Annotated in this window: 35 protein-coding genes and 1 other RNA gene (1 of these 36 running past the window's edge); 15 read left to right on the forward strand and 21 right to left on the reverse strand. The window is 36.1% G+C overall.

Annotated features, from left to right (window positions below; translation table 11 throughout):
* From J2W95_RS12990 to J2W95_RS13005, 4 genes are all read right to left on the reverse strand, one after another.
* A partial coding sequence (locus J2W95_RS12990) for an HYR-like domain-containing protein (RefSeq protein WP_310007672.1) occupies positions 1 to 7,518 on the reverse strand: 7,518 nt, incomplete at its 3' end.
* Positions 7,519 to 7,784: 266 nt separating this feature from the next.
* Positions 7,785 to 8,999 carry a hypothetical protein gene (locus J2W95_RS12995; protein ID WP_310007675.1) on the reverse strand — a complete coding sequence of 405 codons (1,215 nt, stop codon included), beginning with the start codon at positions 8,997 to 8,999 and terminating at the stop codon, positions 7,785 to 7,787.
* A gap of 16 nt (positions 9,000 to 9,015) precedes the next feature.
* Positions 9,016 to 11,712, reverse strand: a complete 2,697-nt coding sequence (locus tag J2W95_RS13000; protein ID WP_310007677.1) for a choice-of-anchor J domain-containing protein — start codon at positions 11,710 to 11,712, stop codon at positions 9,016 to 9,018.
* Positions 11,713 to 11,745: 33 nt separating this feature from the next.
* The gene (locus J2W95_RS13005; RefSeq protein WP_310007679.1) at positions 11,746 to 12,402 is read right to left on the reverse strand and encodes a hypothetical protein; all 657 of its coding nucleotides are present in this window, start codon (positions 12,400 to 12,402) and stop codon (positions 11,746 to 11,748) included.
* Between the two features lie 585 nt (positions 12,403 to 12,987).
* Between J2W95_RS13005 and J2W95_RS13010 the strand changes: the two genes are divergently transcribed.
* Entirely contained in the window at positions 12,988 to 14,202 is a 1,215-nt protein-coding gene (locus tag J2W95_RS13010; RefSeq protein WP_310007681.1) for a serine hydrolase domain-containing protein, read from the forward strand.
* Between the two features lie 186 nt (positions 14,203 to 14,388).
* Positions 14,389 to 14,785, forward strand: a transfer-messenger RNA (tmRNA) gene (gene ssrA / locus J2W95_RS13015).
* Positions 14,786 to 15,020: 235 nt separating this feature from the next.
* Here ssrA and J2W95_RS13020 read toward each other — a convergent pair.
* The 9 genes from J2W95_RS13020 to J2W95_RS13060 all read right to left on the reverse strand — a co-directional run bounded on the left by J2W95_RS13020 (position 15,021) and on the right by J2W95_RS13060 (position 24,747).
* A complete protein-coding gene (locus J2W95_RS13020; RefSeq protein ID WP_310007683.1) occupies positions 15,021 to 17,720 on the reverse strand; it encodes a DUF4365 domain-containing protein in 2,700 nt (899 codons plus the stop codon).
* A 115-nt stretch (positions 17,721 to 17,835) separates the two neighbouring features.
* The gene (locus J2W95_RS13025; protein ID WP_310007686.1) at positions 17,836 to 19,209 is read right to left on the reverse strand and encodes a YopA family protein; all 1,374 of its coding nucleotides are present in this window, start codon (positions 19,207 to 19,209) and stop codon (positions 17,836 to 17,838) included.
* 554 nt (positions 19,210 to 19,763) lie between these two features.
* Entirely contained in the window at positions 19,764 to 20,288 is a 525-nt protein-coding gene (locus J2W95_RS13030) for an SPFH domain-containing protein (RefSeq protein WP_310007688.1), read from the reverse strand.
* A 97-nt stretch (positions 20,289 to 20,385) separates the two neighbouring features.
* Positions 20,386 to 21,042: a hypothetical protein gene (locus J2W95_RS13035; protein ID WP_310007689.1), complete on the reverse strand. Its 657-nt coding sequence runs from the start codon at positions 21,040 to 21,042 to the stop codon at positions 20,386 to 20,388.
* A gap of 10 nt (positions 21,043 to 21,052) precedes the next feature.
* Entirely contained in the window at positions 21,053 to 21,190 is a 138-nt protein-coding gene (locus J2W95_RS13040; RefSeq protein WP_310007691.1) for a hypothetical protein, read from the reverse strand.
* Between the two features lie 109 nt (positions 21,191 to 21,299).
* Complete coding sequence (locus J2W95_RS13045; protein ID WP_310007693.1) at positions 21,300 to 22,295, reverse strand: hypothetical protein; 996 nt, start codon at positions 22,293 to 22,295, stop codon at positions 21,300 to 21,302.
* A 125-nt stretch (positions 22,296 to 22,420) separates the two neighbouring features.
* Positions 22,421 to 22,693 (reverse strand): helix-turn-helix domain-containing protein, encoded by a 273-nt coding sequence (locus tag J2W95_RS13050; protein WP_310007696.1) that lies wholly within the window; start codon positions 22,691 to 22,693, stop codon positions 22,421 to 22,423.
* Positions 22,694 to 22,805: 112 nt separating this feature from the next.
* Positions 22,806 to 23,471: a hypothetical protein gene (locus tag J2W95_RS13055; RefSeq protein WP_310007698.1), complete on the reverse strand. Its 666-nt coding sequence runs from the start codon at positions 23,469 to 23,471 to the stop codon at positions 22,806 to 22,808.
* Between the two features lie 19 nt (positions 23,472 to 23,490).
* A complete protein-coding gene (locus J2W95_RS13060) occupies positions 23,491 to 24,747 on the reverse strand; it encodes a tyrosine-type recombinase/integrase (RefSeq protein WP_310007700.1) in 1,257 nt (418 codons plus the stop codon).
* Positions 24,748 to 25,220: 473 nt separating this feature from the next.
* Between J2W95_RS13060 and J2W95_RS13065 the strand changes: the two genes are divergently transcribed.
* A complete protein-coding gene (locus tag J2W95_RS13065; protein WP_310007701.1) occupies positions 25,221 to 25,631 on the forward strand; it encodes a hypothetical protein in 411 nt (136 codons plus the stop codon).
* Positions 25,632 to 25,894: 263 nt separating this feature from the next.
* On the opposite strand, the gene J2W95_RS13070 is transcribed toward J2W95_RS13065, so the two are convergent.
* The 6 genes from J2W95_RS13070 to J2W95_RS13095 all read right to left on the reverse strand — a co-directional run bounded on the left by J2W95_RS13070 (position 25,895) and on the right by J2W95_RS13095 (position 37,919).
* Complete coding sequence (locus J2W95_RS13070) at positions 25,895 to 27,940, reverse strand: CotH kinase family protein (protein WP_310007703.1); 2,046 nt, start codon at positions 27,938 to 27,940, stop codon at positions 25,895 to 25,897.
* Positions 27,941 to 28,108: 168 nt separating this feature from the next.
* Positions 28,109 to 29,539, reverse strand: coding sequence for a glycosyltransferase family 2 protein (locus J2W95_RS13075; RefSeq protein WP_310007705.1), 1,431 nt, complete (start codon positions 29,537 to 29,539; stop codon positions 28,109 to 28,111).
* 13 nt (positions 29,540 to 29,552) lie between these two features.
* On the reverse strand, positions 29,553 to 30,356 hold the full coding sequence (locus J2W95_RS13080) for a hypothetical protein (RefSeq protein ID WP_310007708.1): 804 nt from the start codon (positions 30,354 to 30,356) through the stop codon (positions 29,553 to 29,555).
* Positions 30,357 to 30,387: 31 nt separating this feature from the next.
* Positions 30,388 to 30,771: a response regulator transcription factor gene (locus J2W95_RS13085; RefSeq protein ID WP_310007709.1), complete on the reverse strand. Its 384-nt coding sequence runs from the start codon at positions 30,769 to 30,771 to the stop codon at positions 30,388 to 30,390.
* 107 nt (positions 30,772 to 30,878) lie between these two features.
* Positions 30,879 to 35,960 (reverse strand): PAS domain-containing protein, encoded by a 5,082-nt coding sequence (locus J2W95_RS13090; protein ID WP_310007711.1) that lies wholly within the window; start codon positions 35,958 to 35,960, stop codon positions 30,879 to 30,881.
* A 72-nt stretch (positions 35,961 to 36,032) separates the two neighbouring features.
* On the reverse strand, positions 36,033 to 37,919 hold the full coding sequence (locus J2W95_RS13095) for a tetratricopeptide repeat-containing sensor histidine kinase (RefSeq protein WP_310007713.1): 1,887 nt from the start codon (positions 37,917 to 37,919) through the stop codon (positions 36,033 to 36,035).
* A gap of 540 nt (positions 37,920 to 38,459) precedes the next feature.
* Between J2W95_RS13095 and J2W95_RS13100 the strand changes: the two genes are divergently transcribed.
* Positions 38,460 to 39,023, forward strand: a complete 564-nt coding sequence (locus J2W95_RS13100; protein WP_310007715.1) for a 2'-5' RNA ligase family protein — start codon at positions 38,460 to 38,462, stop codon at positions 39,021 to 39,023.
* 30 nt (positions 39,024 to 39,053) lie between these two features.
* Here the strand turns inward: J2W95_RS13100 and J2W95_RS13105 are convergent, their stop codons facing one another.
* The gene (locus J2W95_RS13105; protein WP_310007717.1) at positions 39,054 to 39,761 is read right to left on the reverse strand and encodes a LytR/AlgR family response regulator transcription factor; all 708 of its coding nucleotides are present in this window, start codon (positions 39,759 to 39,761) and stop codon (positions 39,054 to 39,056) included.
* On the reverse strand, positions 39,761 to 40,798 hold the full coding sequence (locus J2W95_RS13110; protein WP_310007719.1) for a sensor histidine kinase: 1,038 nt from the start codon (positions 40,796 to 40,798) through the stop codon (positions 39,761 to 39,763). The genes J2W95_RS13105 and J2W95_RS13110 overlap by 1 nt, the downstream gene beginning before the upstream one ends.
* Before the next feature lie 162 nt (positions 40,799 to 40,960).
* Here J2W95_RS13110 and J2W95_RS13115 point away from each other — a divergent pair, with 162 nt between their 5' ends.
* From J2W95_RS13115 to J2W95_RS13165, 11 genes are all read left to right on the forward strand, one after another.
* Positions 40,961 to 42,346 carry a TolC family protein gene (locus tag J2W95_RS13115; RefSeq protein ID WP_310007721.1) on the forward strand — a complete coding sequence of 462 codons (1,386 nt, stop codon included), beginning with the start codon at positions 40,961 to 40,963 and terminating at the stop codon, positions 42,344 to 42,346.
* A 12-nt stretch (positions 42,347 to 42,358) separates the two neighbouring features.
* Positions 42,359 to 45,628 (forward strand): efflux RND transporter permease subunit, encoded by a 3,270-nt coding sequence (locus J2W95_RS13120; protein WP_310007723.1) that lies wholly within the window; start codon positions 42,359 to 42,361, stop codon positions 45,626 to 45,628.
* 4 nt (positions 45,629 to 45,632) lie between these two features.
* Positions 45,633 to 46,712, forward strand: a complete 1,080-nt coding sequence (locus tag J2W95_RS13125; protein WP_310007725.1) for an efflux RND transporter periplasmic adaptor subunit — start codon at positions 45,633 to 45,635, stop codon at positions 46,710 to 46,712.
* Positions 46,713 to 46,987: 275 nt separating this feature from the next.
* Positions 46,988 to 48,907, forward strand: a complete 1,920-nt coding sequence (locus J2W95_RS13130) for a hypothetical protein (RefSeq protein WP_310007727.1) — start codon at positions 46,988 to 46,990, stop codon at positions 48,905 to 48,907.
* A gap of 220 nt (positions 48,908 to 49,127) precedes the next feature.
* On the forward strand, positions 49,128 to 49,799 hold the full coding sequence (locus tag J2W95_RS13135) for a class I SAM-dependent methyltransferase (protein WP_310007729.1): 672 nt from the start codon (positions 49,128 to 49,130) through the stop codon (positions 49,797 to 49,799).
* Positions 49,800 to 50,031: 232 nt separating this feature from the next.
* Positions 50,032 to 50,469, forward strand: coding sequence for a cupin domain-containing protein (locus J2W95_RS13140; protein WP_310007731.1), 438 nt, complete (start codon positions 50,032 to 50,034; stop codon positions 50,467 to 50,469).
* A gap of 118 nt (positions 50,470 to 50,587) precedes the next feature.
* A complete protein-coding gene (locus tag J2W95_RS13145; RefSeq protein ID WP_310007733.1) occupies positions 50,588 to 51,166 on the forward strand; it encodes a TetR/AcrR family transcriptional regulator in 579 nt (192 codons plus the stop codon).
* 217 nt (positions 51,167 to 51,383) lie between these two features.
* The gene (locus tag J2W95_RS13150; RefSeq protein WP_310007735.1) at positions 51,384 to 52,526 is read left to right on the forward strand and encodes an efflux RND transporter periplasmic adaptor subunit; all 1,143 of its coding nucleotides are present in this window, start codon (positions 51,384 to 51,386) and stop codon (positions 52,524 to 52,526) included.
* A gap of 9 nt (positions 52,527 to 52,535) precedes the next feature.
* The gene (locus J2W95_RS13155) at positions 52,536 to 55,760 is read left to right on the forward strand and encodes an efflux RND transporter permease subunit (protein WP_310007737.1); all 3,225 of its coding nucleotides are present in this window, start codon (positions 52,536 to 52,538) and stop codon (positions 55,758 to 55,760) included.
* A gap of 64 nt (positions 55,761 to 55,824) precedes the next feature.
* Entirely contained in the window at positions 55,825 to 57,243 is a 1,419-nt protein-coding gene (locus J2W95_RS13160; RefSeq protein ID WP_310007739.1) for a TolC family protein, read from the forward strand.
* A gap of 214 nt (positions 57,244 to 57,457) precedes the next feature.
* Positions 57,458 to 57,671 carry the 5' end (the start) of an NADH:flavin oxidoreductase gene (locus J2W95_RS13165; protein ID WP_310007741.1) on the forward strand. 893 nt of this gene lie beyond the right edge of the window, so only the first 214 of its 1,107 coding nucleotides appear in the window; the start codon lies at positions 57,458 to 57,460; the stop codon falls past the right edge of the window.

Genomic DNA, 57,671 nt, shown 5'->3' on the forward strand with positions numbered 1-57,671 from the left:
TGTTCCAATATTGAATATTGTTGGTGCATCATTGGTGATTACCAAATCGACTCCCGTTGAACAATTATCGGCTGCGATTGGAGTGCCCAAAGCCACACCAGAAGTAGTACACAATCCTGCATCGGCAGCAATGCTGACATTAGCAGGACAAGTGATTGTTGGATTTTCGTTATCGGTTACCGTTACGCTTTGAGTACAAGTTTGGGTGTTGCCCGCTGCATCGGTTGCGGTCCAGATTACCGTGGTGGTTCCAGTAGTAAATGTTGCTGGCGCATCGTTGGTGATTACCAAATCGACTCCTGTTGAACAATTATCGGTTGCCGTTGCAGTACCTAAAGACACACCAGTTGCAGTACATAATCCTGCATCGGCTGCTACACTTACATTCGAAGGGCAAGTGATGCTTGGTTTTTCGGTATCGCTTACCGTTACGCTTTGAGTACAAGTTTGGGGGTTGCCTGCTACATCGGTTGCTGTCCAGGTCACTATTGTTGTTCCAATATTGAATATTGTTGGTGCATCATTGGTGATAACCAAATCGACTCCCGTTGAACAATTATCAGTTGCAGTTGGAGTGCCCAAAGCCACACCAGAAGCACTACACAATCCTGCATCCGCAACAACGCTGACATTAGCTGGGCAAGTGATCGTTGGTTGTTCGGTATCGGTTACCGTTACGCTTTGAGTACAAGTTTGGGTGTTGCCCGCTGCATCGCTTACGGTCCAAGTCACTATTGTTGTTCCAATATTGAATATTGTTGGTGCATCATTGGTGATTACCAAATCGACTCCCGTTGAACAATTATCGGCTGCGATTGGAGTGCCCAAAGCCAAACCAGAAGCAGTACACAATCCTGCATCGGCAACAACGCTGACATTAGCTGGGCAAGTGATCGTTGGTTGTTCGGTATCGGTTACCGTTACGCTTTGAGTACAAGTTTGGGTGTTGCCCGCTGCATCGGTTGCGGTCCAGATTACCGTGGTGGTTCCAGTAGTAAATGTTGCTGGCGCATCGTTGGTGATTACCAAATCGACTCCTGTTGAACAATTATCGGTTGCCGTTGCAGTACCTAAAGACACACCAGTTGCAGTACATAATCCTGCATCGGCTGCTACACTTACATCCGAAGGGCAACTGATGGTTGGTTTTTCGGTATCAGTTACCGTTACGTTTTGCGTACAAGTTTGGCTGTTGCCAGCTGCATCAGTTGCTGTCCAAGTTACTGTCGTAGTTCCAATATTGAATGTGGTTGGCGCATCATTGGTGATTACCAAACTGGCTCCTGTTGAACAATTATCGGTTGCCGTTGCAGTACCTAAAGACACACCAGTTGCAGTACATAATCCTGCATCGGCTGCTACACTTACATCCGAAGGGCAACTGATGGTTGGTTTTTCGGTATCGGTCATGGTTTCGTCTTTAACAGTAATGATTTGGGTTCTGGTTACAGCTGGGTTCTCACATTCATCCATTACATCCCAAGTTCTGGTGATTGTACCTCCGCAGCCTCCCCCAACAAAAGCCCCATCAACTCCTGCTACTGCCCCCCCTGTATCACAGTTGTCTGTCCAGTCTAAGTTGGTCATTGCCGGAACATCTCCGATATTGCTTACAGTGATATCTGCTGGTTCAGCATCTAATACCGGCGCAGTTACATCCTGAACGTTGATAATTTGAGATGCAGTAGAGGCATTTCCGCAAGCATCCGTAGCGGTCCAGGTTCTGGTGACTGAATACGAACCGGCACAAGCGCCAGGCGTATTCACATCTGCCGAAGTCAATGTAACGGCTGAACCACATGCGTCTGTAGCTGTGGCTACTGCGAATACAGGTGTCGCAGGACAATCAATAGTGCTTGGAGCAGGCAATGGATCAATCACTGGAGCGGTTGTATCTTGAACGTTAATGGTTTGAGATGCTGTAGATGCAATGCCGCAAGCATCCGTAGCGGTCCAGGTTCTGGTGACTGAATACGAACCAGTGCAAGTACCAGGCGTAGTAACATCTGCCGAAGTCAATGTAACGGTTGAACCACATGCGTCTGTAGCTGTGGCTACTGCGAATACAGGTGTCGCCGGACAATCAATAGTGCTTACAGCAGGCAATGGATCAATAACCGGAGCGGTTGTATCTTGAACGTTGATGGTTTGGGATGCTGTAGATGCATTGCCGCAAGCATCCGTAGCGGTCCAGGTTCTGGTGACTGAATACGAACCGGCACAAGTGCCAGGCGTATTCACATCTGCCGAAGTCAATGTAACGGCTGAACCACATTCATCTGTAGCTGTGGCTACTGCGAATTCAGGTGTCGCCGGACAATCAATAGTACTTACAGCAGGCAATGGATCAATAACCGGAGCAGTTGTATCTTGTACGTTGATGGTTTGAAATGCTGTAGATGCATTTCCGCAAGCATCCGTAGCGGTCCAGGTTCTGGTGACTGAATACGAACCGGCACAAGCGCCAGGCGTATTCACATCTGCCGAAGTCAATGTAACGGCTGAACCACATGCGTCTGTAGCTGTGGCTACTGCGAATTCAGGTGTCGCCGGACAATCAATAGTGCTTGGAGCAGGCAATGGATCAATAACCGGAGCAGTTGTATCTTGAACGTTGATGGTTTGAGCAGCTGTAGATGCATTTCCACAAGCATCCGTAGCGGTCCAGGTTCTGGTGACTGAATACGAACCGGCACAAGTGCCAGGCGTATTCACATCTGCCGAAGTCAATGTAAAGGCAGAACCACATGCGTCTGTAGCTGTAGCGACTGCGAATTCAGGTGTCGCCGGACAATCAATAGTGCTTGCAGCAGGCAATGGATCAATAACTGGAGCGGTTGTATCTTGTACGTTGATGGTTTGAGATGCTGTAGATGCATTTCCACAAGCATCCGTAGCGGTCCAGGTTCTGGTGACTGAATACGAACCGGCACAAGCGCCAGGCGTAGTCACGTCTGCCGAAGTCAATGTAACGGCCGAACCACATTCGTCTGTAGCTGTAGCGACTGCAAATTCAGGTGTCGCCGGACAATCAATAGTGCTTGCAGCAGGCAATGGATCAATAACCGGAGCGGTTGTATCTTGAACGTTAATGGTTTGAGTTGCTGTAGATGCGTTTCCGCAAGCATCCGTAGCGGTCCAAGTTCTGGTTACAGAATACGAACCGGCACAAGCGCCAGGCGTAGTAACATCTGCCGAAGTCAATGTAACGGCCGAACCACATTCGTCTGTAGCTGTAGCGACTGCGAATACAGGTGTCGCCGGACAATCAATAGTGCTTGCAGCAGGCAACGGATCAATAACCGGAGCGGTTGTATCTTGAACGTTAATGGTTTGAGATGCTGTAGATGCATTTCCACAAGCATCCGTAGCGGTCCAGGTTCTGGTGACTGAATACGAACCGGCACAAGCGCCAGGCGTAGTAATATCTGCCGAAGTCAATGTAAAGTCAGAACCACATTCGTCTGTAGCTGTAGCGACTGCGAATACAGGGGTCACCGGACAATCAATAGTGCTTGCAGCAGGCAATGAATCAATAACCGGAGCGGTTGTATCTTGAACGTTGATGGTTTGAGTTGCTGTAGATGCATTTCCACAAGCATCCGTAGCGGTCCAAGTTCTGGTTACAGAATACGAACCGGCACAAGCGCCAGGCGTAGTAACATCTGCCGAAGTCAATGTAACGGCCGAACCACATTCGTCTGTAGCTGTAGCGACTGCGAATTCAGGTGTCGCCGGACAATCAATAGTGCTTGCAGCAGGCAATGGATCAATAACCGGAGCGGTTGTATCTTGAACGTTGATAATTTGAGATGCTGTAGAGGCATTTCCGCAAGCATCCGTAGCGGTCCAGGTTCTGGTTACAGAATACGAACCGGCACAAGCACCAGGCGTAGTCACGTCTGCCGAAGTCAATGTAAAGTCAGAACCACATGCGTCTGTAGCTGTAGCGACTGCGAATTCAGGTGTCGCCGGACAATCAATAGTGCTTGCAGCAGGCAACGGATCAATAACCGGAGCGGTTGTATCTTGAACGTTGATGGTTTGAGATGCTGTAGATGCATTTCCACAAGCATCCGTAGCGGTCCAGGTTCTGGTGACTGAATACGAACCGGCACAAGCACCAGGCGTAGTAACATCTGCCGAAGTCAATGTAACGGCTGAACCACATTCGTCTGTAGCTGTAGCCACTGCAAATTCAGGTGTCGCCGGACAATCAATTGTGCTTGCAGCAGGCAATGGATCAATAACTGGAGCGGTTGTATCTTGAACGTTAATGGTTTGAGTTGCTGTAGATGCATTTCCACAAGCATCCGTAGCGGTCCAGGTTCTGGTGACTGAATACGAACCGGCACAAGCGCCAGGCGTAGTCACGTCTGCCGAAGTCAATGTAACGGCTGAACCACATGCGTCTGTAGCTGTAGCCACTGCAAATTCAGGTGTCGCCGGACAATCAATAGTGCTTGCAGCAGGCAATGGATCAATAACTGGAGCGGTTGTATCTTGTACGTTGATAATTTGAGATGCTGTAGATACATTTCCACAAGCATCCGTGGCTGTCCAGGTTCTGGTGACTGAATACGAACCGGCACAAGCGCCAGGCGTAGTAACATCTGCCGAAGTCAATGTAAAGGCAGAACCACATGCGTCTGTAGCTGTAGCGACTGCGAATTCAGGTGTCGCCGGACAATCAATAGTGCTTGCAGCAGGCAATGGATCAATAACTGGAGCGGTTGTATCTTGTACGTTGATGGTTTGAGATGCTGTAGATGCATTTCCACAAGCATCCGTAGCGGTCCAGGTTCTGGTGACTGAATACGAACCGGCACAAGCGCCAGGCGTAGTAACATCTGCCGAAGTCAATGTAACGGCCGAACCACATTCGTCTGTAGCTGTAGCGACTGCAAATTCAGGTGTCGCCGGACAATCAATAGTGCTTGCAGCAGGCAATGGATCAATAACCGGAGCGGTTGTATCTTGAACGTTAATGGTTTGAGTTGCTGTAGATGCGTTTCCGCAAGCATCCGTAGCGGTCCAAGTTCTGGTTACAGAATACGAACCGGCACAAGCGCCAGGCGTAGTAACATCTGCCGAAGTCAATGTAACGGCCGAACCACATTCGTCTGTAGCTGTAGCGACTGCGAATACAGGTGTCGCCGGACAATCAATAGTGCTTGCAGCAGGCAACGGATCAATAACCGGAGCGGTTGTATCTTGAACGTTAATGGTTTGAGATGCTGTAGATACATTTCCACAAGCATCCGTAGCGGTCCAGGTTCTGGTTACAGAATACGAACCGGCACAAGCACCAGGCGTAGTAACATCTGCCGAAGTCAATGTAACGGCCGAACCACATTCGTCTGTAGCTGTAGCCACTGCAAATTCAGGTGTCGCCGGACAATCAATAGTGCTTGCAGCAGGCAATGGATCAATAACCGGAGCGGTTGTATCTTGAACGTTAATGGTTTGAGTTGCTGTAGATGCGTTTCCGCAAGCATCCGTAGCGGTCCAAGTTCTGGTTACAGAATACGAACCGGCACAAGCGCCAGGCGTAGTAACATCTGCCGAAGTCAATGTAACGGCTGAACCACATGCGTCCGTGGCTGTAGCCACTGCGAATACAGGTGTCATCGGACAATCAATAGTGCTTGCAGCAGGCAATGAATCAATAACCGGAGCGGTTGTATCTTGAACGTTGATGGTTTGAGTACAGCTCGAACTATTCCCCTGAGTATCTTTTATAGTCCAGGTTCTAGTGACAATAATAGGACAATTTCCTGTTGCAACATCAATATAAGTTACTTCTATAATACCGCAGTTGTCACTTACATTTCCTTGGTTAGTAGCATTTTCGAATTCAGATTCACTAGATGATGCTAATGTAGGTGAATATATCGGACTAGTTATAACTGCAGTTGAACAACCCACAAGATTGCGAGTAACTGCACAGGTTGCAATAGTTGGATCCTGATCATCTATCACAGTCACAGTCTGCGTACAACTAGCAGTATTTCCGGAAACGTCAGTAACCGTCCAGGTAACGGTTGTTGTTCCAATAGAGAAAATGTCAGGGGCATTGTTGGTAACCGAAATTACACCACAATTGTCAGTTGTGGGTGCACTTCCCAACAAAACACCCGAAGCAGTACATAAACCCGCATCAGCCGAAACGGTAACATTTTCCGGACAGCTGATAAGTGGAGCTTCGGTATCTGCTACTAGTGTTATTTCATTACTAATAGTTGGTTTTGGTGTTGCACAGGTCTTTACCGAGTAAGCGTTACACATCACTTTATCGCCGACGGAAATGGAATCGGTAAAAACATTGTTGACTGTTGTAGAAACAATAGAGTCATTTACTTTCCATTCGTATAAGGTAAATGGTCCGCCATTTATAGTGGTTGCCGTAAACGTTTTATTTGAAGGCGAAATACAAAGTGTGGTAGAAGATGTCGAAATGGAAACAGAGGCGATAACATTTTCATTGACCACAAAAACACTGGTTTGCCCAGTGATAGGAACCACACTGCATCCATCCTTTTCGATATTGGTTATTGTAACGGCTGTATTGCCAAAATTATTCAATGGTATTGTGTTAAAAGTTCCTCTGTCCCCACTGAATGTAACTTTTTCGGTAACAGTTGCTAAATTTGCATCAGACAATATATAGGTTACATTATAATCTCCATCGGCAAGAGTTGTAGAAGAAATAGTTACCTGAGAAAGGAAACCTAAACAAGCGTCGGAAGCGCCTGTTGAAAAATTTGAAAGATTGGGAGAGAGGTTGACAGTTACAGTCCATATTCCGGATGAACTTGTAAATGCGGTATCACAAACTCCATCCTTTGCCAGACGGCGGTAATAGGTTGTTTGTGCTAATGTTTGAGTTGGCGTATAAGTAGCTCCAATAACTGACCCTGAACGGAGGGGAGGGGGAGGTGAATTTGGATCAGTTGAACTATCTGAAATTGTTGTTACATTGTTTATAAAATTAATATCAGTACTGTATTGCCATTGATAGACAATGGAACCGCCACCACCACTGGCATCGGTTTCACTTCCAATTGTTAAGGTTGGAATATTCCCGGAACACATCGTTTCTCCGGTATTTGAAATTCCTCCTGCTGTAAATGGAGGGACGACAGTAATACCCACTGTATTGTTTGCTGTAATGTCAACTGCATTAATTCGTGTGATTGTGACTGTGGTGGTGCCTAAAGAAGTTAACGAGCTTGTCGGAACTATAAAAGTACGTGTTCCTGCCAATGTTCCAGACATACCTATTGATATATTGGTAGCTGTATTTGCTCCGCTTAAAGAATAGGTGGCAGTATAAGAAACATTCGCAAGAAAACTATCAGAGGAAACTGTTATAGTTGAAGGATCTCCCAAACATACAGGAGTTGTAGAGGCCAAACTTTGTATTTGTCCCATTGCAGTTTGCTGAATGAGAAAAACCAACACAACTCCAAGGATTATGGTAAAATTATTTTTTAAGAAAAGTATATTCCGTTTCATAAGCTTTCCAGTTTTAAAGTGAATAGCTTATGAAACAAGATAATAAAACTACCAAAAACCAAAACTACCGGCAAAATTGCCTCGCGATGGTTTGCCAACAAAAGCAGGTATAAAGCAAAAGAAATATTTGCCACGATATGCAGCAAGGATTGGCAAACCAATTTTAATGGATTATATTTCTGTAACTTACCCAATTTTGTTTTAATTTAAAATATAAAATTTATAAAAAGCCTGGTAGCAAAAATGACAATTGAACGCCCGATTTGTTACCTGAATCCTTTTTGGCGTGCCAATAGGTAAAATCGTCCAGTTCCTTTAAATTGACTCGGAAGGGTAACTGAATATCCCGTTTTGTTGCTATCAATTCGCGAGAGAACCCCTGTCGTTTTATCTTCAATATAAAATTCCATTCCTTCGGGCAAATCAACCGTTTCAGCAGTAAACTGAACCAGTCCGCCTGCGGGATAGTCAAGCCCCAAAGGAATTCGGAAAGTTTGATAATCATCTAGCGGAAGACATTGAACAGCAAAATCGACACCATTGTCATCGAGCAAATGAGTATAAAGGTCAATTCCTTCATTCATTTTGAACATACCGGCATCAAAGGCTGGATCCAAATCCTTTTTCATTTCATTATTAAACGTTACAACCGTACTGCTTTTATTCTTATCATCTGTAACGGTTATCCTGATTGCAGGCCACGAATTGAAAGTCGGAGAAGCGATACCACCACTAACAGATGCGTGTTCTTGCATCAGGCTGTCAAAAATAACTGTCCCGTTTGCTAACGCCTTTACAACAAATCCCTGCCCCACTGCAATATTGTCCTGATCCAGTTCGGTTTCTCCTCCAGGTGCTGGGAAAGCATAACCGGCTTGTGTAATAACAACATAATGTCCCTGTGTGTGATCCCAAATGTAAACACCAGAAAAACTTGGATCCATTGATGACTGGTTTTTGGTAAGAAACCCATCAGCACCCTTAATTTTTATTCCGGAAGTATACGGATTGCCCACAGCATTCCAAGCAAGATTGTTTTTGCTGATTGGAACAAGGATTGTCCCAGCATTTATCGCTCCCGAGAAAGATACGTTACCAGCGGCTGTTTTTCTTATCGTATATCCTTTTCCAACTTCCATCGGGTTGGTATTGGAGCTCTGTGTAAAAGGTTGCCATTTATTTGTTGTTTCGTCTAATGGTGACAAATCATAATCGCCGAAAGTTGAATTATTCACTATCCCGTTAATGGTTACAAAGGTTCCCAATTGTTGACCGGAAACCGATGGCGAAATAATATGCCAATTTGCACTTGGAATAAATGCGCTTACTTCAACGCTTACAACGCTGCTTTGTGGCCCAAGAATTAAACTTCCAGAACCAGTTGCATCCGATTGAATAATCACTTTTCCTTGTGACCATCCTTGGAGGACTACTCCCATCAAAAAAATGAGTAGCAAATATTTTCTTATTTCTTTTTCCATTAGAATCTTCATCTTTTTATTTAGTGCTAAGTGCTTTTCCAGGAGGAATAATCAAATTACCTATTGAGGGATCAATAATCAGTTTGCCACATTTGGCTGGAAAAACCAAGGGGAAATCAACCGTTGAAGTTCCCTGAAGGGTCACCTGCACATTTGATCCCGGCGAACCATTGCTCCAGTTGGTTTGTCCTGGTTTGTTTCCTTCACTCCAATTACCTGTTCCTGTCCAGGTGGTCGATTCAATCAGGTTCTGAAACAAGCCGTTTGTTCCGGGAGATCCCAGATCCGCTTGAGTGCTATTACTGTACCCTTTCTCTCGTATTAATGATGGAATCCAGTTATTTCCGTCGTTGTTATCAGCGCTTAACGATTCAGCAATAAAAATTAATGTTTGACCAGTCCTGATTCCCCAAACAGCAGTTTCGCTCCAATCAATAAAATCCATTTCTGTTTGAGTATCGGTTCTAATTCTTAGGTAATCGTCAGTGTTACTCATAAAAATTTTGTCATATTCATAATTAACAGGTACGCCTCCATTGGTTAAAACATCAGAGTTTAAACCGAGTACCAGAAAACCTTTTGCGGGAATCATTAACGGGGGATCGCTTACAATCGTATGTTGTACATTGATCACACCATCGCTACTTTCAATCACCCAACCATCTAAATTTATGGGTGCATTGGTCGTATTGAAAATTTCGAACCATTCGCCATAAGAATCTGTTACACTGCCCGGTGCTGCCATAAATTCGGTAAAAATTACATCTCCGGGCTGGGCAGTACTTCCTGCGGTAGTAATTGCAAAAGTGGTAGGAGGAGAACCGTCTGTTTTATAGTCGATTAAATCCCCCGTATTGGAATAGGGATATATTATAAAGTAATAGGTAGTACTTGGCAGTAAACCTGTCCAGGTTGATTTTTGATAACCAGTAAAGACGTTGATTTTGCCTTCGCCATCGCTTAAATCATCATCCACTTCCTCCGCGCTTCCATCAACCGGCGGAGTGAAAATACCCGTTTTATTCATTTTTATGTGATAGCCGCTAGGTAAATTTGCACCTATGGCATCTGTCCATGTGGTATAAATAGTAGATCCGTTGGATGCTATTGCTGTAAAATTAGCGGGGTGGTTAGTTGGTTCCGGAACGGCACTTCCGAGGTGAATATTTATATCGTCAACTCTCCAAGTAGGATAATCACGATTTGGATTGGCATATCTGAAAGCCAGGTAAACGTTTCCATCACCAGGAGGAAGTACTACTTGTTCAGAAAAATACCATTGTTGTTTCTCCGTTGGCTTCTGAAATGAAAGGACGTTCCATGTATATCCATTTGGGCTGCCCGTGCCAGGATAATCAAATGAATACAACAAGTCGAAAGTCCCTACTCCATCGACCCCAAAGTTATAATGGGTCCAAAAATCGATAACTTCGTTTATTGAATTACTTACTGTAATCCCCGGCAAAATTAGCCAGTCTTCTTCCTCATCCCCGCTGTTGTATCCCGTAACCTCAGCAAATTGCCTTTTGCCTCCTTTATTTTCCTCGTACCAATACCAGTTTTTTGTATTACCTTTTACGCTAAACGTAAAGCAATCTGCTAGGTTGATAGTGAAGGGTTGATTATATGGCAAAGTAGTAGTAACCGCATTGCGGATATTTAGCGAATATTCATTTGAAATTCTAATAGCAGAAGCATTATCGCTCGCTTCAATCGCAAAAAACACCGAACTGTTATTAATGAAGGTATTCGCAGGAATGGTATATGTGTATTGATTCCCCGAACTATTAGTCATAAGAGGAGTTGCAGTATACAAACCCGTACTGGTTCCGTATTTGAGTATCACCGATGAAACGGTTCCATTTAAATCGCTTACATCGGCTGTAACCGTAATCGCATCGCTGGTGGTTGGGTAAGGCGTGTACACAACATTTTCAATCAATGGAGCCGGATTTACAACAGTTGAGACAGCAACATTAATATCATCAAGGGCAATTTCATCACGGGATTCGGTTGTTAAGGCATTCAAATCGTCGGTTGTCCAGCGCAAATAAATAAAGCCGTTATTCGGAACCGCCAAATCATTAATAACTGTCCCAATTAAACTTGACTCCCATTTTGCGCCACCTTTAAAAGGATCCGCAACAAATACGGCAGGTGAACTGTAATTAAGCACCGATACATCGACAAAAGTGATATTATCGTATGAATAGGAAAAACTGAGTTTGGTAGAATAATCGAAATCATTAAAATTCCAGATCTTAAACGCCAAATTGATTGCTTCAATATATTGACCTGTTGTATTTTCTATTTTTAAAGTGATGGTACCGGGTGTAAAATCATTCTGAGTGGGCTGAAAACCGAGCGCGTAATTTATGGTGTTGTTTTTTTCGTCAATATCAAAGGCATAAAAACCGCCATCTACTACCCCTCCTACACTTATTCCCTTTGCAAAAACACCCGATGTTTTTGTCGCGCCAAAATCAGAATTTCCTTCGGACATACCTGTAGTTGCCCAAGCATTCGAATTTAATTGCCCTGCGGCAGGACTTGGGCTGAAACCTGTACCCTGAAAAGCACCATTGTTAACCCCAGCCATATTGCCATCAAAAGTGATAAGATAATTTGTTCCGGCTGAAGATATTTGCAATTGAGCTTGTGTTCGTAAACCCGAAATACAGATCAGAATAATTAATAAGTATTGCTTTTTCATTGTGACTACGGTTAATGATAAACAAATCTGCTCCTAAAAATAAGTAATAAAATCGCACATAACATTTTCCCCTTTGATTACCAGTCCTTTTGCGTCATAGGTGATTTTGGTATTGGTTCCGGGTGTAATGGCTGGATTGCCTTCCAATTTCTTGTTTATTGCCTCTTTAATAACCGAATAAGGAATTGTCTTTAACTCTCCAGTGAGTTTATCAATAATCATAAAATCTCCCTTGCCAGTATCCCCAGCAATTAATCCTTTAATAGCAAGTGTATTTATTGCCGTAGTACTCAATACGGTAGGCTGTGTCAAACTGCCTCCCAACTTGGCCACTCCATTAACATTGGTCAAGCCGTTATCTGCTGAAAGTAATCCTGTGACTGTCGATTTGCTAACAACAACCCATTTTGTCCTATCGTTGTAATAGAATCCAGGTGTCAATCCAGTTGCGGTAGCTGTATTATAAACAATCATACCCGCTTCATGTTCTAAAAGAGGTGCTGGATTTGAAACATTGACCAACTGCAAACGTGGCAAAAGAAATCCTTTGTTTTCAGATTCAATTTCCATTATTGCAGAGGGATTTATGACTGTTGGATTATCTCCTATTTTTATTTGTGAGAATACGGCAGTTTGAAAAATTAAAAATAAAAAGACAATCCATCGTAGGTTTTTTGTAATGACTTTCATTTATTTCAGGTTTATTAAATTAAAATTACGTTTTATTTTAATTAAAATAAAACTTTAATACACTACTTAACAACAAATTACACAACTAAAAACTTAACATTTTTAATCAATTATTTTTTATTATTTTTCATTTTAAAAAAAACACTCAATTAAAACATTCATTTTACCGACCAATAACAAAATATTATTTTTAAACACGTTTTTTATGACAAAATAGTAATTCAAATTTTAGATTAAACCATCTCTACAATTATTTGATTTTAATAGTATTTTATTCGGATTGGGTTTTCAAAAACACTCTATTCCGACTCTCTAGCCCTGATGGAATATCACAGACAAAAGGAACGATGCCTACCGATATGGCCTATTGTTTCACTTCTTGATTTTTTTTTAATAGTCTGAATTCAAAAACTTTGGACTATTATCAAGTTTTAATCCTCTCCCAACAAGTTTAATAAAGCTCATTTTTCTTTTTGTACGGATAATGAATTAGAAATTATTTATTTTTATAAAAAAGTTAAATTTTGAAAAAAACTTTAAATCAAAAGCAATTCATTCTATATATTTGTCCTTTAGACCACAAAAATGAATTTGACAAAAAAAGCAATTATACTGCCTTTACTGATCCTAACTGCAACAGTAAGTTCGTGCAAAAAAGAAGACATTAAAGCAACAGAAAAAAAGGAATTAAAAGACTCCGAACTTCCCAAAAACGTATTACCAAAAATGAAGCCTTTGGTGAATGAATCACCAAAACTGGCTGCTTCCTATGTTGCCGAAAAACATAGAAGAATAGATTCTTTTTATAAAAAAAACTGGCCGAACAACAGCATGAACGGTGGTTTTCTTGTGGCACAAAACGGCCAAATTATCTATGAAAAATATGAGGGCTATGCCAACCTGAGAGACAAAACTCCAATAACAGCTGACACCCCAATTCATATTGCATCGGTAACTAAAGTGCTCACGGCCACGGCAATCTTGAAATTGGTTAATGCCAAAAGGCTTGAACTTGACCAAAAAGTCACTGAATTCTTTAAAGAATTTCCTTATCCAGATGTTACCATAAGAATGCTATTGGATCACCGAAGCGGGATGCGCAATTATGCCTATTTTACGGATCGGGACAAAAGTATTTGGGACAGACACAACACGTTGACCAACCAAGACATATTGACCATTATGGCTACCAAAAATATTGGCTTGGAACAAAGAACGGGTACCCGATTTGCTTATTGTAATACCAATTATGCAATGTTGGCATTGATTATTGAAAAAGTAACCAAAATGTCTTATAGGGATGCAATGGCGGAAATCATTTTCAAACCTTTGGGAATGACCAATACTTTTGTTTTGGATTTTGACAAAGACAAAAAGAATGTAGCTCCATCCTACAAAGCCAACAGAGTCGAAATTGGAATTGATTATCTTGACAAGATTTATGGGGACAAGAACGTCTACTCTACTCCAAGAGATTTATTAAAATTTGACAGAGCAAGGAATTCCAAATCATTTTTGGATCCTAGATTGCTGGCCCAAGTATATTTTGGCTACAGCAACGAACGCAAAGGGACAAGAAATTACGGATTAGGGATTCGCATGATTAATTGGGAAAATGGCAAGAATTTCTATTACCATAACGGATGGTGGCACGGTTTCACTTCTTCATACATTACTTTAAAAGATGAAAATGTCACTATAATTGCGTTGTCCAATAAATTTAACAGAAGCACTTATGCGGTTCGTAAAGTATCTGTGTTGTTTGGGAAATATCCGTTTCAGGTGAAGGACGTTGAATAAGGTCAGAGAGAAGATATTAGAAGGCAGGTTTCAGAAGACAGGTTTCAGAAGGCAGAAAATAGAGAAGAGATTCCAGATTTAATTTGTTATTGACACTGCCTTTGATATTGACATTGCCAATTAATTAAACTATCTTTGCAAAAGATTAAATCTGCTATCTGCAGTCTTTAATCTAAAAATAAAAATGGGGTCGACTGGTTTTGACAGCAAGTCGAATTGAAAAGTAAGCACGTCGAGAACTGGGACAATTCTCGTAAATAAAAGGTCTCAAACATTTTACACGGCGAAGGAAACTACGCTCTTGCTGCATAATCTGAATTATAGTAAGATTAGCCTCGTCCTACCAGGTAGGAAAGCAGGATTCATCTCGAAAGCTTTGGTTTATAGCGGTCGATTAAGGTGAATCGTAAATTTAAACCTAGATTTCCACAAGCTTCGGGTGGGTTTCGAAACTAAAGAAGCTAAGCAAAGAGCGGTTGTTCCTGACCTAACTCCAAGTCGAAAATCTATTCAGGAAATAAGCGTGTAGAAAGCTCTTTAGTTGCTTGTTTGGACCCGGGTTCGATTCCCGGCGATTCCACAAAAAGCCTTGTAATCAATTGATCTACAAGGCTTTTTATTTTTAGTTGCCGTTTTAGTTGCCGTTTCGAGTGTTGATAACTTTTAAGTTGTGATAATTAGAAACTAAGTTTAGTAGTTTCTTTTCGGTTAAAAGTTAATTCTTGAAAAATTGTAATATGCTTAATCTTGATATTTAAAAAGCATTCTATAATAATTTAAAGATATTTTTATAGTAATTAATGTCAAAGTATACGCAATTAATTATAAGTCCTTAAAAAGATTTTAGCAACACCTTCTATATAATTTTCTTTTAAAGCCTTTATTATTTCTAATTTTAATTTATCACTCTTTCCAAATGCTTTTCTATAAAAATCAGTATTAAAATATAAAATCCAATATAAATTAAATTTAGAATAATCAAATCCTTCAATATTCATAAGCCAATCATAATAATCTTTATCAAATGCTTTAGATGAGAGTGATCTGATTTCTGGTGTAAACTCTAAATCAAACTTGAACATTAAATTTATTACCTTATCCAAATGGTAGTTTTTTAACTCTTTTCTTCCGCTTAAAAATTCATGTCCTGTTTGCTTTTTTGTATAGTCGGGAGTTAATTTTAAATATTTTTCAAAAAGTTCTTTCTCATAATCTAATACACTATGAATTGAAAAAAGATAATATAATTGTTCATTAAAAGTTTCATCTAACTTAGATTTTAACTGTTTTTTCAGTAGGTTTTTAGTTTCTGCAGTTAAATCATTTATTACAAAAATTAAATCTAAGAATTGTTCTCTGTTACAAAAATCATCAGCCCTGAATTCATTAATCTGCAATATCTCTTTTAATGCGTTTTCTTTAACTTGCGCTCCTTCAAGTTTTTCCAAATATTGCTCTATTGCTAGCGTAAAGACATGACTATACCGCAAATCATCCAAAACAAGTAATGAGATTATTTTCTTCAGATTAAAAATGCTTACTTCATTACTATTATTCAAATAATCATATAGAAAATCATAATTTCCAAAATGAGATTCACCTAATATTTCGAGTAAAGCTAAATATTTTCCGAGGAGTAAATTTTTTTGATCATTAGAAATATTAATTATACCTATTATTGTCAAATAATTTGAGGTAATCTGAATGATTTTATTATTATGCTTATAATTTTCATTCTTATAATTTTCAATAATTATTTGTGCAGAATTCATTAAGTTATCAATGTAATCATGTAGGCGATCATATGTAATATCACTATATTGAATATCTAAAGATTTCAATCCGTATTTCCTTAATAAGTGTTTTATATGTTTTGGTTCGGCATGAAAAAGCCACATATCAATAATTGTGAAGCCAAAATGATCATATTTATTAGAAGCAGGATTATTAATAGAATAAAGTGCAAAAATCCCTTCTAAAGATTTATTTACTAATACTTCAAAGTCTCTATATTCATTATATATTAATAGATTGTATTCAATGAAATTATATGTTCTTAAAAAACCGACAATCAAATTCCTTGCTTGGCTATTCCTTGAACTTCCACCAAATTGATCACTATACCATAACTTTTGAATCTCTGACAATTTAGAATCAATATCCCATAGAGCACCATCAATAAATTTCTTTTCTTTTATTAGTTTAAAAATATCAAGGAAATATTCAGGCACTAGAATCTCATCAAGATCAAAAGTAAAATCTTCTAAGTCCTTTAGTATTTCATTCCTGTTATCACCAAAATAATCCCATGAAATCATTTTTTTTAATTGAAGTAAATTGAACTTGGCAATTATATGAAATCCAGGAAATTTGCTAATATTTATTTCCGCAATGATTTCTTTATATTCTATATATGATTTCTCTAAATCAGCAATTAGGTAGTAAGTGTAAGCCTTTCGTAATCTAAATTCTATATTTTTAGAATCAATTTGCGACTTTAAGAGTTCCCTTGTCTTCTTGAAATTTAATTTACTATAAGAGCATCTCTCACAATTACATTCATTAGAAATATATAGGTTATGTACACATATTCTCATTTCAGCTTTAACTGATTTACCACGCCATGTTACATGAGTAATCCAATTAACTGAGAAAAAATTTAAAATTTTTTCAAGTTTATTTTGTAAATCATCAACATCAAAATAATTAACACTCTTATTTTTTAAATTACATATACCTTCCCTAATTTCTAAATTACTAACAAAGTCATAAAAAACTTCATTATCTGTTAAAAGAGTTTCTCCTAATAAATATCCACTAGAACCTTTAAAAATATTCAATTCATTTATTACGGATATTGGTAAGACATTTATACCTTCAAATGAGTCAATAACTTTACAAAGGCCTTCTACAATGTTTAATTCTGATATGTTTTCATTAATTTGGTTATAATTAGCTTTTAAAATGAGTTTTGTTCTCCTTTTATGTAATTGATTTCTTTGTGAATTCTCTAAGTCAGAAAAAAATCTCTCAAAATTTCCTTCATTTAAAATATTATTCAATGGTATTTTAACTTGCAGTGTTTTTTTTCCTTTTTTAGCTTGTTCAATAATTTTACCATTTAATTCAATATCAATTTGCACAGCATACCAATAAATAATTTCAGTTGTAATATCACACACCATGAAAATTAACGGCTCAGATAGTTGATGATAAAAATAATTCGCATGTCGTAGTGACATTTGAAATGAAAATGAATTCTCATCTTTCAGAGGTTTTGGCTTTTTATTCATTCCTTTACTCTGGATTAGAAAAAGCATTTCTCTTCTGTGATCTTTAGCTTTGTTTAGAACTTCCATGTAGATGTCGGTACCCCAATCCTGACTTGAATTAGTTTCATTTTCTAAAAGCTCCAAATCTTTTAAAAGAAATAAATTTCTAAGCTTGCTCCTAATCTTAGCATTTGCTTCTTTTTCGATATGGTTTTTACTTACTTTAGTCTGATTTTTTGAAGTCATAATTTATCTATTTGTAAGCCGTCATGATCAAAATCAGGAAAACTAGTTTTAAATATGGATGTTTTTTTGTTCAAATGACTCTAATTTTTTGAAAATCTATTAGTTTTAGTTGTATTTAAACACCATCATTAATCCAAGGAAGCCTCTCTATTTTAGAACTTGTGGCAAGGTTTTCAGAACAACGATTATAAATTTTGTCTTTAAAGTTTAATATTTTAAGCAAAGACATTTCAATATACCAAATGCAAAGTTCAAGCGCCTCTCGCTTTGCGTTAATATCTATATTATTTAGTTTTGTTCTTTTTTCTTCTTGTGAATGCACAATAGCATTTCTTATTTGAACAACAGCTTCAGGAGCATCATTTAATTTTTCAGATTTTAAAAATTTTTGCAATGATGTAAATCTATTTGGAACATTATAATTAATATTTAATTGAGAAATGAGTAAACGTATTTTATTAGAAGCATTTATATTTTCGGAGTCCTTCCCAACTAAGAGTTTTTTATTTTCTACCACATACCAATTGTACAATAACTCTAAAGCAGTTTGAGCCATTATAAGTGACCCTTCAATGAATCCGCTACCTTTGTTACATTCCATGTACCAATGAATTGCAGTATTTAAAACATCTTTATCATTTTCATTTTTCCATTTATCACTGAATGTTTTCCAAAGTTCATTAAAACCTTCAATAGATTGTGAATTAGTCCAACTTGATAATTTGTCATAAGAATCTACATTGTAATTCGAATAATCTACCCAGAGAGTATTTTCTTCATAAACACCATGTATGAATAATGCAGAAGTACGTCTACCATTTAAAAAACATAGAAAAATATTTAAGCAATGAAGAATCTCTTTAGAGTTTTGAAATGTTAATGTACCTTTTTTTGCTTTTAATTCTCCCGAATATAAAATTAAATAACCTCCATTATCATTAAGTAATTCAACTGATTTTTTGTAATCAAAACATTTATCGATAATAATTGAATACTTATCATTCTCTAAAACGATCCTGTTTTTATATGTTTTTTTTGTAGTTTCTGTAATACTTTTCACTATATTGCCTGAAAAATCTCGAAAATTTGGAATGCAAAATTTCAATTTATCAACAGGTATTGTTTCGTCTCCAAATACAGAATTAAAATGAAATTTGCCTTTAATTGTAATTTCGTTTCCAATGCTGAAGTTGCTTATAAAACCTTTGCCTAACGTATTTCCATTGCAAACAACATCAAAAGATCTAATTGTATCAACAAGACTTATTATCTGTTCAGAATTTTCTATCAGATTACCATAAAAAATAGCTCCCTTATGTGGAAGCCATTTATATTCAATATTTCCAATAATTTTGATTTCTTCCTTATCATCTATTAAACTAAATTCTCCTTCGAATATTTTTATTGGTTGATTAGTAATTTCCATCTGAATAGGAGACTCTAAAATATCATCGAATGTATTTATTAATTCTAAAAATCGATTACTCATGATTAAATATTTATTGAAATTTTATTAATTTCATTAGTTACAGAACTGTATCTTATTTGTTTAACTTATAATTTGGCAACCAGTGCAATATAAAAAACGAGTTAGATTATTTTATTTTTTTATATTGAAAGTTAATAATAATAATTCTTACTAATTGAGTTGGAGTAATAATATTGATCTTGTATTTTCTTTTCATCTTATTTAATCGTTTTTTATCAATAAATAATTATACTAACCTTGAAACAATTGTTATCTTTGAATTTTATTAGTTTTTAGTTCAGCTGAACAATAATAAGCCTTGACAATTATTTTAAACTACAAATTCTCTTAAACGTTGCAACAAAACATTGCAGCTTTTAAGAGAATTTGTTGCATTAAGGAAAAAAGGTGTAAGTGTTTTTAGGTTGCTGTGTGCAACCCGTTGCAGGCAGTGTTAGGACAATTTCACAGTACCTTTTATGACTGTATAGCAAGCTTGTTTGTGCTTGTTTCTTAGTGCTGTTTAAATTAAAATATAATTTACGATTATATACATCCGTATGGAACATAATGCCTTAAACGGTCTCGTTTGTAGTATTGTTTATCGAGTCGTTCTTTGCCTTGGAAGCTTTCAAGGTTGTACCTTTCTTTTTCTCTCTGGCAGTTAGTGAGGCCTTTTGATTGGGGTGCTTCTCGGTCTTTATTGCAAGGCTCTTTGTGACTAAGTCCAAGGCTATCTCATAAGTAAGCCCCCCAATAGATATACTATCCGCTTCCCTAACACATCTTTCAATTGCTTTTTCCAAATTTATTTGGAACGTGTATTTATAAGGCGTGTTTAAGTTTTTGCTTTTCTTAAGGAGACTTTCAGTATCTAGGCCATTTTTTATAAGAAACAAGGCTAGTAAATTATTATATTTTTGATATGCTCTTATTTTCAATGTTTCCATGTGTTCTGGAGTCAATGAAGACAAACCAGCTTCTCTTCTTTTTGAATAGGCTCTCTTTCTTCCGTCTGCTAATGATTTTTTCTTTGCTTCGTGGTCAATCCAACTTGCTTCATTTGCTTTTTTTGCAGCTTCTTTACTAGATAATTTCATAATTTTGCTCTTATAATATTTGTACTAAAATAATAAACACCCTAAACAATGAACAATTTAGGGGATTTACACAACAAATTCAAATTCAAATTTTTATTTACTTCTTGTTAAAGTCTTGTCTTCTTTTGCCTTGAAATAAATGTAATATTTCATCTATATTGAAACGTCTGGAGTGCTGTCCAATATGATTTTTAAATTCAAAGTACTTGGACAGTGAATAGTCATTTTTAGTAGTTCCTAAGAAAGAATTGAGCTTTGTGTTTAGGTTGTCCAATACTATTTTAGCTTTCTCAAATTCTAAAAACAGCTCTATCTCAGTAGAATTCGTTAAATAAACATTATGCCTTTCTATGATTATTTTCTTTGAAAGTTCACTAATAAAATATCCATTTCCTTCTTCAAAACTAAACATTGAAAAATCAAAATACCTTCCTATTTGGTCTAAAATTGAGTTTACCTCTCTTTTGAACTCATTTATTACCGGCTGTATATCGTTTATCCTAGAAGCTATAATATGCTTGTTTGTTGTATTAGTAGCAGCACAATCAGCAAGGACACAGTTTTCTAATTGCTTACCTGCTGTTTCGCCTCTATCTAACAATAAAGATAGGGCTGTTTTTTCGTTCAACTCACCAATATCCAAATCTTCATATACATTTTGCAATTGGTTTAACACTTCTATGTGTGATTCTAAAATTCTAATTTCTTTTTCGGCTGCTGCCTGGTCTTCACTAATTAATTTTTGATTTTTCATCTTTTGTAATTTAAAGTTTAAAGTCAAAAGCAGCTTCTGCCTCTTTCTCGGTTGGGGTTTTGGTTCTTGATTCCTCTACTCTTTGGCGTTCTTGTCTTACACCTTCTTGGACTGCCTCGTTATAGAGTTCTGGAAATCTTTGTTTCAATTCATTTAAATTCATTGGTTTGATATTTAATGTCTCACGACGGTTATAGTCGGAAATAGTCCGATTTATTTTTATCCAAATATTCGGATTTCTTTGTTGTGAATAAATTTTAGTAGCCTTTATTTACGCTACACAATCCATCTTCTTTGAGGTTATATACTATCCCTTTGGACTGTATATTTAAAGGGTACAAAAGGATAGGATTTAATATTTCGATCTTATTGTTCATAATGTCAGTTATTTTAGATTGATTCATATCTGAATATCTACAGGCCATTTCTTTTAGTTTCCGCTTATGGTAAGTAAAATTTTTAACCTGATTATTAGCTATTAACATTGTCCAGTAGCACGGATTTTTATAGTTTAGAACCGCTTTAATATCTGCTTTTTTTACTAAAGGGTACAAACGGATAGGATTTTCAAAAAACAATACATTTTCCCATTCATTTATTAAATCAATCTTGAAGTTTTTCAGGCCATAATCAATTAATTCTTTCAAACTAAAAATTCCCCTTTTGTTGAGTGATTCCATTTTTAAATACTTTATCTCCAACCTTAAAATTTCTTCTTTAATATCAAATCCTTTTGCATAGTTTAATTTCTTATTATACAATTTAATGATATGCCTAGAGTGTTGAACTTGCTTGAATTTCCCTTCATTTGAATTGTATTTATATTCAAAAGGTTTTGTTTTATGCATAAAGCAATTATCTAAAATCTCATTTGTTGGAATTGGCGGCTCAATGTTAATTCCTATCTCTAAACACTTCAAAATACAATTGGCTGGATCTATTCCGAATTTTGCATTTAAGTCCTGCAAAACGAATAAAATGGCTTCCAAATTAAAATCATTGTAATTATGTTTTCCGCCATTCCAGTACTTGTGCAAGCTCCCTGAAAGAGTTACCAATCCACTATCAAATATTTTAAATTCAAGGCTTTTATACTCGGCTTTCTTGCATGGCGTGACTTTATTCCCTGCCTTGTTGACTGTTTTTATCTCTCCAGTTATCAAATTCACTTTATCGTAAAAATCCAAAAGCTTGTTTGCTTCCAAAACAGAAGGGGGCAAATCCTTAATTATTACTTTTATGAAATCAATCATTATTTTGCCGTTATTTCTATTCTGTTTTTACTTTGTAATATGCTCTTTTGACTGATTTAAGAGAAGGGAAAGTATTTGCATAGATTTCTACTCTTAATCAAAATTGATTGATTAAAAAAGATTGTTTAACGTTTGTATTTAAGGGATTTTACTTCTTCCAATCCTTTCTCGAATTGAGATTGTCGTATTAGGATTTTACGACCTATTCTCTCGGCTTGAATTTTACCTTCCGATATATAATTGCGGATAGATAATTCTGAAACTCCAGCATAATCTGCTAGTTCTTTTACAGAAAATATTTTTTCAGTTTCTTCTTTGGGACTGTGTTTGATATCTAGCAATAAATTTTCAATATTGCTTAATCGTTGGTCGATTGTTTCAAATGGATTGCTGCTCATAACTTTGTCTATTTATTTTTGACAAAGATATATGTAGGTAGTTTTTAATTTATTGATTTTTAATTGTATAGACTTGTATGCAAGTTAATACAAGTTTACAAGTGATAAGTAGTTATAAAGTTGCTTTTTTATGCTTATCAATCAACGGTTTCAGTTTTGCTCTAATAATTTCAATATTTGCAGAATAATGTGTTTTTTCTCTTTCTGAATGTTTATAAAGATCATTTAATCCAGTTCTAGATCCGATCTCTCTGTCAAAATACTTTTTACAAACTTCGTAGAATGCTTTAAATTTTCTATCTCCTATTAAGAAAATCTTTTCTTCCTTCAAAAGTTCAATCATAATTTTAAAATCAATCCCACTTTCAGTATTAAAAACTTTTTTTAAATCCTTTGCAAATATGTCTTTATCTGATACGTTGAATATAAAATCATTAAATGTTAAATCAATTTTTCTTTTTGTGTTTTCTGTTTTAAGCCCTCTATTTATATACTGCGGAAAATCTTTTAGTTTATGTTCCAAATATTCAATCAAAATTAAACGGTCAGTAAAAAATCGTTCCAATTGGTATTTATTAAAAGTATATTCAGAGTTGTTAAGAAACTCATCTGAATAAGTTTTATAATGTTCAATTTGTAGTTCAATAAATCTTTTCTCTGTATTGCTTTTATATTCCCCTAAATAATTGGATAGAAGCAAAGAATATATTTCTTTGTATCTGTCAAGAGTAGGAAAATCTATTTCTGCGTTTGCGTTAGCTTTTACAATATTATCCATTTCAGCTTTTTATCTTTTATTATACTATTTTCTTCAAAGGAATTTCAACATTAAAAACCTCATCCATTGCCTCTTTTTTCTCATCATCATTGACTTGGTAATATTGATTCAATGTTTTCATGTCGTTGTGACCAGTTATAGAAGCAATAAGCTTATCGCTTTTACCTTGTCTTTTCATCATAGTAATGAACGTCCTGCGGGCTGTGTGGGTGCTTATTCGGTCATAGAAAAATATATCCTCTTTTATGTTTTCCTTTCCTTTGGTAGTAACTTTTTGCACCTTATGGGTGTACTCCATTTCTTGAAAACAATCTTTAATATACTTGTTTTGCTTTTGGTTCGCAATAAGAGGTAATTTATAATCGTACTTCAATAAAATGTATCTGGATAAGCTTGTCAATGGGATTTCCCTAGCTTCTTTTGTTTCGTCTTTGTCCTCTTTCAAAACGATATAATTATCATTTACATTACTTCTTTTTATCAAAGACAATTCCCCAAATCGCATACCGGTAACACAAGCGAACACGAAAACATCTCTCACACGCTCCAAACTTTCAGTTTTAAATTTGTGTTGCATCAATTTATTGAGATCGTCAATAGTTAGTGCAATCTGATTCGTGATAACTTTTGGCACTTTCTTAAAGCCAATAAAAGCAGTATTGAAGGTATATTTCTTTTCAACGGACCAATACATAAAAGACTTGAACAAAGTTAAGTTTCTTGCATAGGTATTATTAATGTGCTTTAAATCTCCCATACAATAAGCAGTAAATTCATTGTGAAACGTTTTGTTTATCCGGCTGTATGTAAGTTTATACTTTTTTGCTTTTTCAAAGTTTTCAAGTATATTCTTAATATTGTCATACCTCAAAACTGTTGCCTTTGCCCATACTTGCGCTTTTTTCTTTTCTGTCATAAACTCATCAAAAGCATCAAAAAAAACATTTTTGCCCGAAACTGTCTTTTTGAATTGTTCATCAAATACTTTTTTTAAAGTAGTTGAGGTTAAAGTTTCGTCAATCCTTTTATAAAGGCTATCCGTTTCAATAAGTAAATCAGAATAGCGGTTTAATTGCTGTTTGATTGTTTCTGCTGTCTTTGCTTTTTTGGAACCGGAAACAAACGGAAACTTGCTTTCCTTATCCCAATGTTTTGGAAGTATAGTTTCTCCTGTTGAATAAACGAATTTTTTATTCTCCTCCTTAAAACTACAAGTAAACAGGATTAATGTTTCTTTATCGGAATTGGGTTCTTTGAGTTTAAAAGTGTACTTCATTTTGAGTTTTTTTTAGGTCAAAAATCGTTGCCGTTTTCGTTGCCGTTTTTGGTAAAAAAAATAGCCAGTTGCCGTTTTCGTTGCCGTTTTTGTTATAATTAGTTATAATTACTTTGTGATAACAAATATAAACATTCCTTTGTTTATAAGGCTTTTGTAGAGATAAATATTAATTAACAACAAAATAAAATATAAGAAGTTCAAGAACCGGCGATTCCACAAAGTCCGAAAATCGTTGATTTTCGGACTTTTTTTATGTCTAAATCCCAGTAAAATAAAGACCTAACAATAATTCATTCCTTGTCGAAGAATCAGCGGATAAAGATGCAGCCATTGCGTAAATTATTTTCATCAAGTAAAGCACTGATATTCAAATACTTATTTTCTTATCTGAATTATTTAACATTTTACATAAGCAACCATTACAACGCCGCGACATCTTCATATAAACTAACAATTAATAATTATTTAAAATGAAGAACTTTAGATTAAAATCAGTTTTGGCAGTGGTACTTTTAGCAGCTACATTTGTTTCATGCAACAATGATGACGATGAACAAGTAAACAGTTCAACAACAAGAGCTGCATCGGTAACCGAAATTAAAGGACCGGCAACAGGAAAGGTAGACGCTGAACTCAGTTATGATGTAACTTTTGTTGCAGACAACGCTTGTGCAGAATTCGATAATATCAGCCCTACAACAATTGGTAAAGAAAAAGGACTGCAGGTTGAAGTAAAGTACCCATCAGAGATATGCACAATGCAGGTGCCAGCCCCTAAAATAACTGTTTACAAAATCAAACCAACTGCAAAAGGAACTTTTGAACTTAAATTCAGAAAATCAGAAACTGAATTCGTGACTCAAAAAGTAGTGATAGAGTAATACTTTTCAGCTTCTGTCTTTAGACTATTAAAACCATTTTACAAATGTTTGCTTTTAAACTGCTGTAAAATGGTTTTTTCATATACTGTATCGAACGAAACTTACGGTCAACTCCTGATATATTTACGAAATAGCTTAACTTTTTTTCTCCTTTTTGTTAGCATATCCATATAAACAAGTGCACACTCCTGTAAGCGTTCGATTAAACAGACTTCTCTAAAAAAAACAGTCTGATGAACCCGTTATCTGACTCACAAAAATAATTAGTGTTTAATTATTTTTTTGGTAGTAAAAGATCCCTCTTCATTATACACTCTAATAAAATAAACCCCATTTGAATACGATGATAAATTGACACTTATAGCATCTGAATTAGCTTGTACTTCCTGAATTAAAACTCCTAATATGTTAAATATTTTTATGTGATCCATTGGCATGGAATTCTCAATAAATAATGTGTTTGACACCGGATTTGGATAGATTGTCAATGCTAAATTGGGGCTAAATGATTCATTTGCTAAAATAGCATTACTAGAAGCAATCCAATTCGTTCCTATGTTATTATCGGATGAAATATCCGTTAACTCAAGATAACTCCCTGTCCCATTAGCTGCGGTTGGCCAAGGTGCTGTACCAGAATATTCAACTGCATCTATAACGGTTCCATAAGAATCTGCTAAAACAATTTTTTGGGAAGTATTCGATAAGTTTCTACTGTACTGCCCAAAAGCAGCAAAACCATACTTTGCTTTAAAAGCAGTCAGATTACTGGTCAGATAAATAGTTTCCTTTGCTGCTATGGTCGAGTTGAAAGGAAATTGATAGCAAAGTCCCAATTGACTTAAATAAACTCCTGAAAGATTTACAGATTCTAAACCAGTATTTTGTATGGCCATAAATTCTATATCATTGCTTGGAAACTGCGCAGAAGTTGCTGGATTGTAATTCAATTTTGTAATTACCAAAGGAGGTGTGTCAATATTAGAACACTCTGAATAAGAACCTGCATGGGCTGTTATCCAATTAATTCGCGCTGCTAAAAAAGTCTTAATTCTACTCACGTCTGCAGTGTGATCTCCCAATGTTCCCCATCTTTGCTGCTCTCTGGGAATAGCTTCGCTAATGTAAGCCAGTGTACTGTCTATAAAAGAATTCAGAATATCATAGTTCAGTGGCTTTCCCGTTGCAGTCACTTCATTCCATCTTCTCGAAAAATAACATATAAAATCGCCGTTATCAAATAATCCGGCCCAAAACCAAGGCCCAGTTTTACTTCCATTGTCAAATTGCCACTTATCTACATCGCTGCCAGAGGTAAAAGTACTCCCATAGGCAAGATTAAAATCCCAAACCGGTCCGGCTCTTAATTTACCGCCTTTGTCTTTGTGAAAGTAAGTACTGTATTGATAAACATCAGCATTTGAAGCCAATTCATTTACCAACATAAAATCAACAAAGGAAGGGACATCTATAACGGTTTGATAACCGCTCTCCAAATCAGAATTATAGAGATTATCATTAAATCTATCAAATTCTCCTTTTATATATGCTGTCTGTTCAGCAGTAGCATTTTCGGGTTTCGGTAATTCATGGATAAAATTAGTCTCCTCCATCACCCATGTGGCAGTTGTACCTGGATCAGGCCTATCGGCTTTTGTGATGTAACCACCGCTTAGATTTGGCAGACTTGTATCTGTTTTTTCAATCTTCGTCACATTTACGCGATTCTCATTTGATTTTATTTTCTCCTGAAAAACATACAAACCTATGTAATCACCATTTAAAACGACCTCACAATACTGCGTTCTACTGGCGTAATTGCCTAACTTTCTAGACATGTCATACGAAAGGTAATCTCTAATCAATGAGGGATCAAAGGCTAAGGAATTTAATATCCAATCATTCTCCGTGGGCATTCCTAAAATACTCACATTATTATTAGATGTACCGTTTGCTTTTACTGTGGTTAAACCATACGGTTTTTTGGGTAGTTCCTGCGAAGATGAACCGCGCAATTCAATCCCGATTCTTCCATTATAATTTAAAAATTCAACCGTATTTTCATCGGTAAGATAATTTCTGCTTCCATCTGGCCTTTTGATAATTTTCATAGTAGCCAAAACTTTAGGATCATCTACTATTTTAAATGGTAAAGTTGTGCTAGGATCTATGTCAGTATTAATAATAATAATTGGCAGGTTGCTGTCGGTAAACACTACCTGTGAGAATCCCTTTAAAGGTGAAAACAGCACAAAGGCTAAAATAATTTTGAAAACAACAAAAAACTTAACAGAGTAGATTTTTTTCATAAGATTTTTTATATAAATTTAAGGAGAACTGTATGGCCTTGATAGTGCTAAAAATTGATTTTTTATTACTTCATTAAATTGTTTTGAAAGATTATACTTTCGTATTCTAAACTGTCAGCGTATGATAATTTTATTTTCATTTATCTAATTAAATATATAATTCACAACTCATTTCTTCTGAAAACCTGTCCTCGTCATTTCACCCCAGCGATGAGATCCTTTAATTTTTTCCACATACCCAACTAAGGCAGCATAAACCACGATCAAATGAAAATAGAAAGGTTCAACCAAAACGCCTACAAACAATTTTAAAAAATCATTAATTTTGGAATATTTATGATACGTTCGTTCCTCAGTGTATAATGCAAAAATGGAGAGCATAACCGCAAAGCAATAAACAATCAGCAGCATCAATAAGGCAAACTTCCAGCTTATCATTCCCATAAAGGCAAAAATAATAGTCACCATAATACCTGAAAACTCAATAAACGGTGCCAGGAACTCAAATAAAAACCAATAAGGCATACTTAGCATTCCCATAAGCTTGTATTTTGGATTTAGAAACATTTTCCTGTGTATCCATAAAGTCTCAATAGTGCCCCTCATCCATCGGCTGCGCTGTCTTTTGAAAACTCCAAAAGTTTCTGGAGCTTCTGTCCAACACAATGGGTCTGGTATAAAGCTCACCGTGTAAGGCAAATTGTGCTCAAACATGTATCGACGCATCCTTACAACAAGTTCCATATCTTCGCCAACAGTCTTGGTATTGTAACCTCCTGCCAACAGTACTATTTCTTTGTCGAAAGCACCAAAAGCACCACTGATAAGCAACAAACCGTCCAGCCGCTCCCAAGCCATTCTGCCCAAAAGGAAAGCTCTCAGATATTCTAAAACCTGAATACGCGGTAACATTTTGTCGGGGATGGAAATATCTTTCAAACGACCGTCTTCAATTACGCATTGGTTAGCTATTCTTACCACGCCGCCTGTTGCGATTACTCTTTTATCTGTCAATTCCAAAAAAGGTTTGGCTAGTTTCAACAATGCATCTTTATCCAATACGCAATCTACATCTATACAGACTGTGTAGGGAAAGGAGGAAACATTCATACCTACATTCAAAGCATCGGCCTTACCTCCGTTTTCCTTATCGACAACTAGAAGTTTTTTGAAAGCATTGTTTCTTGATTTGTAGATCGCCTTTACATTTTTTGTTGGAATTTTTGTTTCGTATGCCAAATCGAACGGAACTAGATCGTATTTACCGATTAAAACCTCCATTGAATTGTCTTTACTTCCGTCATTGACGACAATAACTTCATAATTATTATAATTCAAAGACAGCAGCGATTTCACATTTTCTTCAATGGTAACTGCCTCATTATAGGCGGGTGCTATAAGCGAAAGCTGTGGAGCAAATTCACTCGATAAAAGCACGTCATAGTTGACAAAACTATTTTTTTTAAGGTACTTTTTAAGTTGCCCAAAAGACAAATAGGCTAAATAAATATAGGTAGCAAAAATCAAAACCGCATATACGAACAGAATGTCCTGATACGAATCTGCAAGGGACTCCAATATGCTGATTTTAAATATCATGGTTTTGTTTACTTTAATTTAAAAGAATTTCAGCAACATTATCGGCTTCATTTTTAAGAGTTGCTTTTTTAGTCTGATCGACAAACTCAAGCACCAGAGGCCGGAAATTTGATAATCGAAAAGATTGGATAATCTTAAGTCCCAAACTGACAATGGTATCATTTTCTGAAGTCAACAGCAGCTCAATTCCGTTGACATTATCTATATCACCAAGTTTCAAAGCATCTATGATATTCAATTGTGTCCAAACATCTATATGGTGAATGTATTTTGAAAGTTGGATGATTCCATTTGTTCCATCCAATTTTATACAGGCATTTATGGCTGTAATGGCAACAGTTTGATTATCACTAACCGTTAAACTCGCCAATTCATCAAATACCTCAGAAACATTCATTTCGGACAACTCTTTTATTCCCTTGCATTTTACTTCCCATTTACTGCTTCTGAATTTTGCATAAGAATCTTGAATCAAATCAGATTCGAAATAAAACTTCTTCAATTTGCCTGCATAAGCTCCCCCATAGTTTTCATGCAGGTTCATGATTGAAACTATCATTTGTTCTCTTAAAATTTTGTCCAAAAACAAAATTTTATTTTCCGAATTATTCTTTATTGTTTCATAATCCACATCTACAAAAAGAACAGACATCAGTATATCTTCAATAACCGGATTATACTTAGCTTTCAATTGCTCAATCCTAATTTTCTTATAACGACTGTAAATTGTTAGAGAAAAAATAAAAATAGATAGAACAATAAACGAAATCGTTAAATACAAAAGAGTAGATTCTATTTCCATATAATTTTTTCCCATTCAATTTTAGTTATTAAAATAATCTAATCTATTAAACAGATGTTACCGCTCTTGCATTTGCTCCCAACAACTTTTTAATCCTAACAAGCAGTACTTGAGGACTTACTGGCTTTGGAATAAACTCGTTGGCACCAATTTCAAAAGCATCCAACTCTGTTTGCTCCACGTTAATGCTCGTAAAAATAATAATGGGAGTATCACGCAAAAGTTCGGTTCTCACATGATTTGCGATTTCCAATCCACTGGCTCCCGGCATATTGATGTCAGTTAGGATTATATCATATTCCTTTTCAGAGATTGCGTCTAGCGCTTCTTTTCCGTTAGAAAATTGATCCACCTCAAATCCATTAGCCTGCAGAAAAAATGACAAAGACTTCCTTAACAATTCGTTGTCTTCAGATAAAGAGATTTTCATATTTAAGTATTTTTTTATTTATAAAATTTTGGTAATAGTTACTAAGACACTAAGTCTCTCAGATCTTAGTAACTTAGAAACTCAGAAGCTTAGAAACTTGTTTATTTTTATACAGCTAACAACTGCATATTCTGCATACTACGAACAACTGACAGTATCCCTTTTTTTAATTGTGCAAATGCATCCTTTATTTCGTTAATGGACATTGTGGATATTGCTTCGTTTTCAATAAATCTTGCCTGCTCCAACTCTTCCTCTAGGCAAAACATAGACAAAGACGATTTCATATGATGTGCCATTTCTTTGACAGCAGGGAAATTGGCGGCCAAAATAGCCTGCTCAAGCGTATCGAGATCAGAAGGCATGCTATTTATAAAAAGATCTATCATCTCGTTTTTAAATTGAATGTTTCCTCCTGAAAAATCTTCTAAATAAGACATATCAATTTCTCTGGCAGTATTTTCCAAAGATTCTTTTTTTGTTTTTTTTGTGAATTTTTCAATCAGTTCTAAAAACTCAATCTGTTTGAAAGGTTTTACCAGATAAGCATCCATTCCCACTTCAAGACATTTCTCTTTCTCACTTGCATCCGAATTGGCCGTCATGGCAATAATTGGAATATCCAGTTTTAATTCCTCCCTAATTTCAGTTACAGCCTGCAAGCCATCTTTAATAGGCATTTGCAGATCCATTAGTATGATATTGTAGCTTTTTTTCAGAAGAAAATCAATTCCTTCTTGACCATTGCAGGCAATATCCAAGTTAAAACCAGATTTACGGGCTATATTTTTAACAAGATTCTGGTTTAACATATTGTCCTCACACATTAAGATAGAAATTTCTTCAGCTTTGTTTTCTGAGACCGCAGGTAAAACAACAATTGGCTTAGCCACATTGTGCTCCTCGCTCGGCAAAACCACTGCCGACGTAGGAACGGCGTTCACTTTCTTTCCTGTGTATTCCTCAATTAGTTTTAGCAGTTCAGCCTGTTTGAAAGGCTTGGCCAAGTATGCATTCATTCCCTTTTCCAAACATTTCTGTTTTTCGCCTACAAGGGAATTTGCCGTTACTGCAATAATTGGCGTATCCAGTTTCAATACCCCACGAATTTCAACAGTTGCTTGGTGTCCGTCTTTAACTGGCATTTGAAGATCCATCAGTATGACATCGTAGGTTTTCTGCGAAAGTAAATCAATTCCTTCCTGACCGTTGTTGGCAATATCCAAATCAAAACCGTATTTGCTCATAATATTTTTAATCAGATTCTGATTCAATATATTATCCTCACACATCAAAATGGAAATTTTTTCCGAGTTGTTTTCAATTACAGAATTTACAGTAATTGGAGTAGAAACAATTGGATTGGAAACAACTGGAATAGAAACAGCAGATGTCTCAATTATCGTGATATTTTCCTTCTGAAAATCCAATGTAAAGTGAAACAAGGATCCTTTATCCACCTGGCTAGTCACCTGAATTTCTCCATGCATCAATTCGACTATTTGTTTCACTATGTTCAAACCTAAGCCTGCTCCTCCAAATTTTCGAGTCGAGCTTTCTTCAGCCTGCCTGAAACGTTCGAAAATAGTATCGATTTTATCCTCCGGGATTCCTATACCAGTGTCTTTTACTGTGAATTTAATTCTGTATTTTTCGTTTGTCTCTTCAAGCAATTTTGCCGAAATAATAACTTCACCCTTACTGGTAAACTTAAGAGCATTTGATGTAAGGTAAGACACGATCTGATTCAGCCTTGCTTGATCACCCACAATACTTTCAGGTAGTTCTGCATCCAGGAACAGATTAAGTTCCAAATTGCTTTCTGTAGCCTGTTTTTTAAATTGGCTATACACTTGTTTTAAACTGCTTTTCAAATCGAAAGGACTTAACTCCATAACAAGACTTCCAGTCTCTATTTTTGACAAATCCATAATATCATTAACAATAGACGACAAATTACTTCCGGCAGTCTGAATATTAGCCACAAATTCATGCTGTGAAGCATCCAATTCGGTTTGAGACAAAAGCTCAGAATAGCCAATTAAAGAGTTTAGAGGAGTCCTTAATTCATGACTCATATTGGCCAAAAAGACATCTTTCACTGAATTGGCTCTTTCTGCCTCTTCCTTGGCGGTTATCAATTCTTTCTCATATTCTATTTGTTCGGTAATATCCCTGTTTACTCCAGCCAATCTATAAGGATTACCTAAAGCGTCTGTATATTTTTTGAATGTTGTATGTATCCATCGTACCGCTCCATCGTTAGGCCTGATAATTTTATAGGACAATTCCATATTGTCTCCATCATTCAAGAATTCTTGAAAACGGGTAGCCACTTCTTCTACAGAGTCAGAATGTATGAGCCCAATCCAGGAAACTAATGATTTATCGAAATCTTCATGGATTCCGAAGATTTCATCATTAATTCCTGTTGAAGTGAACATTTCGTCTGCAACAAAATACTCATAGCTTCCAATATGGCCAATTCTTTGCGCTTCTCTTAAAATCTGTTCACTTTTTGCCAAACGCTCTTCGGCAATTTTACTTTCGGTAATATCACGATTTACCCCAGCAATTCTATAAGGATTTCCAGAACTGTCTGTAAATACTTTGCCTATTGACTCCAACCATCGTTCTGCACCGTCACTGTGTCTGATAATTTTGTATTTGATGTGCATACCCTCTTTGCTGGCAATGACTTTTTGAAAAGTCCGTTTCATTTCATCTTTAAAGTCTGGATGCATCAATTTATACCAACCTTCCATATCTCTGACGAAATTCTCATCTATTCCAAAGATTTCATTCGCAACCTCTGATGCCTTCCAGACTCCATCTGTCAAATTGACTTCATAGCTTCCAATTCGACCAATTCTTTGCGCTTCTTTTAATTCCTGCTCACTTTTTGCCAATCGCTCTTCGGAAATTTTACTTTGAGTAATGTCATGGATTATCCCAGCTCTTTTGTAAGGTTTTCCAGATTCGTCTCTGTATATTTGACCAATAACGTTAACCCATACTACAGTTCCATCGTTAGGTCTGATAATTTTGTAAATGAGGTCTACTGTGTCATTATTTGCATTCGCCTCATGAAAAGACTGTATTATTTGATCCTTATCTTCAGGATCAAATAAATTAAGCCATCCAGCTATGGATTTATCATAACTATCGTCTATACCAAAGATTTCATCGGTAATTTTTGAAGATTGAAAGATTTTTTTTGACATATCAAACTCATAGGTTCCAATACGGCCGATTCTTTGTGCCTCCCTCAGAGATTCTTCACTATTAGCCAAACGCTCTTCAGAAATTTTCCGCTCGGTAATATCATGGACTACTCCAGCTCTTTTGATAGGTTTCCCGGATTCGTCTCTGTATATTTTACCGATTGCATTGATCCATCGTTCGGCCCCGTCATTGGGCCTGACAATTCTGTAAATAAGATCTATATTTTCTTCATTTAAGTTTGTGTCTTGAAAAGACTTTATTATTTTATCCTTTTCTTCCGGATCGAAAAAATTAAGCCAGCCATCTATAGTATTATCATAATCACCACCAATACCAAAAATTTCTTGGCCAACTTCTGATATTTTCCAAACTCCTTCTGCCAAATTAAATTCATAAGTTCCTATACGACCGATTCTTTGTGCTTCTCTCAAAGACTGCTCGCTGTTTTCAAGTCGTTCTTCAGCAATTTTACCTTCAGTAATGTCTTGAATGATACCCGTCAGTCTACAAGGTGTTCCAGAATTGTCATAATACAGCTTGCCATGTCCGTGAACCCATCTTTCGGCGCCATCACTTATTCGGCAAATTTTGTATTTTTTGTCAAATTTCTTTTTTTTGCCAATAACTTCATTGGTCAAATAGTCAGCCATAAGGTCTCTCCATTCCGGATGAATGATTAATACCCAAGCATCTAAGGTTTTTTCATAATCTGAATCAATTCCAAAAATTCTATTCATACCCTCCGAAGCCTGCCAAATTCCAGTTTCCAGATTCAGATCATAGGTTCCTATATTTCCGGTTTCTTGTGCTTCCAGTAAGAACTGCTCACTTTTTTCTAATTGTTCTTTGCTGTTTATACTTTCGGTAATATCCCGAGTTACACCAACCACTTTATATGGATTCCCTGAATCGTCTGAATACACTTCGCCTGTGGAATGAATCCATCGTTCAGCTTTATCGGTCTGCCTGATAATTTTGTATTGATTATCAAGTACTTTTTTATTAATTATAGCATCTTGAAAATTCTCATATGCAATCTCCCGAAAATCTGGATGAGTAAGCTCGAGCCAATTAGCTACATTCTTTTCCAAACTATCGCCTATTCCGAGAATTTCATCATTAATTTTTGACGTTACGAAGGTCTCGTCTGCAACAAAATACTCAAAGTGTCCGATGTGGGCGATTCTTTGTGCTTCTCTCAAAATCAGCTCGCTTTTTTCCAAACGTTGCTCGGCAATTTTACGTTGGGTAATGTCAGAGGTATGTGCCAGATGGACTTTTTTTCCATTTAATACCATTGGCACGCTAGAGGTTTCCATCCATCTTTTGGTTCCTTTGAGCCCCTGAATTTCAAATTGCAGTTTTGCCGGAGTTCCGCCTATTACTTTCTTGTGTAATTCTCCGTAAGCTTTTTTATGTTCGGGCAAAATCAAATCGACCACGCATGCACCTTGTACCTGCTCCAGGAAGTCGGCTTCGATCATTTCTAATCCTGCCGGATTCATCATTATAAGATTCCCTTTTCCATCCAGAATTTTAACGCATTCGGGTTGTTTATTGAGCATGATACTCAGAAGATTCTCAGACTCATTGAGTTTATCATCTGACAGCATACGGCTAGCCGTGTAATTTCTGGCAGAACCAAGGGCGCCTATGGGATTATTGTCTTCATCAAAAATCATTTTCATGTTGACCAGAATATAAAGAGGAGATCCGTCTTTGGCTTTGAATTGCAATTCGTAATTATGAATTTCCCCTTTATTTTTTTTTACTGCTTCATAAACAGTAGCTCTGTCCTCTAAATTATAATACAGATTTTGAATGGGTGTACCAATAAGTTCTTCCCTAGTGTATCCAAAATGAGTAAAAATATTCGGACTCATATCCTGAATAATACCGGAAGCATCTAATCGATAAGAAATTTCACGTATGCTGTCAAAAATATCTATTGTCTCTCTTTTCATATCTCCCTTAATTTTGAGAATTTTCTTTTCTTTTTTTAGTTTATGTTTTAAATGCTTTTGTCTCAATTAAAACTATGAAACAAGTTGTTTAGCAGGAATATTAAAACGGAAAATCGTTCCTTCTCCTACTTTGCTTTCTACCCAAATTTTTCCTCCGTGCCTTTCGACAAATTCTTTACAGAGCACTATCCCTAATCCTGTACTTGGTTCATTATCGGTACCAAGTCTGTTGCTTTTAATCTCTGAATTAAACAAGTCTTTAACCATTTGCTCATTCATACCGATACCTGTATCGGAAATCTGGATCTCAACATTCTGCTTGGTATCGATTTGCGTGATTACGTCAACTTTACCTCCTCTTGGAGTAAATTTTATGGCATTGGAAATAAGATTCCTTAAGACTGTTTGTAGTAAGTTATCATCGGCATACACAGTCAAATCCTCTTTAACATCCGCAAAAATTTCAATATTCTTTTTATACGCATTTTCACTCAGTACTCCTATAGCCTGTCCTATGGCTTGAGAAAGCTCAATAACTTGCGGATTAAATTCCACCAATCCCTTTTCAGATTTGGACCAATCCAATAAACCTTCCAACAAACTAAACAAGCCATTGGCCGAATCCCGCATGATTACCACCGATTCCATAATTTGTTCTTTATCCATGGAATTTCCTTCTTCTGCAAGAAATTCAGTTAAGGCATGGAAACCGCCTAGCGAACCTCGCAAATCATGTGCAATAATGGAATAGAATTGGTCTTTTTGAATATTAAGCTTCTCTATCTCTGTTTTTTTCTCTTCCAATGCAATGTTCATTCTCTTTTGATAAGAAAGTCTACGTACATACATTATCTGCAATAGAATTACAAACAATATTAAGGCTGAACCATAACCCAGCAACCTTGATTTTTTATCACTTACAAGCTTATCCATTCTGGCAGACCGCTCCCGTTTCAAACTAAGAACAAATTCTTCTTTCTGATTTGCTAAAATTTTGTTGCCCAACATAAAAGCATTGAACGAACATTCATCGGCAAGTATTGGATCGTTAAGAGCTTTGGCAACTTTATACAATTCGATATAGCTTTTTCTCTTGAATCCCAAATTATTCAACTTTCCGAAAATGGCTATTCCTTGCCGAAAATGAGAAACAGCTTGATTTAGATATGCTCTCTTGGCTGAACCATCGGGCATTTCTGAAGCCATTAAAAACAACCCACTTCCGGAATGGCTCTCTGCCAGTGCTCTGATATAATTCTGATCATCCTTCAATATTGCTAATGCCTTTTTAAAAAACTCTTGACTCTCGGCATAACGCTTTAAATTATAACTGCCAATACCCAAATTGACTAAACTGGTGGCAATACCTATATTGTTTTTAAGTTTAGTATCCAATTCCAATGATAGTTTCGCATAATTCATAGCTTCAGCTAACTGGCCATTTCTTCTGTAAGCCATACTCATTTGATTCCAAATTCTCGAAATCATTATTTCAAAAGCTTCAGATTTGGCAATTTTTAAAGCTTTCTTATAACAGGCAATAGCTTCGACATTATTCCCCATCCGTGAAAACAGATTACCTATTCCAAATTCGGATACACAAATACCTTTTTTATCTTTGAGTTCCGAAAAAATACTATCAGCTTTATCAAAATATTCAAGAGCCCTGACATTATTCGACATCATCGAATAACAAAACCCCAAACTCTGATAGCCATAACCTAATCCCAAATCATAATCTATTTTCCGAGAAAGCTCGATTTCTTCACTAGCGTATTTAAAAGCCTTATCTGGATCATAGTTCGATAACTCATAGCTAAGGTCCTTCAATACCATCACCCTTTCTTTATCATCCTTAATCGTTTTGAGGCGTTTTTTGAGGGAGTCTATTATTTCGTTTTGAGCCCAAAAAGTATGGCAGCAGCAAAACAGAAGTAGTAAGAGAAATCTTTTTTTCATAACCATCACAGAAAATTTAGTTCATTTGAATTCAATAGTCTTTTACTAAAAACGCATGCTCTTTATTCATTTTTTTAAAGTTTTGGCACAAAATCAAGAACTGATATAAGCGCAAAACTATTTATTTCAATTAATTCTAGCCGTCAATTTGTGGGGGAATAAAAGACATACAAATATAAGGTAATCAAAGATTAAAAGTAAAAAAAATCGATTAAATACATTTAATTTAATTTTACATATTAATACACTTACAAAATAATAAATAAATTTTGAACTTAGATTACGTTAGCCTTAAGAAAGAAACAAGCTTTTTTACATAAACTAAAGTGTTGATTTTCAGGTAAAATTCATAAAAACAACTAACAAATGTCTTTCATAATTAAAAATCATTTTTTTAAAGAAAATATCAAACAAGATTTAGGCTAAGAAAAGGGATACTTATATTTTGTTCATTATTGTGGATAATGAGATAATAAGTCCAAGATTACAACATACCATAAACAACTAAATCTTTACTTTTACAGTATTAAAAAGTCAACTATGGAAAAGACATATTCACTTGTTATTCATCCTTCGGAATCTATCCTTGCTTTGGTGAAGTCCATGAAAGAACAATTGGCTGTTGAAGTGGGTTGGTTCAATAGCAAAAATTCTGTGGGGCACATTACAATCTGCGAATTCAAGGCAACCGAAAAGGGAATTGAGAATATCAAAAATCAAATTCTGAAAATATGCGATGCATTATCCCCAGTTGAAGTGTATCTAAATGAGTTTGGTTCCTTTCCAAAAAATGGTACTTTTTTCATAGCACCCGACAACGATTCCAAGAAAAGCTTAAAGCACATCATGAAACGATTTCATAAATCGCTTATCATTACAAATATGCTAAAAAGCGACAACCCACATCTCACAATAGCCCGAAGACTGAAACCCGAAAATCTTGTCAAAACCAATCTTATGTTCACCACAATAGACCTGAATTTCATTTGCAACAGCGTGGTTTTACGCGAATTCGACGAGAATGTAAAACAGTTTTTTGTAATCGATACTTTCGAATTTAAAGGAAATCCCGAACCTGAATCGATACAGGGAACGCTTTTTTAAGCGTCATTTAGAAATCTTCGATAAAAACTGCTATAAAATTGATTTATTCTTCAATCTGTCTGTCAATTCTCTGCGATACGTAATCCCAACTGGTAATTTTTCATTTTTAACAATGACAAAATCTTTTTCGGTGGTGTCAATTTTGTCCAGCGCAACAATATAGGATTTATGAATGCGCATAAAGCTTTTTTCCGGAAGACATTTTTCCAATTCGCTTGTGGTTATAGATGCCAGATAAGTCTTTTTTGTGGTGTGTAATTTCACGTAGTTTCCGAAACTCTGTGCAAACAAAAGCTGGTCCAATTCGATGTCAATAAAATATCCATCCACTTTTACACTCACTGAATTGATTGCAACTTCTTCCGCTTTAATTGCGTTTTCAGTTGAAAAAAACCGGTCGATAGCCTTTAGAAAACGAGGAAAATATATGGGTTTCAGCAAATAATCGATAACACCGTAATCATAGCTTTCGAGAGCAAATTCAGAATAAGCGGTGGTCAAAATAGTTTTGGGATGTGTCGGGATAATTTTTAGCAGTTCCATTCCTGAAATTTCGGGCATGTTGATATCCAAAAACATCAAATCAACTTTATTTTCCCTCAGGTAATCCATTGCTTCAATGCCATTATACCCCTGATAAACCAACTCCAATTGTGGATTTTGTTTGATGTAATTCGCCAGAACATAATGCGCTGCCGGCTCATCATCTACAATAATACACTTTTTGGGTTCTCTCATTATACTAACTTTTTGAGTTGCAGTTTCAAATCTACAATATACGTATTTTTATCGTCCTGAATATCCAATTTATAGTGCTCGCCGTAAATGAGATTCAAACGTTCGATAGTATTTTTTAAACCAATTTTTGTAGAAACCACGTCGGTTTTCTTCTTCGGGATCGAATTCACAGCATGCAGATGCAACAGGCCATTTTCGACCGTAATTATAATCCGTACAAAACACTTTTCGATAGCACAGGTCCCGTGTTTAAAAGCATTTTCGATAAAAGCGATCAACAGCATTGGCGACACTTTATACGCATTTTCATTGTCGATTTTGCAGTCATAGGTAATATCGCAACGATAGCCAACACGCTCTTTCTCCAGTTGCACGTAGCTGTTTATAAAATCAAGTTCGTCTTCAAGAGAGACACATTGTTTGCTGTTGCTTTCGAGCTGATACCGCATTAATTGCGACACTTTCATAATCAAATCTGGCGTTCTCTCCGGAAATTCCAAGCTGATTCCATAAAGTGTATTGAAGGTGTTGAATAAAAAATGAGGATTCAATTGCCCTTTCAGCGCATTGAGTTGCATTTGGTTGAACAGCAAAGTTTCATCTGTTTGTTTTTTATGAATTCGATAAAATTTAAAAACAATTATCGGACTCAAAATACAAACCAAAGTTCCCAAAACACTTGCCAATTGATACATATAACTTCGTTGATGCGAATTTTGATACAAGTGACATTTCGCAAACATATCTAAAGCCGTAATTTGATACAACACTATCGAAAATAGAAACACGGCTACTAGTGTGGAAACTATATAAGTCACTGGTTTTCTTCCTTTAAATAATATAGGCAGCAAAAAAAAACGGTTGAATTGGGCATGCCCATATAAAATGCAATAGAAAAAAATACCCATTAAAATGGAAACGAAAGAACTGAATAGCATCCAGTCATTTTTTAATGTATAAATCGTAAATGAAAAACCAACAACGGCAATTTCCTGCCACCATTTGTTGTCCATGATATTATCAAATTTCTTGTTCATTGCAAATACTTATAGTTTGCAAATTAACCACAAATATTTAGTTTTTATTTCCAATAAATGACAAATTCAATTGGTCATTTATAATCGCATTACATCATTTAAGGATACTTATATCGGTAAAAGTGAAATAATTTTGGTCGAAAATATTAGACATTCATTTTTATGTACTTCAAAAAAATTACTCCTTTATTCTTATTGCTTTTTGCAGTCACAGGTTTTTCACAAACTTTGTCTTTGAAAGAAGCTGTAAAAACAGGACTTGAAAACTATGGTTCCATCAGAGCAAAAAACAATTATGCCAACGCTTCACGAGAAACTTTAAAACAAACCAAACGCGACTATTTACCTAACCTTAATTTATCTGCCCAACAAGATTATGGAACGATCAATGGGCAAAACGGGCCTTTATACGGATTTAATGGTTTAGGAACTGCATCATCTGGACCAGCATTCACAGAACAAAACTGGAACGCTGCATTTGGTGCTTTGTATTTAGCCAACATGAATTGGGACTTTTTTACTTTTGGAAAAATCCAAGAAAAAATTAATCTGGCTAAAATTGAGGTTCAAAGTCGGGAAAATGACTTGAAACAGGAACAATTTCAACAAGAGATTAAAATCTCATCAGCCTATCTGAATTTATTGGCAAGCCAAAGATTATTGATTTCGCAACAAAAGAATTTATCCCGTACCGAAGTTTTCAGAAAGAATGCTGTTGCAAGAGTCAAAAATGGATTACTTGCCGGAGTAGATTCTACTTTGGCGACAGCCGAGGTTTCAAAAGCTAAAATCGCCTTAAATCTCGCTAGGAATTTAGTCAAGGAGCAAAACAGCAAATTGGTCGATTTAATGGGTATCGCTCCTCAAGATATCGCTACCGATACCCTTTTTGTCAATCAAATTCCAAAAAATATTGTGATGGATGAAAAAGCAAGTGACAGTTTACATCCATTACTTCAATTTTATAAAACAAAGATTGACTACAGCAATCAGCAAGTTAAATTATACAAACGATTTTACTACCCTACGATGAGCGCTTTTGGTGTAATGCAAACACGAGCTTCCGGGTTTAATTATGACTATGCATTGGATAGAAATTCCTTTAGCAGAAATTATTTAGATGGCGTGAATCCTGACCGTTCCAATTATTTGGTTGGAATTGGAATCAGCTGGAACTTGACAACTCCGTTTCGAATGAGCAAACAAGTGAGTGCCCAAAAATTTGTTTCGCAAGCTTTACAGGACGAATACAATCAAACCGACCGTGAACTAAAATCACAATTGAGTCTTGCCGAAGATAAAATAAAAATTACACTTGAAAATTATGCCGAGGCACCTATTCAGGTAAAAGCTGCAGCGCAAGCTTATTTGCAAAAATCGACTTTATACAAAAATGGTTTAACCGATTTGAATGATTTGACACAAACCTTATTTATCCTGAATCGTGCAGAAATTGACCGTGATATCGTCAACAATAACGTTTGGCAATCGTTTCTGCTGAAAGTGGCGGCCACAGGCAATTTTGACTTATTTACAAATGAATTTTAATTATAGATCCTAATGAATTTAATACGTTTTGCACTCCGCAAACCCATCTCTATCTTAGTATTGGTGGCAGGTTTATTTTTCTTCGGAATTGGTGCCATCAAGGACATCAAGGTAGATATTCTTCCGAAAATGAATTTGCCGGTAATTTATATTGCGCATCCTTTTGGAGGTTATACTCCAGATCAGATGGAGGCTTATTTTGCTAAAAACTACGTGAATATTTTACCTTTTGCCAATGGCGTAAAATCGGTAGAAACCAAGAATATTCAAGGGTTAATGATTATGAAATTAACCTATTACGAAAACACAAATATGGCTCAGGCTGCTGCCGAATTGAGTTCATTATCCAATAGAATTCAGGCGGCTTTTCCTCCGGGAACTCAACCTCCGTTTATCATTCGTTTTGATGCTTCTTCACTGCCAATCGGACAATTGGTATTGAGCAGTAAAATACGTTCCAATAATGAATTACAGGATTTGGCCAACGTATATGTTCGTGCTTCCTTTACATCCATTCCGGGTTTATTATCGCCGGCACCCTTTGGCGGAAGCCCAAGAACAGTGGAGGTTAACGTAGATCCTGATTTACTGCGTTCACACAATATGACACCCGATCAGATTGTGGAAGCTATTCGCGTGAACAACCAAACGGCTCCTTCGGGAAATGTTAGGATTGGAAATACCAACTACCTCACACCTACTAACAATACAATTAAAGAAATCAAGGATTTTGAGCAGATTCCGTTGTTTAAAGGCGGTGTTCAAAACTTAAAATTAGGCGACGTTGCCACTGTAAAAGACGGTGCCGATATTACCAACGGATATGCTTTGGTAAACGGAAAACGTTCGGTTTATATCAGTATTGCCAAAGCGGGAGACGCTTCTACTTGGGATGTGGTTCAGAAATTAAAAGCTGAACTGCCTAAAATCCAAAGCACGCTTCCCGAAGATGTAAAATTATCTTATGAATTTGACCAATCGGTTTATGTAATCAACTCGGTTAAAAGTTTAATTACCGAAGGAATTATCGGAGCGGTTTTGACTGGCTTAATGGTTTTACTTTTCCTTGGCGACCGACGCGCGGCTCTGATTGTAATTTTGACGATTCCTATTTCGATTATTTCGGGCGTTTTGTTTTTGAAATTATTCGGACAGACAATCAACTTAATGTCATTGAGCGGACTGGCTCTAGCGATTGGAATTTTGGTGGATGAAAGTACGGTAACCATCGAAAATATTCACCAGCATCTCGATATGGGAAAACCCAAGGCACTCGCCATTTGGGATGCCTGTCAGGAAATTGCGTTGCCAAAATTATTGATTCTGCTTTGTATTCTTGCCGTATTTGCGCCAGCATTTACGATGGTAGGAATTCCGGGAGCTTTGTTTTTGCCTTTGGCATTAGCCATTGGATTTTCAATGGTAATATCCTTTTTGCTATCGCAGACATTTGTTCCTGTAATGGCAAACTGGCTGATGAAAGACCATCCAAAACACGAACACGCACCGAATATTACAGACGATGAAGCCGAATTTAACGCCTGCGGATTAACACCGGAATCTGAGAAACAATTAATCACTCAGAAAAAAGATTATGTTGAAAGAACAGACACCGATGGCAACGGAAAAATTGGTGCTTTTGAGCGTTTCAGAATCCGCTTTATGAGAACATTAGATCGATTATTTCCGTTCAAAAAAGCCGCTGCTTTAACCTATTTAATCGTAATAACTGCTCTTGCCGTTGTGTTTATTTCGTTTATTGGAAAAGATGTTTTTCCTAAAGTGAATTCAAGCCAGTTCCAATTGAGAATGCGCGCTCCCGATGGAACTCGTATCGAACGTACAGAGGAAAAAGCAATATTGGTACTAAAAGAATTGAAGAAAATGGTCGGTAGCGAACACATCGGAATTTCTTCGATATATGTAGGTTCACACCCATCATTGTTCTCAATCAACCCTATTTATTTATTCATGGCGGGTTCTCATGAAGCCGTTTTCCAAGTAAGTCTGAAAGATTATGAAGCGGATATGGACGAATTTAAAGATGATCTTCGAGCTCGAATTAAAAAGATTCTGCCGGATGTGAAAATTTCGTTTGAACCTATTGAATTGACCGATAAAGTTTTGAGCCAAGGCTCTCCTACCCCAATCGAAATTCGAATTGCAGGAAAAGACAAAAAGCGAAATGAAACCTATGCTAATCAAATTGTAGCCAAGCTTCAAAAATTCTCTTATTTCAGAGATGTACAGATTGGACAGCCTATTCATTATCCAGCGATGAATATTGACATTGACAGAACTCGTGCCGCCGAATTGGGCGTGGATATGAATGATATTTCGCGTTCATTGATCGCTTCTACCTCATCATCGAGATATACGGAGAAAAACACTTGGATTGATGAAAAATCAGGTTTATCAGTAAACGTTCAAGTTCAGGTGCCACTGAATCAAATGAAAAGCAAAACCGATATCGGGGAAATTCCGGTATTGAAAAACTCGCTTCGTCCCGTTTTGAGTGACGTTGCCAAAATTACACCGGGATTTGTAAGCGGTGAAAATGATAATTTAGGGGCCATGCCATACATTACTGTTACAGCAAACATCCATCAAACCGACCTGGGAACGGCGAAAAAGGATGTAGCTGCAACGATAAGCTCATTGGGCGAATTACCTAGGGGGTTATTTGTCAGTCCAATTGGGATGAGTAAAGTATTGGAAGAAACATTAAGTAGTTTGCAAGTTGGATTATTGGTTGCCATCTTCGTAATCTTCTTAATGTTGGCCGCTAATTTTCAATCTTTCAAGGTTTCGTTAGTGATTTTAACAACAGTTCCAGCCGTAGTTTTAGGTTCATTGCTAATGCTTACTATTACAGGTTCAACACTGAATTTACAATCCTATATGGGAATCATTATGTCGGTTGGGGTTTCGATTGCAAATGCTGTTTTATTGGTTACCAATGCCGAGCAATTACGAAAAATAAATGGCAACGCATTAGAATCGGCTCGTGAAGCTGCGGCGCTGCGTCTTCGTCCGATTATCATGACTTCGGTAGCGATGATTGCAGGAATGCTGCCAATGGCAATTGGTCATGGCGAAGGAGGCGATCAAGTTTCGCCATTGGGAAGAGCCGTTATCGGCGGTTTATTATTCTCGACCTTTGCGGTGCTGCTCATATTACCTTTGATTTTCGCTTGGGCGCAAGAACATACCACGACACAATCCGTTTCTTTAGATCCTGAAGACGAAGAAAGCATCCATTATATCTCATCCTTAAAATAAGAAAATGAAAAATAAAATTATAAAATCGACCGCATTATTCTTTACAGCATTATTTTTTCTAAGCAGCTGTAATTCAAAAAAAGAAGAAACTGTTGTCACAGAAATCGAACCTAAAACAGAGACTTTTCTTTTAGCAAAAGAAAAACTAACCACCGAATTGCGCCTGCCAGCCGAATTGTCTGGTTTTCAGCAAGTGGATTTATACGCGAAAGTGAGCAGTTTTGTAAAAATCTTAAAGGTTGATATTGGAACAGAAGTCAAAAAAGGACAGCTTTTGATTGTTCTCGAAGCTCCCGAAATCAGTTCGCAATTGGCAGCCGCCGAATCGAGATTAAAATCGATGGAAGCCATTTATACAACCAGCAAAAGCACCTACAACCGTTTGTATGAAACCAGCAAAGTAGAAGGAACGATTTCCAAAAATGATCTGGAAATGGCGAGCGGCAAGAAAAACTCTGATTATGCACAATACCAAGCGGCAATTGCGGCGCATAAAGAAGTTTCGATTATGAGAGGCTATCTTGAAATTCGTGCTCCATTTGACGGAGTTGTGGCTGCAAGAAATGTGAATTTAGGAACTCTTGTCGGTCCTGGTTCCAGTTTGCCTTTATTGACGATTCAGCAACAGGACAAACTGCGTTTAGCGGTTTCTATTCCGGAGCTGTACACCGGTTATCTGCACCAAGGCGACGAAATGAGTTTCAATGTAAAATCATTGCCTGACACTTTCAAAGCTACGATTCAGAGAATGTCTGGCGCTTTGGATTTGAAACTGCGTTCGGAGCGTGTAGAAATGGACGTACACAACACCAAAGGCAATTTATTGCCCGGAATGGTTGCCGAAGTTATATTGCCGCTTAACGCAAAAGACAGCACATTTGTAATTCCAAAATCGGCATTGGTGAATTCGGCCGAAGGAACTTTTGTGATTAAAGTGGTAAACCACAAAGCCACTCGAATTGATGTTAAAAAAGGAAGAGAAATCGATGATAAAATTGAAATATTCGGTGATTTGAATTCAAAAGATAAACTGGTAAAAATTGCCAGCGAAGAAATTAAAGAAGGCGATGATATAAAGGAATAGTTTTTTATTAGGTTAATTTGGTTGAAAAGTGCTGTAAGACTTAGGTTTTATGGCACTTTTTTTTTGGAGCTGATTCCTGCTATCCGCTTGTATCTTTTCCTGGCTAAAGAAGCCAGGAAAAGGATACCGCTTCTATCAGGGCTAGGGCTTTTGTATTTCAAAAGAGGATTTATGATTTTACTCTAACTCACAAATAAAATTCTCCAGATAATTTGTAAAAGATTTTCCTATATTAGCTAAATAAACATCATAATACACTAAAAATCAAATCTTTTATGAATTCATTAAGAAGAATTGTATTCCACTCAAAAGAAGATATATTAGTATCACATCATTTATTAAATGCAGAAAAATTACTTGATGAATATCATTCTAATACAGATTTTTCAATAAATGATTTATTAGAAATTTATAACATTAAATTGTATTTTGAAAATGGCATATATCTATTAAGTTGGTCAGAAGATACCAAAATAAAATACAAAGAAATCTGTCAAACTAATTGGGAAATATTAAAAGAAAAAATATTGCAAATTAACGATGACGTAATTGAAAAAACAATAACAGATTTAGAATACAATTACAAAATACATTTTTGGAATTTACTTAATCAATTAAATAGTTATAAAAAGATAAGTGTTTTAAAGTTTGAATATTTATTGAATAATTTTGAACATCAAATAAACTATATTATACAACAAAAAGGAATAGTTGAAAAGTTTGATAAACAAATTTCAAAATTTTTAATTGTTTATAAAGGAACTACAGAAATATTATTATCTAAACTGGAAGAAAAAAAGACTTTTAAAGAAACAACAAAATATTATTTTCCTAAAAGTCTATCATTGATTAACAAAGAAAATATCATAATAGATTATCTAAATAGTGTAGATGCCAATATAAACTATGTTAGATTAATAGAAAACTCAAGAGACTCAAACGAATTAAAACTATCACCAAAAACAAGACTAAAAGCAAAGAAAAAATCACGAGAATTAAATAATCAAATCCGTGAAAATGGTATATCTTGGAATATTGGAATTCAAATAATTTTCTGTAAAGATCAAATAGAACCAGTTAAATTTGATAACAAAGAAAGTATATCGATTATTTATAGTGAAAAGTTTATGAATAATTTGAATAATGATATATCATTATTTTATGTCTATAAAAAACTTTTCCTTTTCGTAGATGAGACTAATCTAATTTCTTTAATTAACAAAAATAGCGAGGTAGATAGTCTTGAAAGAATATCTATGAAATCTAAAAATGCTTATGAAACTGGCGAAGTTTTTACAAAAAAACATATATTATCTAGTTTACAAATGTTGATTTTTGAAGATTACCTAAAACGAAAAAAGAACTCAACTGAGAATTTAATTAGCTCTTTTATAAAACATTTAAATGATTATGTAGAACCAAGTAAGTTTATTTTTAATATTCAAAATTCCGAAATTAGTCATATTGAAAAAATAAGAAATATTGTCCCTGAATATGAATTCCTTTTAAAACAATATCAAACTTATGTTGATGAAGGAGAAATTGACATTGAATTAATTCAAATTAGTTCAACCCCAATTAGATTTAGTGAAATCTATAGTCAATCAGTTAACAAATATATTTACATTGAAGATAATCTTCTCTTCAAATTAAAATATCAATTTTTTTCAGATCAAAGTATGTTATATTATATTGAACCATATAACGATAAATACAGCAACCTATATGACTTACTAATTAATGAAAATGTAAAAATTGAAAATTTTCAAAATTATCAAATAAACGAAATTAATTCTCTAATAAATGAAGGATATTTAAAAATAAATTCGAATGAGTATATTAAAATAAATACAGAAATTTTAATTTATTTAATAGGTGAATTGCATAGGAATGATGTTTTAAGTTATTGGAATTATGATAAAAACATAAGAAATGAAATCGACAAAATGATTGAACAAAAATTGGTTAAAGTTGAAAACACTTTATTGACTATTGCTGAAAAAAATTATTTCAATTATTATCTAAATAAAAAGGAATTTACAAATGGATTAGATTTAAGAAATAAATATTTACACGGAACAAATTCGTTTTCAGAAATTGAACATAAAAATGATTATTACACTTTACTGAGAATAATCATTTTGACACTTTTGAAAATTGAAGATGACATTCTGATTAAAGGAAAAACAAAATAAACTATTATCAACCCCGATAGCGCGAATTTGCAATCCGTGCCCGCATAGTAATTCAATCATCTAAAACAAATCAGTACTTCAATTTAGATGTGGTATTGTCACATTTATTTTTGACATTTTCAGAAATTAAAACACAACTGTTTTTCTTTACTTTGTGGACACAGTTTATCGTTTTAAGGTCTTTTTCCTTCGTAAATTAAGTGCATTCATAATTATAAAAATGACAAACAATACTACTAACGCGCTTGGAAAAGGATTTGATCGCATTACAGCTGTGTATGATATTGTGGTGTCTATTTGTTCATTCAATAGGATCAATAAAAGTCAATTGGCATTTCTATCGCATCTCTCAACTCAAAAAACAGGTTTAATATTGGGCGGTGGTACCGGTTATTTTTTACAGAAAGTACTAGATCAAAATAAGGAGATACATATAACTTATGTTGATGCTTCGGCAAAGATGATTGAGCTTGCCAAAAAACGCATCAAAGAAAAAAGACCTAATTCTTTGCATCGGGTAACATTTACCTGCTTAGGCGCTGAAGATCTTGAATGGCAAACTTATGATCTTATTGTCTGCAATTATTTTTTAGATCTGTTTGATAACACCTTTGTACAAATTCTGGCTGGAAAATTCAAACAAAATTTAAACACAAAAGGGCTATTATACGTAACAGATTTCAATATTTCAGAAACAAATGGCTTTATGAAATGGAGTACACAAATGGGTTTAAAAGTCTTGTATTTACTCTTTCGGTTGACCACACAACTGCAAACCAAACAACTCCCAGAGACAGAAATGATTCTGAAAGAACAATGTTTTACTAGTACACATTCAAAATATTATTTGAACGGAATATTAGCTTGTCGTTTATATAAAATAGTTCCTTAGAAATGGCTCTTTTGAAAAAAAAATGAAAAAAATATCCCCTGCTAGCGCGAGTGGGAATAACAATAGAGCAATAATGATTAAATTGCTCTCATTTACAATGAAATAAAAAAACTACCTTTAATTACCGTTTTTAATCCTATTATCGTTTAGCAGAAAATACTCGTTTTCATAAATTAGAAAAGGCAAGTGACATGAGAACATTAACTAAATTAATCATTTAAAATCGAAACAAATGAACAATAACAAAGAAATCATTAAGCTTGGACAAATAGAAGTAAAATTTCTTTTGGAAGCTTCAGATACCAATGGACAAGTCACAATGTTTGAATTTTCAGTACCGCATGGAATTAAAGTTCCACTGCCCCATTATCACGAAAACTTCGATGAAATTGTTTATGGACTCGAGGGTACAATGACTTTTACAGTTGGTGAAAAAGTCATCGATTTAGAAGTGGGTCAATCCCTTTTTATTCCAAGAGGTGTGGTACATGGCTTCAATAATTTGAATTCACAAACTGCCAAAGCATTGGCTACCATAACTCCCGGACTTCTTGGTCCCGAATATTTCAAAGATGTGGCAGAAATTGTAAATGCCGGCGGTCCTCCTGACATCGAAAAAATGAAATTAGTTTTCAAAAAACATGGCCTTGTCCCTGTGATGAATATCTAATTGGAATTATGGCAAGTTCAAAAGTGGCTCTTTTGAAAAAAAAAAATGAAAAAAATATCGATTCTGAAACGCTTGTTTCAAAAATAGTTTTACATTTGCAAAATAATAATTAAGTCTTATGGCTCGCTGTGTAGAATTTAACGAGGTTGAAAAAATTGAAAAAGCAATGAATGTCTTTTGGGAAAAAGGATATAATGCTACTTCTATGCAGGACTTAGTGGATGCTATGCAGATCAATAGAAGCAGTTTGTACAACACCATTGGCGACAAGCATCAGTTATTTATGAAATGCATTGGCAATTATTTTGATACTGCCATGTGTGAATTAAAAGAAAAAGTATCCAAAGAAACTTCGGCCAAGCAAGCACTAATTAAAGTTATTAGTGATAAGGCAGATTGGATTGTATCCTGTGATAAAGGTTGTTTGGGAATGAAAACGAGTTTCGAAATTGCACCGGAGGACACCATAGTCCGAAATGTAATGAGTAAAAACAATGATATTTTCATTGAATTTATGGCTACAATAGTTCAAAAAGCCATGGATGACGGTGAAATGGATGATACCGAAGATGCCGCTTTAATGGCTGAATACATTGCTACTTCTTTTACTGGATGGAAGCAATCGTATATCCTTCATGGAAATCCAATCAAAATCAAAAAAATGTCAGAATTCCTGATTAAAAATATATTTAAATAGCCCCTTTTTTTTACCTACTTTCTGAAACGTTTATTTCAGAAAACAACACACAATAAGCATACGAATTTTTAAATTACAGCATTGATTCTGAAACGATTGTTTCAGAATTGTAACCATACCAATTACTAACCTTTAAATATAAAACACGATGAATTCTGAAACGTTTATTTCAAAAACAACTACCATATTTAAGACAAATTTAAAATTAACTCTAATCATGAAAAAAATCATCTTTTTAAGCTTAATGGCTGTATTTTTAATCAGCTGTTCCGATAAATCGCAGGCACCTGCCGCTGCGCCCGCTCCCCTCCTGCCCGTTATGGCAGTAACTACCGAAACCACTACGACTGATGCCGAATATCCTGCCGCCATACAAGGAACTGTGGATGTGGAAATCCGTCCGCAGGTAAGCGGGAATTTAGACCGAGTTTTGGTCGATGAAGGAGCTTATGTAACCAAAGGGCAGACTCTATTCAAAATAAACGAACGCCCTTACCGCGAGCAATTAAACACAGCTTTGGCAAGCCTTCACGCAGCCGAAGCGTCTTACATCAACGCACAGCTTGAAGTTGATAAACTAACTCCATTAGTTCAAAACAAAGTCGTTTCTGATTATCAATTGAAATCGGCTAAAGCTTCCCAAAAAATTGCAGCCGCGAATATCGAACAGGCCAAAGCAATTGCCGCATCTGCAAAAATCAATTTAGGATATACCAATATTACCGCTCCTGTAAATGGATACATCGGAAGATTGCCTAAAAAACAAGGAAGTTTAGTTTCTGCAACAGATGTTGAGGCACTGACAACCCTTTCGGATGTTCAGGAAGTATATGCTTATTTTTCATTGAGTGAAACTGACTTCATCCAATTTAAATCAAAATATGCCGGAAATAGCATTGGCGATAAAATCAAAAAACTGCCTCCGGTTACTTTGATATTAGCTGATAACAGCGCTTATCCGCAAACGGGAAAAATCGATATGGTAGATGGTCAATTTGACAAAACCACTGGAGCTATAACCGTTAGAGCAACATTCCCAAATCCATACAAAACATTGCGTTCAGGAAACACAGGAAAAATCCGTTTGGGGTTACAGCATGACGATGCGATTTTGGTACCACAATCGGCTACAATAGAAATGCAGGATAAAGTTTTTGTCTTTACGGTAAGCAAAGAAAACAAGGTTACCAAAATGCCTATTACTGTTGTCGGAAAAAGCGGTGCTAACTACCTCATCAAAGACGGCGTAAAATCGGGAGACCAAATCGTATTAAGCGGTATCGACAAACTTCAGGAAGGACAATTAATTCAGCCTGAGAAATCAGCAACTAAAATTGCTCAAATCATTAACAAAAAATAATTTTCACAGATGTTCAAAATATTTATACAAAGACCCGTACTGGCAACCGTTATCTCCATTCTGCTGGTGATATTAGGAGTACTTGGACTTACGAAATTGCCTTTACAACAGTTTCCAGATATTGCGCCTCCCTCGGTTTTGGTTACGGCGGTTTATCCGGGAGCCAACGCAGAAACGGTGTTGCGTTCTGTTGCGCCATCACTGGAAGAATCCATAAATGGTGTGGAAAATATGACTTATATGAGTTCCACTGCCAGTAATGATGGAACTTTAGCTATTACCGTTTTCTTCAAATTGGGAACCGATGCCGATCAGGCTGCAGTAAATGTGCAGAACAGAGTTGCACAAGCTACAAGCCAATTGCCTGCAGAAGTGGTACAGCAAGGTGTAATCACTGCCAAACAGCAAAACAGTTTTATCATGGCAATCGGTATGTTTACCGAAGATGAGTCCAAATACGACCAGACGTTTGTTGCCAATTATGCTCAAATCAACATTATTCCGGAAATCAAACGTATTCCGGGAGTTGGTGCTGCCAGTATTTTTGGAGGTGTAAAAGATTACTCGATGAGAGTTTGGCTGAATCCAACTCAAATGTCTACTCATAATGTGACGCCAAATGAAGTTATGGCAGCGATTCAGGACAAAAGTCTGGAAGCAGCTCCAGGTAAATTTGGAGAAAGAAGCACCGAAGTTTTTGAATATGTGATTAAATACAAAGGAAAACTATCCAAACCTGAAGATTATCAAAATATTGCCATTCGTTCCAATTCTGATGGTTCCATACTTCGATTAAAAGATGTAGCAAGAGTTGAACTTGGCGCCTACTCCTACAACAGTTTAACACGTTTGAATGGTAAAAAAGGAATCGTAATTGGTGTCATTCAGCTGGCGGGATCTAACTCAAATGATATTCAGATTGCGATTAACAAATTGATGGTTAAAGCCTCCAAAGATTTTCCTACCGGAATAAAACACAATATTTTCTACAGCACAAAAGTTTCTCTAGATCAGTCTATTGAGCAGGTACAGCATACTTTATTGGAAGCTTTTATATTGGTATTTATCGTTGTATTTATCTTCCTTCAGGATTTTAGATCGACTTTAATTCCCGCAATTGCTGTACCTGTGGCAATTTTAGGAACGTTCTTCTTTATGCAGTTATTCGGATTTTCGATAAACCTTTTAACGCTTTTCGCTTTAATCTTAGCCATTGGTATTGTGGTCGATGATGCCATTGTCGTCGTCGAAGCCGTTCATGCCAAAATGGAGCACAAACATTTGTCTCCAAAAATAGCAACCCACGAAGCGATGCACGAAATTACCGGAGCGATTATTTCGATTACGCTGGTAATGGCTGCAGTATTTCTGCCTGTTGGTTTTATGGAAGGTTCTACAGGAGTTTTCTATCGCCAGTTTGCTTTCACTATGGCGATTGCGATTGTAATTTCGGCTGTAAATGCTTTGACATTGAGTCCTGCCCTAGCCGCTTTGTTCTTAAAAGACAATCACGCTAACGGAGATGCTCCTTATGAGAAAAAAGGATTTAAAGAGAAATTCTTTACTGGATTCAATAATAGTTTTGATTCATTAACCAACCGTTATGTTGGCGGATTAAAATTCTTAATTCGTAACAAATGGGTTAGTTTAGGTGGTTTGGCTTTAATTACAATCGCAACTATTGTAATGGTAAAAACAACTCCATCAGGATTTATTCCAACAGAAGATCAAGGATTTATTGCTATTGCAGTTAATACACCTTCGGGAACTTCTCTGGACGGAACCCAAAAAGTAATGACTAAAGCAGAAAATACTTTAAGAGGTTTAGAATCTTCAAGATTTGTAACTGCCATTTCAGGTTTCAACTTATTGACAAATTCAACAAGCCCGTCATCGGCAGTTGTTTTTGTATTGCTTAAACCAAATGAAGAGCGCGGAAGCATTAAAAATATTGATGAAATAATGAATCAGGTTCGTGGCAAATTAGGGGCAATTTCAGAAGGCAGTTTCTTCGTATTTAGTTTCCCAACAGTTCCCGGATTTAGCAATGTTGAAGCATTGGATTTAGTATTACAGGATAAAACAGGCGGTAAACTGGATAAGTTCAGCGGAATTTCGCAAACATTCATTGGCGAATTAATGAAACGCCCAGAAATTGCTGTTGCTTTTACCAGTTTCAAAGCCGATTACCCGCAATTGCAATTGGATATTAATGATCAAAAAGCAGATCAATTGGGCGTAAAAGTCAAAGATATTCTGCAGACTATGCAGGCTTATTTTGGAAGTGCTCAGGCATCCGACTTTAACCGATTTGGAAAATATTACAGAGTGGTTGTTCAGGCAGATATCGCCGACAGAGCCGACCCAACAGCTATTGACCGTGTATTTGTAAAAAACAAAAACGGCGAAATGGTTCCGATAAATACTTTGGTTAAACTAAGCCGTATTTATGGTTCTGAAACGGCTTCGAGATACAATTTGTTTAATTCAATTTCGGTGAATGCAATTCCGAAACCTGGATTTAGTTCTGGAGACGCCATTAAAGCAATTGAAGAAGTGGCAAAACAGCAATTACCTGCAGGCTACAGTTATGAATTCTCAGGACAAACTCGTGAAGAGATTTCTTCTGGAGGACAATCAACTACGATTTTCCTATTGTGTCTGATATTCATTTACTTCCTGCTCGCAGCACAGTACGAAAGTTACATTTTGCCTTTGGCAGTAATACTTTCAATCCCTGCTGGAATCTTTGGAGTATTTGTGGCCATTGGCTTGACCGGAATCGAAAACAACATTTATGTGCAGGTTGCTTTGGTAATGCTTATCGGACTGCTCGCCAAGAATGCGATTCTGATTGTAGAATTTGCCGTCCAAAAAAGAAAATCTGGACAACCATTAGTCAAAGCATCAATAGACGCAGCAAAACTGCGTTTACGTCCAATTATAATGACATCACTGGCTTTTGTTGTTGGATTAATTCCAATGATGTACGCCACAGGTCCATCGGCTCAGGGTAACCACTCCATCAGTATTGGTGCCGCCGGAGGAATGGTTTCGGGAGTAATTCTAGGGTTGTTAATCATCCCTGTTTTATTCATCGTATTCCAATATTTACAAGAAAAAGTTACTGGAAAACCAGTAGCTGTAACTCATAACTACGAAAATAAAAATGGAAAATTACATCACAACAATTCTGGTGACAATCATCATCAGCCTCACGTACATAGCGTATAAAGTGTCAAAAGATCTTGAAAACAAAAAAGATACCTGTCCAGAAATTTAATTACGAAAAAGTAAAATGAAAAAGTATATAACCAAACCCGTGATGATCGCTATTTTGATCACCACAATAATATCCTGTTCCGTTTCGAAGGATATTGAAACTCCAAAAGATGCATTTCCTGAGAATTTCAGGAATGCATCGGTTTCAAAAGATACTGCAAGCATCGGTGATTTGGAGTGGAAAAATTTCTTTACAGAAAAAGATATCATTCAACTGATTGACAGTGCCGTAGTCAGAAATAATGATTTGCAAATCGCAACTAAAAACATCGAAATTGCGCAATACAGATTCACACAATCCAAATGGGGAAATGTACCGCAAGCCAATTTATTTGTAACTGCCAATACCAATAATCCTTCCGATAACAGTTTTTCGGGAAGAACTTTGGATCAGGCTTTGGGTGCAAAACATATTGATGATTTTTCGACTGGAGTTTCACTTTCGTGGGAAGCCGATATTTGGGGGAAAATCAAAAATCAGAAGAAAGGAGCTTTTGCTAATTATCTTCAATCGGAAGAAGTAAAAAAAGCTTTGCAGACTACTGTTGTGGCTAATGTTTCAAATGGTTATTATAATCTTTTGATGCTGGATGCACAATTAGAAATCGCTAAGAAAAACGTGCAGTTAATTGACAGTACCACCACTATCATCAAATTGAAATTTGATGCCGGACAGGTTACTTCATTAGCTATTCAGCAATCGGAAGCGCAGAAATTAAATGCGGCGCAATTGGTTCCTTTATTGGAACAAAACATTGCGATTCAGGAAAATGCTTTGAGCGTATTAACGGGTTCATTCCCTAATTCGAAAAAAAGGAGCATCGCTCTTAGTGCTGTTGAAGTGAAAAATAATGCTTCAATCGGGATTCCATCTTCAATAATAAGCAGAAGACCTGATGTAAAAAGCGCTGAATTGGCTCTGAAATCAGCGAATGCAAATGTTGGAATCACAAAAGCCGATTTATATCCTGCACTTAGAATTACAGCTCAAGGCGGATTAAATTCGTTTGAAACCAGCAATTGGTTTAACATTCCTGCTTCGTTATTTGGAACTGTTGCTGGAGGTCTAACTCAGCCTTTGCTGAATAATAAAAAACTAAAAACGCAATATAATATCGCTGTAGCCGAAAGAGAAAAAGCAGTTTTAAATTTCAGACAATCTGTATTAGTTGCTGTTAGCGAAGTATCGGATGCTTTGGTGAAAGTGGAAAAATTGCACCAACAAGAATCCATTTTGCAGGAGCGTGTAAAAACCTTGCAGCTAGCCATCAAAAATGCGAAAATGTTATTCAAAAACGGAATGGCAGAGTATTTGGAAGTGTTATCTGCACAGGCGAGTTTATTGCAAAGCGAATTAGAACTTGCCAATATAAAAAGAGAACAATTATCTGCGAACACCGAATTGTATCGTGCATTGGGTGGAGGCTGGAGATGATAATTGGCCACAGATGAAACGGATTAAACTGATTAACACGGATTTTTTTTGAATGCTGTTAAAAAAAAATATTCTCTTTTAGCCCCGATAGCAGTGGAAATCCTTGTGAGCCGGGGTTCGGCTCACAAGATTGCAACGGAAAGCGGGACAACTGCTGATGAAATATCAAATGTTTCTGCTCCTAAAAATTAATAAAATCTAAATTATAAAAAGTATGAGTACAACTAATTTATTTACGCCTTTCAATCTGAAGACGCTAAATCTTAAAAATAGAATCGTAATGGCGCCAATGACGCGCTCCTTTTCTCCAAACGGAATTCCGACTGATGAAGTAGCTTCCTATTATCAAAAAAGAGCCGAAGGTGAAGTTGGTTTAATATTATCTGAAGGAACTGTCATCGACAGGCCTTCGTCATCCAATGATGGAA

The sequence above is a fragment of the Flavobacterium granuli genome, assembly GCF_031456055.1.
GTDB lineage: Bacteria > Bacteroidota > Bacteroidia > Flavobacteriales > Flavobacteriaceae > Flavobacterium > Flavobacterium granuli_A.

Coding starts and splice junctions, on each gene's coding strand:
- J2W95_RS13080 (WP_310007708.1), bottom strand. CDS start 30,356: ATGGGAAAAAATTATATGGAAATAGAATCTACTCTTTTGTATTTAACG.
- J2W95_RS13010 (WP_310007681.1), top strand. CDS start 12,988: ATGAATTTGACAAAAAAAGCAATTATACTGCCTTTACTGATCCTAACT.
- J2W95_RS13065 (WP_310007701.1), top strand. CDS start 25,221: ATGAAGAACTTTAGATTAAAATCAGTTTTGGCAGTGGTACTTTTAGCA.
- J2W95_RS13120 (WP_310007723.1), top strand. CDS start 42,359: ATGAATTTAATACGTTTTGCACTCCGCAAACCCATCTCTATCTTAGTA.
- J2W95_RS13115 (WP_310007721.1), top strand. CDS start 40,961: ATGTACTTCAAAAAAATTACTCCTTTATTCTTATTGCTTTTTGCAGTC.
- J2W95_RS13150 (WP_310007735.1), top strand. CDS start 51,384: ATGAAAAAAATCATCTTTTTAAGCTTAATGGCTGTATTTTTAATCAGC.
- J2W95_RS13030 (WP_310007688.1), bottom strand. CDS start 20,288: ATGAAATTATCTAGTAAAGAAGCTGCAAAAAAAGCAAATGAAGCAAGT.
- J2W95_RS13100 (WP_310007715.1), top strand. CDS start 38,460: ATGGAAAAGACATATTCACTTGTTATTCATCCTTCGGAATCTATCCTT.
- J2W95_RS13020 (WP_310007683.1), bottom strand. CDS start 17,720: ATGACTTCAAAAAATCAGACTAAAGTAAGTAAAAACCATATCGAAAAA.
- J2W95_RS13075 (WP_310007705.1), bottom strand. CDS start 29,539: ATGATATTTAAAATCAGCATATTGGAGTCCCTTGCAGATTCGTATCAG.
- J2W95_RS13095 (WP_310007713.1), bottom strand. CDS start 37,919: ATGAAAAAAAGATTTCTCTTACTACTTCTGTTTTGCTGCTGCCATACT.
- J2W95_RS12995 (WP_310007675.1), bottom strand. CDS start 8,999: ATGGAAAAAGAAATAAGAAAATATTTGCTACTCATTTTTTTGATGGGA.
- J2W95_RS13090 (WP_310007711.1), bottom strand. CDS start 35,960: ATGAAAAGAGAGACAATAGATATTTTTGACAGCATACGTGAAATTTCT.
- J2W95_RS13140 (WP_310007731.1), top strand. CDS start 50,032: ATGAACAATAACAAAGAAATCATTAAGCTTGGACAAATAGAAGTAAAA.
- J2W95_RS13135 (WP_310007729.1), top strand. CDS start 49,128: ATGACAAACAATACTACTAACGCGCTTGGAAAAGGATTTGATCGCATT.
- J2W95_RS13025 (WP_310007686.1), bottom strand. CDS start 19,209: ATGAGTAATCGATTTTTAGAATTAATAAATACATTCGATGATATTTTA.
- J2W95_RS13005 (WP_310007679.1), bottom strand. CDS start 12,402: ATGAAAGTCATTACAAAAAACCTACGATGGATTGTCTTTTTATTTTTA.
- J2W95_RS13050 (WP_310007696.1), bottom strand. CDS start 22,693: ATGAGCAGCAATCCATTTGAAACAATCGACCAACGATTAAGCAATATT.
- J2W95_RS13070 (WP_310007703.1), bottom strand. CDS start 27,940: ATGAAAAAAATCTACTCTGTTAAGTTTTTTGTTGTTTTCAAAATTATT.
- J2W95_RS13145 (WP_310007733.1), top strand. CDS start 50,588: ATGGCTCGCTGTGTAGAATTTAACGAGGTTGAAAAAATTGAAAAAGCA.
- J2W95_RS13000 (WP_310007677.1), bottom strand. CDS start 11,712: ATGAAAAAGCAATACTTATTAATTATTCTGATCTGTATTTCGGGTTTA.
- J2W95_RS13160 (WP_310007739.1), top strand. CDS start 55,825: ATGAAAAAGTATATAACCAAACCCGTGATGATCGCTATTTTGATCACC.
- J2W95_RS13155 (WP_310007737.1), top strand. CDS start 52,536: ATGTTCAAAATATTTATACAAAGACCCGTACTGGCAACCGTTATCTCC.
- J2W95_RS13055 (WP_310007698.1), bottom strand. CDS start 23,471: ATGGATAATATTGTAAAAGCTAACGCAAACGCAGAAATAGATTTTCCT.
- J2W95_RS13130 (WP_310007727.1), top strand. CDS start 46,988: ATGAATTCATTAAGAAGAATTGTATTCCACTCAAAAGAAGATATATTA.
- J2W95_RS13125 (WP_310007725.1), top strand. CDS start 45,633: ATGAAAAATAAAATTATAAAATCGACCGCATTATTCTTTACAGCATTA.
- J2W95_RS13060 (WP_310007700.1), bottom strand. CDS start 24,747: ATGAAGTACACTTTTAAACTCAAAGAACCCAATTCCGATAAAGAAACA.
- J2W95_RS13045 (WP_310007693.1), bottom strand. CDS start 22,295: ATGATTGATTTCATAAAAGTAATAATTAAGGATTTGCCCCCTTCTGTT.
- J2W95_RS13105 (WP_310007717.1), bottom strand. CDS start 39,761: ATGAGAGAACCCAAAAAGTGTATTATTGTAGATGATGAGCCGGCAGCG.
- J2W95_RS13085 (WP_310007709.1), bottom strand. CDS start 30,771: ATGAAAATCTCTTTATCTGAAGACAACGAATTGTTAAGGAAGTCTTTG.
- J2W95_RS13110 (WP_310007719.1), bottom strand. CDS start 40,798: ATGAACAAGAAATTTGATAATATCATGGACAACAAATGGTGGCAGGAA.
- J2W95_RS13035 (WP_310007689.1), bottom strand. CDS start 21,042: ATGAAAAATCAAAAATTAATTAGTGAAGACCAGGCAGCAGCCGAAAAA.